Here is a 55,889-nt window from a genome sequence, read left to right on the forward strand (position 1 = left end):
ACGAACAGGCGCATCACCGGTTGCGCACAACCTCCGCCTCCACTTCGGCACCTCCCGCAGATACCAACTCCTCCAACATATCTCGGGCTAGCTGACCCAATTCGGATCCTCTGAAAAAACGACTTCGGATCAACTCAAGGTACGGCGTCGAAGCCAGCCACGCCTTCCAAGCCATCAGCGAAATCGACTGCACTTCCAGCAGCTTGAACTTCATCAAGACTTTGATGGCGTGCCGCGCATGCTTGACCGGGTCTCTGCTCAATCCATCAAGCCGACGACGTGCAATGTCCAAGGCTCTTGCCACGTCGTCGAATACGGCCCCATGCCCCGGAATCACCCGCCGCGGCGCGAGCCCCTCGATCAGATCCAAGGTCGCACCTATGTCTCCGAACGACGGTTCCCCCGCCAATTCGGGAAACGCGATGCCGAATCCGTTCTCCCAGAGCGCATCCGCTGAGATCAAAGTCCGTGACGCCTCCTCGAACAGAATGACCGAGTGAGGGTCGTGACCCGGCGCCGCATGCACCTGCCACGGCCGGTCACCCAGGACGCATTCCGAACCTGGAAGCAGCAGTGCCGTGAATCGAAATCGTGGACAGATCTGCCCCGTGGCCAGGAAGCTGAGCTTCTGCTGGTCCCAGCTCTCGACCAGCGCCGCCTCGCCCGGCGGAATCTCGATGCGAACGGACGGATAGCGCTCTTGCAGCGCAGCATTTCCTCCGCAGTGGTCGCTGTGCAGATGCGTGTTCAGGATGCGGTCGAGCGGCCGCTCGTGCAGCACTGACTCGACCAGCGCCACGGTCTGCTCGGCGTGCGTCGCATAGCCTGTATCGACAAGCGCCGTCTCTGTGCTGCCCACGAACAACACATTGTTCGAGGACAGCCATCCCCGCTCGAAGACGACGACGCCCGCCGGCAGCCCCGCACTCGCGGATGAATGGCTCATCTTCGCCGCTCAGGCGCCCGCACTCGTGCGGAGTTCGCGGCGCAGGATCTTCCCCACATTCGTCTTCGGCAGCGACTCCCGGAATTCGATGTGCTTCGGCCGCTTGTAGCCCGTGAGCTGCGAATGGCAATACTGCAGCACGGCCTCCTCGGTCAGCGTCGGATCCCTGCGGACCACGAACACCTTGATGGCCTCGCCCTGCTTCTCGTCGGGCACGCCCACCGCCGCGCACTCCACGACGCCGGGGCACAGCGAGATCACGTTCTCCAGTTCGTTCGGGAACACGTTGAAGCCGCTCACAAGGATCATGTCCTTCTTGCGGTCGACGATGCGGCTGTAGCCGTCTTCCTGCATCACCGCGATATCGCCGGTGCGCATGAAACCGTCGGCGGTGAAGGCCGCGGCAGTCTCGGCCGGCTGGTTGTAGTAGCCCTTCATCACGTTCGGACCCTTGATGCAGAGCTCCCCCGCTTCGCCGACGGGCAACGAGTTTCCATCGTCATCCTTGATGGCGATCTCGATGCTGGGCAGCGGCAACCCGATCGTGCCGGTGAACGCGGTGTTCGACACCGGATTGTTGGTGCCGATCGCACATGTCTCGCTCATGCCCCAGCCTTCGATCATCGGACAGCCGGTGGCCTCGAACCACTTGCGCGCCGTGCCTTCCGAGGCGGCCATGCCGCCCGCCTGCGAGACGAAGAGCGTCGAGAAGTCGACCGACTTGAACTCCGGATGCATCAGCAGCGCATTGAACAGGGTGTTGACCGCGGGCAGCATGTGGAAGGGCCGCTTCTTCAGCACCGCGATGAACTTGTCGAAGTCGCGCGGGTTCGGAATCAGCGTCATGTGCGAGCCCTGGCGGATCACCAGCAGGCACAGTGTCAGCGCGAAGATGTGATAGAGCGGCAGCGCCGCGATGCTGTTGACCTTCGCGAGGTCACCCGCCCGCGACAGCGCCGGCGTGAACCAAGCCTCGGCCTGCAGCGTGGCCGCGACGATGTTGCGATGGGTCAGCACCGCGCCCTTCGACAAACCGGTCGTGCCGCCGGTGTACTGCAGGAAGGCGATCGAATCGAGCGTGCTCTGGTCCGGGCCCAGCGTGCGACCGCGACCCTCGGCGATCGCCTGGCTGAAAGGGGTGACGCTGCGGCCGTCGCTCAGCGGCAGCTTGTAGGCCGGCACCAGCTTCGCGAGATGGCGCACGGCCATCGTGATCCAGGCACCGTACAAGCCTCCGAGCAGGTCGCCCATGGATGTCATGACCACATGCTTGACCGGCGTGCGCTCGATCACCTTCTCCAGCGTGGAGGCGAAGTTCTCGAGGATGACGATGGCCGTCGCTCCCGAATCCTTCAGCTGGTGCTCCAGCTCGCGCGCGGTGTACAGCGGATTGACGTTGACGCAGGTGTATCCCGCGCGCAGCACGCCGCACATCGTGACCGCGAACTGCGGAATGTTCGGCAGCATGATCGCAACCCGCGCCCCGGGCTCCAGCCCGCGCGACTGCAGCCAGGCGCCCAGCGCTTTCGACAGCGCGTCGAGCTCGCCGTACGACATCCAGCGCTCCATGCAGACCGAGAAGGGGCGGTCGGCATAACGGGCGAAGGCCTCGTCGAACATCTGGGGCAGTGAACGGTACTGCTCCGGATCGATCTCGTGCGGCACGCCGGCCGGGTAGTTCTGTCGCGCGGATGATGTCGTCTGCATGCAAGCTCCTTTGGCGCGGATTGTGGAAGCCACTCTGCTTCCGCGACCAGCGGGCTTGTCCTAGGACAAGGGCGCGCGCTGTCGCGCGCGCGATAGCTGCGCACGACGACAGCTGCAAACAACCCTTCGGGATTTCAGGCCTTGCCGGACTCGCCCGGCAGCAGCACCCCGGCCTCGATGTCCGGGGCCACCTTCAACGACTCGTAAAGCGGCGTGAAATCGGGTTCGGTGAGGTCGAACAGCTGCTTGAAGCTGTCGATCACGAAGTAGTTGGCCTGGTAGGTGTCGATCTTGTAGCGCGTGCGCATGGTGCGCAGCAGGTCCAGCGGCAGGCGGCGCGGCTCGTCGCTGAGCACCGCGTGCCTGAGCTCGCCCACCGAGCTGAGGATGCCGGCACCGTACGCGCGCAAGCCGTCCGGCTGGCGGATCAGGCCGAATTCCACCGTGTACCAGTAGAGGCGCGCGAGCTTTTCTCCGGCTCCGAGCTCGTGTGCCTTGATGCCGCCCTGGCCGTAGCGCTGCACGTAGTCGGCGAAGGTCGGGTCGAACAGCATCGGCACGTGGCCGAAGAGGTCGTGGAACACGTCGGGCTCGACGATGTAGTCGAACTCCTCGGGCTTGCGGATCCAGTCGGTGACCGGAAACTTGCGGTTCGCGAGCAGCGTGAAGAAAGGCAGCTCCGGAATCAGCCCCGGCACGGCGACGATCTCCCAGCCCGTGGTGCGGTGCAGCCGCTCGTTGAGCTCGTCGAAGCGCGGGATGCGGTCCTTCACGCCCAGCGAAGGCAGCGCCTCGATGAAGGCGTCGCAGGCCAGCCCCGGCAGCTGCGCCACCTGCCGCTCGTAGAGGCGGCGGTAGGTGTCGTGGTCCGCCGGCGTGTAGCTGGCCCAGTCCTGCGGGCAGGTGTAGTCGGCCAGCACCGCGCCGCCGCGCGAGTAGTCGCCGCGGGGCGGGCGGTCGGAGGCGCCGTACACGGCTGGGGTGACGGCGGGGGTGACAACGGCGGCGGCTGCGGAGGAGTCCATGAAGAAGAGACCGGTCGTGAGTTGCTTGCTTACTTGAGCCAGCGGTCCATCGTCCGCTGGAAGTCGCCGCCGGCCTGCTGCAGGTGCAGCCACTGGTCGACGTACGACTTGAAGGCCACGTCGTCGCGCGGCAGCATCCAGGCCATTTCGCCGTATTGAAGCGGCTTGTCGGGGTTGACCGCGCACAGGCCCGGCTTGAGCTTCTGCTGCGTGATGGCCTCGGCCGCCTCGGTGACGAACACGTCGGCACGGTTGGCGAGGATCTCGTCGAAGATCGTCACGTTCTCGCCGTGCAGCGTGAGCTTGGCCTTCTTGAAGTTGGCACGGGCGAAGCGCTCGTTGCTGCCGCCCGGATTGAAGATGACGCGCACCGACGGCTGGTCGATGGCCGCCACGCTCTGGTACTTGGCCACGTCGGCGCAGCGCGCGATCGGCGTCTTGCCGTTGACCATGTAGGGCGCGCTGAAGAAGGCGCGCTTCTGCCGGTCGGTGGTGACCGACACGCCGCCCACGGCGATGTCGCACTTGCCGGCGGCCAGGTCGGGCAGCAGGTTGGCCCAGGTGGTCTTGATCCACTCGGGCTTCGCGCCGAGGCTGGCGCTGAAGCCGGCCATCAGGTCGACGTCGATGCCCTCGAAGGCGCCGTCGGGCTTCTGGAAGCTGAAGGGCTTGTAGTCGCCCGGCGTGCAGATGCGCAGCACCGCGGCCTTCTGCACGTTATCGAGGTGCGAGGCGCCGGCCGCCGGCGCGGCCGCGGGCGCCATCGCGCAACCCGAAAGAAGGGCGGCAGCCGCCGCGATGAAAGTCAGACCGATCGAAGGCGTACAGCTGCGCATGCGTGCTCCAGAAGCAGGTAGATAAGGGAAGGGCCCTTATTTTGCGGCGCTAAGCACGCCGCGGCGCATCTGGTCGAGCTCGATGCTCTCGAACAGCGCCTTGAAGTTGCCGTTGCCGAAGCCGTCGTCACCCTTGCGCTGGATGAACTCGAAGAAGATCGGGCCGAGCTGGTTCTCGCTGAAGATCTGCAGCAGCAGAGCGTCCTTCTTGCCGTCGATCAGGATCTTGCGCTTGTGCAGCTCCTCGACGCTTTCGCCGTGGCCGGGAATGCGCTTGTCGACCAGCTCGTAGTAGGTGTCGATGGTGTCCAGCAGCTTCACGCCATTGGCGCGCAGCGCGTCGACCGTTTGGTACAGGTCGTCCGAGCCCATCGCGATGTGCTGGATGCCTTCGCCGTTGTACATGTCCAGGTACTCCTGGATCTGGCCGGCCTGCTCCTTGCCCTCTTCGTTGATCGGGATGCGGATCTTGCCGCAGGGGCTGGTCATGGCCTTGCTCTTCACGCCGGTGACCTGGCCTTCGATGTCGAAGTACTTCACCTCGCGGAAGTTGAACAGGCGCTCGTAGAACTCGGCCCATTCGTTCATGCGGCCACGGTGCACGTTGTGCGTGAGGTGGTCGATGTAGGTCAGTCCGTTGCCCACGGGGGCCAGTGCCTCTTCGGCGGACAGGCCCGGCAGCGCCTCGAAGTCCACGTCGAAGAAGCCGATGTTGCCGATGTCGCCCGGCTTCGCGCCGTTCTTGCCGCGCCAGCGGTCGACCAGGTAGATCAGGCTGTCGCCGATGCCCTTGATGGCCGGGATGTTCAGCTCGCCCGGGCCGGCCTTGTCGGCGAAGCCCCAGGCGCCCAGCGAGATGGCGCGTTCGTAGGCGAACTTGGCGTCCTGCACGCGGAACGCGATGGCGCACACGCTGGGGCCGTGCAGGCGCGCGAAGCGCTGCGCGAACGAATCGGGCTCGGCGTTGATGATGAAGTTGATCGTGCCCTGGCGATAGAGCAACACGTTCTTGTGGCGGTGCTTGGCCACGGCCTTGAAGCCCATGCGCTCGAACACCTTCCCCATGGCGACCGGATCAGGTGCCGCGTACTCGATGAATTCGAAGCCATCGGTGCCCATGGGGTTCTCCCAGGGCGTGAAGGCGGGTGCGTCTGCAAGGCTCATGTGCGGTCTCCGATGTGGGGATGGAATGGATGAGTGGGGCGCGAAATCGGCCGGTCATGCAATGTAGGGCGGATGCCTCTCAGGTTTACTGCGTTTCCGCGCGCCCCTGGTGGCCGTCACGCAGTAAAACTGCAAGAATCGCGAAATGGAAGCACTGGACAAGATCGATAGACTCATTCTGCGCACGCTTCAAGCAGACGGTCGCGCTACCTACGACCAGATCGCCGAGCAGGTGAGCCTGTCTCCCAGCGCCGTGCTGCGCAGGGTCAAGCGGCTGGAAGAACACCGCGTGATCGACCGCTACGTGGCGCTGGTTCAGCCTGAAGCCGTCGGCCTGGGGCTGACCGCCTATCTCAACGTGCGTCTCGAAAAGCACACCGAGACCCACAAGCGCAACCCCATGGACCTGTTCCGCGCCAGCGTGCAGACATGGCCGGAGGTTGTCGAGTGCGCCGCCCTCACCGGCGACATGGACTACCTGCTGCGCGTGGTGGTGGCCGACATGGCCCACTACAGCCGCTTCATCATGGACACCCTGCTCAAGCACCCCAGCGTGGAAGACTGCAAGACCAGCTTCGTGCTGGACCGTGTCAAAGCCACCACAGCTGTACCCGTTTAGCCACATTTCGGTTGCTCGGGCGCTACACCGGTGGCTACAGCCAGGCACTGGGTCACAAATGTGTCGGGAGATTGACCTTGTAGACTTGTTGTTTAAGGGAAAACCCTTAAAGTTGAGCCATGCTTACCGCCAGGAACCTGCTCAAAGCGTCTCTCGGCATTGGCTCTTTCCTGAGGGCGCCGATGGTCGAGGCGCAACCACGCGCAGTCAGCGCGCCTCAACCGGTGATGGTGCCGATCCGCTCGATCGGCCCGCGCGAACGCGAGCGCATCGCGCGCCACCTGCTGGACCTCACCCCGCACGACCGCTACCTGCGTTTCGGCTACGCAGCGGCCGACGAGCAGGTCCAGCGCTACGTCGACAGCCTCGATTTCGAGCGCGACGAGCTTTTCGGCATCTACAACCGCCGCCTCGACCTGATCGCGATGGCCCACCTGGCCTTCGCCCCCGGCGACCAGCACAGCGACTGCGCGGAGTTCGGCGTGTCGGTCTCGGCCCATGCCCGCGGCCGTGGCTACGGCGCCCGCCTGTTCGAGCGCGCCGTGGTCGTGGCCCGCAACGAGGGCGTGGGCATGCTCTTCATCCATGCGCTGAGCGAGAACGCCGCCATGCTGAAGATCGCCCGCAACGCCGGGGCCACCGTGGTGCGCAGCGGCGCCGAAGCCGAGGCCCATCTCGAGCTGCCCAGCGCCACCTTCGACAGCCGCATGAGCGAGATCGCCCTGGAGCACTACGCGGCCGTCGACTTCGCCCTCAAGAGCCGCGCCAAGCAGTTCTGGACCTTCCTGGCCAGCCTGCAGGAAGTGCGCAGCGGCATGCGCGACGCCCGCAAGAAGTCGGCGCCCTGAGCCCTGCGGCCCATGGCGGCCGCCTGGGCCCGGCCCCTTGAAAGGGGCCGGTAGAGCGTGTCACACGCAATCCGGTATCCTTGTCCCTCCTCAACTCCGCCCTCCCGCAGTGGCCGAACCTCACCCTGAACGCGCTCCCGTCGAACGGGAAGACAAGCGCAGCTTTCTCCAGAAACTCGCCGAATTCATCCATCCCGGCCCTGATTCGCGCGACGAGCTGATCGAAACCCTGGCAGACGCCGAGGACAACGAGGTGATCGGCGCGGAGTCGCGCGTGATGCTCGAAGGCGTGCTGCGCATGGCCGACATGACCGCCGGCGACGTGATGGTCGCCGCGCCGCGCATGGACCTGGTGAACATCGACGCGCCGTTCGACGCGCTTCTGCACCTGGTCATCGACACCGCGCACTCGCGCTTTCCGGTGTACGAGGGCGAGAAGGAGAACATCATCGGCATCCTGCTCGCGAAGGACCTGCTCAAGCTGCAGCGCGCGCCGGATCTGAACATCCGTGCGCTGCTGCGCCCGGCGACCTTCGTTCCGGAGAGCAAGGGCCTGAACGACCTGTTGCGCGAATTCCGCGGCAACCGCAACCATCTGGCCATCGTCATCGACGAATTCGGCCGCGTGGCCGGCCTCATCACCATCGAGGACGTGCTCGAGCAGATCGTCGGCGAGATCGAGGACGAGTTCGATATCGCCGAGGACGAGGGCGACATCTTCGGCCTGGCCGACCACACCTACCGCGTCTCGGGCGACACGCCCATCGAGCGCGTCGCCGAGGCCTTCGGCATCGTGTTCGACGAAGAGCAGCTCAGCGAAGACTTCGACACCATCGGCGGGCTGATCGCCCACGAGATGGGCCACGTGCCCAAGCGCGGCGAGCACCATGCGATCGGCGGTTTCGATTTCGTGGTGCTGCACACCAAGGGCGGCGCGGTGCGCTGGTTCAAGGTGTCCCCGGCACGCGGCGGCGACGCGGCCGACTGATGGCTCGCGCGCCGGCTTCCTCCTTCGCCTCCTTACTCCGTCCGCTCGGCTTCGTCGCCGCCGGGCTCGCGCAGGCGCTCTCGATGGCCTCGCCGGTCGGCGGCAAGCCGCTGTGGTGGCTGCAGCTGCTGTCGCTGGGTGCCCTGGTGTGGCTGCTCGACGGGCTGCGTTCGCAGGGCGCGGGCTGGCGCCGCGCGGGGTTGCACGGCTGGTTGTTCTCCACCGCCTGGCTTACCGGCAGCTTCTGGTGGCTCTTCATCTCGATGCACACCTACGGCGGCCTGCCGGCGCCGCTGGCGGCCATCGCCGTCCTCGCGCTGGCTGCCGCGCTGGGCCTCTACTACGCGGTCGCGGCCGCATGGTTCGTGGTGAAGGGGCCGCAGGGGCGGGTGGCGGGCGCACTGGTCTTCGCGGCGCTCTGGACGCTGGCCGAGCTGGTGCGAGGCAGCTGGTTCACCGGCTTCCCGTGGGGCGCGGGCGGCTACGCGCACGTGGAAGGCCCGCTCGCCGCGCTTGCGCCATGGGTGGGCGTGTACGGCATCGGCGTCGCGGCGGCGCTGGCCGTTGCGCTGGTCGCGCTGCATCGTCCGCTGCGCATGGCGCAGGCCGCGCAAGGCATCGTGCTGATCGCGCTCGTGTTCGCCGTGCCGAACCTCGTGCCGGCGCTTGGCGACGACGTGCGGGGCGACAAGGGCGCTGCGGGCAGTCTGAGCATCGCGCTCCTGCAGGGCAACATCCCGCAGGACGAGAAGTTCATTCCCGGCGGCGGCATCGAGACCGCGCTGAGCTGGTACGGCGAGCAGCTGCGCGATGCGAAGGCTTCGCTCGTCGTCACGCCCGAGACCGCGCTGCCGCTGTTGCCCGTGCAGCTGCCGCCCGGCTATCTCGAAGCGATCCAGGCGCGCTACAGCCAGGGCACGCAGGCAGCCATCGTCGGCCTGCCCATGGGCGGACAGGGCACCTACAGCAACTCGGTGCTCGGCTTCCGTCCCGGCGAAGCGCGGCCGTACGTCTACAGCAAGCACCACCTGGTGCCCTTCGGCGAATTCATTCCGCCGGGCTTTCGCTGGTTCATCCAGATGATGAACATCCCGCTGGGCGACTTCGCGCGCGGCGGGCTCGCCCAGGCGCCCTTCGTCTGGCAGGGCCAGCGCATCGCGCCGAACATCTGCTACGAGGACTTGTTCGGCGACGAGATCGGTGCGAACTTCCGCGACGAGGCCATGGCGCCCACCATCCTGCTCAACGTGAGCAACATCGCCTGGTTCGGCGACACGGTGGCCATCGACGAGCACCTGTCGATCTCGCGCATGCGCGCGCTCGAGTTCGCGCGGCCGATGGTGCGTTCCACCAACACCGGCGCGACCGTGGTGATCGACGCCCAGGGCCGCGTGACGCACGAGCTGCCGCGCCTCACGCGCGGCGTGCTCGAGGCGAACGTGGAAGGCCGTCGCGGCCTCACGCCCTTCGCGCGCTGGGTGGCGCCCTTCGGCCTCTGGCCGCTGTGGCTGCTGGCCATGGCCATCGTTGCCGCGGCCTGGGTGCAGGGCCGCCGCAGGAACTGAAACCGGTCAGGCTGCCGCAGCAGCCACCTTCACAGGCCAGTCGCGCAGCTTTCCCGGGTTCAGCAGCCCCAGCGGGTCGAAGCGCTTCTTCACCTCGATGACTTCCGGCGGCAGCGGCCCGCCGGCCTTGCCGTCTTCCACGATGTTCACGTGCGGGTTGTTGATGTGCACGCCGTGCTCGCGGTGGATGCGCATGATCTCCTGCAGCCGTTCCTCGGTGCTGAAGCGCACCAGCTGCAGCCCGCTGCAGGTCATGAGGCCGGCCACGTTGCGCAGGAACTCGATGTGCATCATCACCTCGCCCTGCTCGCCGCCCAGCAGCTTCTCCATCTCGATGACCTGCTCGACGTGCCTGCCCGGGACGAAGCCGCTTTGCAGGTAGGTCAGGTTCGGATCGATCTTCAGGGCGTGCAGCGTCGTGTGGTTCCAGGTGAATTCCATCAGCGTGCGGTTGCTCTTCTGCACCTCGGCGGCGGTCTTGCGGTAGCTGACCGTTCCGCCGTGCGCTTCCACCAGCTGCAGCATCGCGGGCTCGCACGATTCGGCCACCAGCGACAGCACCGTGTGGCAGCCCTTGGGCAGGTGCGTGGCGAGCTGCGCGAGATGGTCGGAGATCGGCGCCGCGAAGAAGGTGACGCCGCGCTTCACGATGCCCGGCGCGTGCGCGAGCTTGTCGGCGAAGTGCAGTGCGCTTTCGAAGTCGCCGAAGGTCACCAGCGTCTCGAGCCAGGGATGCGCGGGCGCCAGGGCGATCTCCAGCTCCAGCACGAGGCCGTTGGTGCCCCACAGGTGGTGCATGCGCATCGCGTCGGCGCCGCGCAGCTCGACGACCTGCGGCTCGGCCTCGATGGTCATCGCGCGGATGCCGATCACGTTGCCAGGCGCGCCCAGCGGCCCGTAGTTGATGGAGCCCACGCCGCCGAAGCCGCCGCCGAAGAGGCCGCCCAGCGTCGCGCTGCGGTAGGTGGACGGAACACAGCGCAGCTCCTGCCCCGTGGGCTTGGTCTGCTTCTCGAGTTCGCCCAGGCGGATGCCGGCCTGCGCGCGCGCCACGCCGGGGCGCACCCACAGGCAGCCGTTGTAGCCCGTCATGTCGAGCACCACGCCGCCGGCCAGCGGCGTGGTCTGGCCGTAGTTGCCGGTGCCGCTGCCGCGGATGGTGATGGGCACGCAGCGGCGCGCGCAGGCGCCGACCACGGCGCGGATCTCTTCCTCGGTGCGCGGCCGCACGACCGCGTCGGCGCGCTTGTCCTTGAGCTGGCGCACCAGCACGGGGCTGAACCAGGAGAAGTCGGAGGACAGCCGCGTGACGCGGCTCTCGTCGGTGATCCAGTCGAGGTCGGGCAGTTCGAGCAGCAGCTGCTCGATGGCGGAAACAGGGGCGTTCATGGTCAAGGTTCAATCCTGGGAAAGTTCGCTCGCATGCCACGAGCCCAGCGCCAGCTTGGTGAGCCAGGCCATCAGCACGAAGAGCGCGACACCGGTGAGGGAAATGAGCAGCAGCGCCGCGAACATGCGCGGAATGTTCAGCTGGAAGCCCGCCTGCAGGATCTGGTAGGCCAGGCCCGCGCCCGAGCCGCCGGTGCCCGCGACGAACTCCGCCACCACCGCGCCGATCAGCGCGAGGCCGCTGGAGATGCGCAGGCCGCCGAAGAAGTACGGCAGCGCGCTCGGGATGCGCAGCCGCACCAGCTGCTGCCAGCGCGTCGCGCGGTTGAGCTTGAAGTAGCTCTGCAGGTCGGGGTCGATGCTGCGCAGGCCCAGCGTGGTGTTGCTGATGATCGGGAACAGCGCCACCAGCGCGGCGCACACCGTCATCGCCGCCACCGGGTTCTTCACCCAGATGATGATGAGCGGCGCCACCGCGACGATGGGCGTGACCTGCAACAGCACCGCGTAGGGGAAGAGCGCGGTCTCGATGCGCTTGCTCTGCACGAACAGGAACGAGATCAGCACGCCCGCCACCGTGGCCAGCAGGAACGACAGCACCGTGATCTTCAGCGTGACCAGCAGCGCGTTGCCCAGCGGCGCCCAGTCGGTCACCAGCGTCTGCATCATCAGGTAGGGCGAAGGCACCAGGTAGGGCGGCAGCTCCATCGCCACCACCAGCCACTGCCACAGGGCGATCAGCACCACGCCGATCAGCACCGGGTAGAGCACGCGCTGCACGCGCGGCTGGCCCAGCAGGGGAACGGTCTTCGCAGTCATCGCGCGGCCTCCTCGTCAGTGCTGCTGGCGCGCAGCAGGCTGTCCTGCAGCTGCTTGGCGTAGCGCGCGAATTCGGGCGTGACCATGAAGTCGGCGCTGCGCGGATAGGGCTCGTCGATGCGGAACTCCTCCACCACGCGGCCGGGCCGCGCGGCCATCATCACCACGCGGCTCGACAGGAACACCGCCTCGTGGATCGAATGCGTCACGAAGATCACCGTGAGCTTCTTCTTGCGCCACAGCTCCAGCAGGTCGGCGTCGAGCTTGTGGCGCGTGATCTCGTCGAGCGCGCCGAAGGGCTCGTCCATCAGCAGCAGGTCGGGCTGCGTGACGAGGCCGCGCGCGATCGACACGCGCATCTGCATGCCGCCCGAAAGCGCACGCGGCAGCGCGTCGGCGAACTTCTGCAGGCCCACGAGCTCGAGCGATTCCATCACCCGTGCATCGGCCTCCTTGCGCGGCACGCCCGCCAGGTCCAGCGGCAGCCGCACGTTGGTGCGCACGCTGGCCCACGGCATCAGCGTGGGCGACTGGAACACGAACGACATCTTGTGCGAGCTCTCGTGCAGCTGCGCCACCGGCCGGCGCCACACAAGCAGGCGGCCGTCGCTGGGCTCGAGCATGCCCGCCACCATCTTCAGCAGCGTGCTCTTGCCGCAGCCCGAGGGGCCGAGCAGGGTGACGAACTCGCCTTCGGCGATGGACAGGTCCACGGGCAGCAGCGCCTGCGTGCCGTTGGGATACGTCTTCTCGGCCGAGAGCACTTCCACCGCCGGGACGGCAGGTGCGAAATCGGGCGGGGGCGCCAGCGTGTGGGGGTCGATGCGATTCATTCGTGAGGCCTTTCGAGAACGGCCGCGCTGCGCGGCCGCCTGGTTTCAGGGCAGTGCCCGAGCGTCAGGGAATGACCTTGGCGTCCTTGACGAACTCGGTCGTGTAGGTCTTGGCCAGCTCGACCTTGGCGGGGTCGAGCAGCTTCGCGCTCACCAGGAAGTCGTAGCTCGCCTTGGCGCGTGCATCCGTCATCACGCCGATGCCGAGCTTGGCCGCGTCGCCGCCGGTGACCATGCCCATCTCCTTGAGCTTGGCGACGCTGTAGGCCAGCTGGTCGTCGGTCATGTTGGGGTTGTCCTTCTTGATGAGGGCGTTGGCGGGCGCAGGGTCGGCGAGGTAGCTCTTCCAGCCCTCGGCCGAGGCCTTCACGAAGGCGGCGACCTGCTTGCTGCGGTCCTTCACCGTCTTCTCCATGCACGACACGGTGGTCGCGTAGGCCGGGAAGCCGTGGTCGCTGAACATCAGCACGGTGCTCTTCACGCCGGCCTTCTGGATGGCGTAGGGCTCCGAGGTCAGGTAGCCCTGCTGCGCAGCGTTCTTGTCGGCCACGAAGGGCTGGATGTTGAAGGTGTAGGGACGGGTCTGCTCGTCGGTGAAGCCGAACTTGGCCTTCAGCCACGGCCAGTAGCCGCGCTGGGCCTGCGCGCCGATCAGCAGCGTCTTGCCCTTGAGGTCCTCGAACTTCTTCACGTCGTCGTGCGCGATCAGCACCTGCGGGTCCTTCTGGAAGAAGGCCGCCACGTTGACCACCGGCACGCCGCCTTCGCGCACCTGCATCATCTGGATGTCGCTCGAGCCCATGATGCAGTCGGCCTGGCCGGCGGCCATCATCTGCGTGATGTTGACCTGCGGGCCGCCCATCTTGATGGTGACGTCGAGGCCGTACTTCTTGTAGATGCCCTGCGCCACGGCCTGGTAGAAACCGCCGTGCTCGGCCTGCGCATACCAGTTGGTCATGTAGGTGAACTTGTCCTCGGCCTGGGCGGGCGCGGCGGCGAGGAAGGCGATGGCGGCGGCGCCGGCGATGGACAGTGCGAAGGAGCGCATGGGAGTGGACCTCTCGTAGGCTGGGGAGTTGAAGAAGAAAGAAGAAAAAGGTGAAGCGGCCGTTGCAAGAAGCGGGCTCAAACCCCTGTCAGGCCGGCTGGAAGCTCTGCTGGATGAAGCCCTGCTGGTGCCCGCGCTCCCAGGTGGCCTCTTCGCGCACCACCCAGCGCAGCGCGTGCAGCTCGGTCAGCGCCTGCACCCAGCTGTCGGAGAGGGTGTCGAGAATGGCTTCGCCCTGCTCGCGCGTGGCGGTGGTCGGGTCGCCGATCACGCCGCTCGGGCCGAAGTCGCGCGAGGTCCATGCGCAGGCCGGGCGGCCGTCGGCCGACAGCAGCTTGATCGGGAAGGGCGGCGGAAAGTTGGCGACCGCGTGCTCCATGTGCACCGTCTCGGGCGCGAGCGCGAGCATCAGCGCGGTCTCGGAATGGCCCGCGTGCATCGCGAGCTTCTTCTCCTGCTCGCTGACCTGCTTGCTGGCCGCGCTCGGCAGGCGCGACACGCCGTGCGGCACCACCACGAAGTCGCCGTGGCGCAGGCGCAGCTCGCGCGCCGCCATCTCCAGCACCTGCGGCTGGCCGCCGTGGCCGTTGGCGAACAGGAGCTTGCGAAAGCCCGAGCGGTAGACCGACTCGCCGATCTCGATCACGGTCGACAGCAGCGTGGTGCCGGTCAGCGTCATCGTGCCGGGGAAGTGCAGGTGCTCTTCCGATTTGCCATACGTGATGGTCGGCAGCGCGAAGGCGCGCACCTCGGCGGGGAGCTTCTCGAGCGCCTTGCCCATCACGCCCGAGCAGATCACGCTGTCCACCGAGCAGGGCAGGTGCGGGCCGTGCTGCTCGATCGCGCCGCAGGGCAGCACGATGACGGTGTTCTCGCGATCGGGCAGCGCCGCGATCTCGGTCCAGCTCAGGTAGGGCAGGAAGCGGTGGGGCGGGATGTAGCCGTGGAGCATGGGAGGGTCTTTCTGGAGGAGTCGTTATCGGGGGAGGAACGGCGCAGGGTCGCCCTGCGTGATGCGGCCTTCCCGCAGCACCACGCGGCCTGCGGTGCGCGAGGGCCAGCCGTGGCGGTCGGCCTGTGTGAACAGCACGAGGTCGGCGCCCTGGCCCACCAGCGTGGGTTGGGCGGCCGGGGCTTCGCGCCGCAGCCGGTCGCTGCGGCACAGCGCCTGCGACCAGTCGTCGAAAGGCTCGTCGAGCTGCGCCACCAGCGCGGCCGTGCCCAGCGCCTCGACCGGGTCGAAGCTGCCGACGCGGCAGAAAGGGTCCTGCACGTTGTCGCTCGCGAACAGCAGCGGAATGCCGCGCTCGCGTGCTTCCTTCACCAGCGTGATGCCGCGCAGGCGCGGCGTGCGGCCGGTGACGGCGTCCTGCAGCAGCAGGTTGGTGGCGGGCAGCGACACCACGGTGATCGGCGCACGCGCCACCGCGTCGAGCGTGGCGAGGGCCTGCGCCTCGGGCTGGGCCGCGAGCGCGCAGATGTGGCCGCAGACCACGCGGCCTTCGTAGCCGATCTCGGCCAGGATGCGCGCGGTGGTCTGCAGGCCGACGGCAGAGGCGTTGAGCTCCTCGTCGACATGCAGGTCGATGTCGAGATCGCAGGCCTGCGCCGACACCAGCAGGTTGCGCAGCGCGTTCTCGCTCCAGTTGGTGGAGTGCACGAAGCCGCCGAGCAGCGCGTGCGGCCCCGTGGCCTGCACCTGCTTGGCGAGGCGCATGGCCTGCGCGGCGTCTTCGAAGAGCGGCAGCTTGATGAGGCTCACCTGCTCCAGCCGAACCCGGCCGGCCCACTCCTGCGCCAGCTCGGCCATCACCGGCCAGGCCATGGGCACCGATTCGGGCTCCCACCAGTCGACGTGCGTGCGCAGGTGCGCGGTGCCGCATTCCCAGGCCCACTGCAGGCCGCGCGAGGCGCGCTCGCGCACGTCGGCGGGTGTCCAGTGCACGCGGTCGGCGAGCATCGCGTCGATGGCGCCGAGCAGGCCGGGCTGCACCTGTTTCATGCGCGGCAGGGTGAAGGCCTTGTCCAGGTGCGTATGGGCGTCCACGAAGCAGGGCAGGGCCAGGGCACCGGCGAGGTCCCAGGCCTCGGGCGGCAGCGGCGCGGCGGCGACGGCCGGTTCGACCGATCGCACGCGGCCCGCCTCGATCGCGACGCGCGCGAGCTCCGGCACGCCGTCGCGCTGCGGCCAGCCGGCAGGCAGCAGCCAGCGCGGCAGCCGCACGTTGGAAAGGATCGACGGCGCGCTCATGCGAAACGCGCCATCGCCTGGCCCACGCGTGCCATGAAGCGCTTGAGCTGGGGCTCGGTCGCGACGTTCATGTGATAGTGGGCGTGGTAGTCCACCTTGGCGCGCTGGCCGGTCAGCCGCTTCATGTAGCGCGTGACGATCTTGCGCGGCGGGTCGCCCATGTACATGGCCATCCAGCGCGGCCGCCCGTAGGTGACGACGGCGCTGATGCGCTTGATGTGCGTGAGCATCGGCTTGACGTTGGCCGGGTCGCTGATGTCGAAGGCCACGCCCGGCATGAAGAGCCGGTCGAAGTAGCCCTTGAGCATCGCCGGCAGGCCGAAGCACCAGGTCGGAAAGCAGAACACGATCCCCTCGGCCCACTGCAGCCGCTCCACGTAGGGCTTCAGCGGCAGCTGATTGGAAGGCACGTCGTGGTAGCCCAGGCGCTCCTCGCGCGAGAGCACGGGGTTGAAGCCTTCGGCGTAGAGGTCGCAGTCGTCCACCTCGTGCCCGGCCGCGCGCAGGTTCTTCAGAACCTCCTGATGCAGGGCGGCGTGGAAGCTGGTTTCGACCGGATGGCAGTAGACGACGAGCACGCGCATGGTGTGTTTGACCGCTTAATCAGAGCAAGTGGTCAGGTTATGCAAGCGACGTGCCAGTGCCGCCGCACCGGCTTGGGGCGGCGTGGTGAGGGCGCGACGGAAGTGTCGAGAAGGTGCGGGGAGGGTGGCCGAATTCCGTAACAAAAGTCACGCAAGGCCGGAAAACGAGTGGGCAGACGGCCGGATTTCGGTCGCCTCGTAACAACAATTCACTCTTTCTTCCAATTGTTAACTAAAATTCACAGTCCAAATCTGTGAACTTTGGGCCTCATTTCTCTCTTCATCAACCGTTCGATACCCGAGAGTCCGTCCTCATGAAAAAACCTTCCCTCATCGTTGCTGCCGTTCTGGCCGCCCTGGCCACCAGCGCGGCGATCGCCGACACGGCCAGCTCCACCTTCAAGGTCCTCATCAACGTGACCAAGGCCTGCTCGGTCACTGCAGGTACGGCTTCGAACATCGACTTCGGCTCGGTGCTGTCCTCCGCTACTGCTCTGTCCGCGAGCAGCAATATCAATGTGACCTGCTCCAAGTCGACGCCTTACAACATCGGCCTGCTGCCTTCGAACAGCAATACCAGCGGCGCCGGCGTGATGAGCCCCACCACGACGGGTCCCGACACCATCCCCTACCAGTTGCGCTCGGTCAGCGCCACCGGTCCGGTCTGGGGTAACGCAACCTCGCCCGCCAATACCGTGGCCAATACCGGCACCGGCGCTGCCCAGTCGATCCCCGTGTGGGCCACGGTCGCCAGCGTCAACGTGACGCCTGGCGCCTACCTCGACACCGTGACCGTCCAGGTCAACTACTGATCGATCGCCTGACCGTGCATCGCCTGCTGCGCCACACCCTTGCCCTCGCGTTCGCCCTGCTGGCGCACGCGGCCGCTTTGGCCAGCGGGCTGCAGGTCTCGCCGGTCACGCTGACGCTGCAGGCCACGCAGAACGCCGACGGCCTGTGGCTCAGCAACACCGGCGACGACGTGGTGCACGCGCAGGTGCGGGTCTATCAATGGTCGCAGGAAGACGGCAACGAAAAGCTCACGCCGTCGCGCGAGCTCCTCGTGAGTCCGCCGATGGTGCAGCTGGCGCCTTCCTCGCGGCAGCTGATCCGCGTCATCCGCACGGGCGTTCCGCCCGGCGCGATCGAGAATTCCTACCGGGTCATCATCGACGAGCTGCCCGTCGAGGTGAAGGAGAAGAAGGGCCTGCAGCTGGTGCTGCGCTACTCGATTCCCATCTTCATCGCGGCTGCCGGGGCGCAACCGCCCGCGCCCCAGCTCAACTGGTCGCTGCGCCGCGAAGGCAGTCAGGCGATGCTCGAAGTCGCCAACGGCGGCGGCATGCACGCCCAGCTTGCCGATCTGGATTTTGTCGATGCCGCCGGCAAGCGCACTCCGGTGCACGGCGGCCTGATGGGCTACGTGCTGCCGGGCGCGAGCATGCGTTGGCCCCTGAAGACACCCGCGGAAGCCTTTGCCTCCGGCGGCGTCCTGGAAACGAAGATCAATGGCAACGCGACGCAGGAAAAGATCCCGCCACTTCCACGCGTCCGCTGAGCGTCTGCTTCCACTGCTGCTTCTGTCGGGTCTGGCGTCATTCGGCGCTCAGGCCGAGAAGGCTGCAGCCGAACAGGGGCCCTGGCTGGTCGCATCCGCGGCCGAAGGCGACATCTCAGGCCCTGGCGGCAGCGACCTCTACCTGGAACTGAGCCTCAACGGCAACCCGCAGGGGCTGGTGCATTTCGGCCTGCGCGGCCGCGAACTCTGGGCCAGCGCCTCCACGCTGCGGCAGCTGGGTTTCATCCTGCCGCCGGGCGTGTCCGACCCGGTGAGGCTCGACGGCCTTCCCGGCGTGAAGATCGCCTTCGACGCCGCGCGCCAGAGCCTGGCCATCAACGCTTCCGCCGAGGCGCTGCGCCTGCCCACGACAGTGGTCGACACCTCGACCATCGCCACGCCCAAGGCCAGCGCCTCGCCCGGCCTGCTGCTGAACTACGACCTCTACGGCACGCAGGGCCGGGGCAACAGCACCAGCCTCAACGCGATCGCCGAAGTGCGCGCCTTCAGCGGCAGCAGCGTGTTCACCAGCACGATGATGTCGCGCGCCTACCGCTCCGACAACGAGGACTGGAAGCACGACTCGGTGCGCCTGGACACCACCTGGAGCCAGTCCTTCCCCGACGACATGCTCACGCTGCGCGTGGGCGACACCACCACCGCGTCGCTGCCGTGGTCGCGCTCCACGCGCATCGGCGGCATCCAGCTCTCGCGCAACTTCTCGCTGCAGCCCTATCGCACGACGACGCCGCTGCCGGCGTTCCTGGGGGCGGCCGCGCTGCCGTCGCAGGTGGAGCTCTACATCAACGGCCTGCGCCAGTACACCGGCCAGGTCCCGGCAGGACCTTTCCAGCTGAACACCGTGCCGAGCATCAACGGCGCAGGCAATGCGCAGGTGGTGCTCACCGACGCCTTCGGCCGCGCCACCACGCTCGACTTCTCGCTGTACGACACCCAGCGCCTGCTGCAGGAGGGCCTGTCCGACTGGTCCGTCGACCTCGGCATGGTGCGCAGGAGCTACGGCCTGCGCTCGAACGACTACGGCAGCGACCCCGCCGCCACCGGCACCTGGCGCTACGGCGTGAGCAACAGCTTCACGCTGGAGGCCCATGGCGAGACCACCAAGGGGCTGGTCAAGGGCGGCGTCGGCGGTGCGTGGCTCCTCGGGCAGAGCGGCGTGTTCACCGGCGCCGTGGCGCACAGCAGCTATCGCGGCGAGCAGGGCTCGCTGCTCAACCTGGGCTACAGCTGGCGCGACAACCAGTTCAACTTCGCGGTCGAGGGCACGCGCACGCGCGGCGAGTACCGCGACGTCGCGTCCCTGTATGGCAGCGCGCCGCCGCGCGGCTCGGGCCGCGCGTCGATCGGCTACAGCACCAAGGACTTCGGCAGCTTCGGCCTGAGCTATCTCTACCTGCGTTATCCGGCGCAGGAGGCGACGCGCCTGGCCAGCGTCTACTGGTTCCGCGCCATCGGGAAGAGCGCCTCGATGAACGTGAGCCTCAACCAGAACCTGGACAACCGCCGCGAGCGCAGCCTCTTCGTCGGATTCACCTGGGCGCTGGACGGCAACATCACGGCCAGCGTCGGCGTCCAGCGCGACCGCGACCAGACCGTCTACATCGCCGACGCGCAGAGCTCGGCACCGGGCGACGGCGGCATCGGCTGGCGCGCGGGCCTGCGCCAGGGCGGCGGCCAGAACGGCGGCCAGGCCGAGATCAACTACCTCGGCCGCTACGGCCGCGCCATGGCCGGCATCAGCGTGCTCGGCGAAAGCCGCTTCGCCTACGCCGGCGCCACCGGCTCGATCGCGTTCATGGGCGGCCAGCCCTTCGCGTCCCGGCGCATCGACGACGGCTTCGCGGTGGTCTCCACCGACGGCATCGCCGGCGTGCCCGTGAAGCTGGAGAACCGCGACATCGGCACCACCGACGACAGGGGCATGCTGCTGGTGGCGCCGCTGCGCTCCTACCAGAACAACCAGCTGTCCATCGACCCGATGCAGCTGCCGCCCGACGTGAGGATCGAGCGCGTGCGGACCCTGGCGACGCCGAGCGACCGCGCCGGCACGCTGGTGCGCTTCGGCATCACGCCGATCAGCGCCGCCGCGCTGCTGCTGGTGGACGAGGCGGGCAAGCCGCTACCGCTGGGCAGCCGCGTGCGCGCCAACGGCCAGGGCGGCGAGCCGGCGCTGGTCGGTTTCGACGGCGCCGTGTACCTGGAATCGCTGCAGCCCCACAACACGCTCGACGTGCAGACGCCAGGCGGCGCCTGCCGCAGCAGCTTCGACTATCGCAAGGAAGGCGCGGCGATCCCGCAGATCGGGCCGCTGCGCTGCGCCAGGGAGGCCAAGACACCATGACCACCATGACGAGTCATCCGGACCGCATCCTTCGGGCCCTGCGCCTGCCCTTGCTCTGCGCGCTCCTGTGGCTGCTCTCGGCCGGCAGCGCCCATGCATCGATCAACTGCACCGCGTCGATGACGGGTGTGGCCTTCGGCACGGTCGACCTGGTGGCCGGCACCGCCACGCCCGCCAACGCCACGCTGACCTACACCTGCACCAAGACCGGCAACAACAACACCACGGAGTACGCCAGGGTCTGCTTCAACATCGGCGACGGCAACGAGGGCCTGACGAACTTCAACCCGCGCGTGATGAAGAACGGCGCCGGAGACAGCCTGAAGTTCCAGCTCTACCAGGGGACGAGCAACACGATCTGGGGCTCGAACGGCAACGCGGCGGTGCCCAACCCGTACACCATCAACATCAGCATCCCCGCCCGGTCCACCACCGTCTCGGGGTCCGCCACCATGCGCGGGGAACTGCTCGCGGGCCAGTCCACGGCGCCTCCGGGCTCTTACCAGGACAACTTCTCCGGCATCCATACCTCGATCACGCTGACCTCGAGCACCAACGCGCCGCCGACCAACTGCGGCGGCTCGACGCTGTCGGACCAGTTCGCCTTCATCGTGAGCGCGACCATCTCGAAGAGCTGCATCGTCACGGCCGATCCGCTGAACTTCGGCACCGTCTCGGGGCTGCCGGGCGGGGGCAACGTCGACCAGGTCGGCACCATCTATGTCACCTGCACGACGCCCACCGGCTACACGGTGGCGCTCACGCCGTCCAACAACGTGTCCAACGGGGCCGGGGCGATGACGCCGACGGGGGGCGTGCCCGGCAACACCGACACCGTGCCCTACCAGCTCTACCGCAACTCCAACCGCACGCTCGTCTGGGGCAGCGTCACGGGCACCAACACCTTCGCGGGCACGGGCAGCGGCCTGGTCCAGGCGCTGCCGCTCTACGGCCGCGTCCTCGGCGCCAGCACCAACGTGCGGCCGGACAGCTACATGGACGTGGTCACGGTCGCCGTGACCTACTGAGCCCGGGCCGCGCCCTGCGGCCGAACGCGACGCGACGACGAGATGGGACGGGACGCCCTCTGACAAAGAAATGCGGACGGTGCGTGAAGAATGACCCGGACAGGCTTCATTTTTCCGCAACTTTGCCGATAAGCCTGGCTGGGCATCGACCCGATGCCTCCCCAGGTTGCGACGAGAGGAGTTCCCATGCCCGGAAACTGGCGAACTGCGAGGGCGGCCGCGCTGCGGTCGCCGCGAGCGGCATCCCCGCGGGGGGCCGCGAGCACGCTGCTGCTCCTGCTGTTGCCCTTGCAGCTGGAACTCAGTTCCGCCGAGCCCGTGCGCGACGCCCAGAGAGCCACGGGCCGCTTCGACATCTCCATCAGCGTCCTTCCGACCTTCGAGGTGCGCGAGATCAGGCCGGTCCAAGGCGGGCACGAGTACCGCGTCTGGACCAACATGGCGTCGGTGACCATCAAGGGCCGCGAATACCGGTTCGACAAGGCCGGAGAGGCGACCATCATGGTGCCCGGCGCAGCAGCCGACGGCCGCGAGAGCCTCGGTGCCGGCTGGCAGCGCGCGGTGGGCGCGATGGCGCCGGCCCCGGGCGACACGTCGCCGCAGGCATCGAGCACGCCTGCCGGCGACGGCAGCAACGCGACGCGGGTCACGGTCACCTACTAGGACCGGTCGGGCTCCGATTGGGCGAGGCGCCGGCCCCGCCCCTGCTCCCCAACCCTGAATTTCCTGCCGTTCCCGCCGATATCCGGAGACCGGGCGCCGATTGCGCGCCCCATCTCACGTCCCTGCGACGGACAACGGAAAAGGCTTCATGAAGGGACATCGGCTTCGACCGGCGCGCGCCGCCATGGCCGCGGCGATGGTGCTCGCGCCGCTGGCGTGTGCGGCGGAAAGCAGCGCCGGCACGAGCGCCGCGACGGCACGGGTGCGCCTCGTGGTGGTCGTGCCGCCGGTGTTCCAGGTGCTGCGGGCCACGCAGACCGCTGGGGGGATCGACTACCTGGTCTGGACCAACATGAGGTCCATCACCATCGGCGGCCGCGAGCACCGCTTCGCCCGGCCTGGCGAGAACACCGTGCACGTACCCGCGGTGCCCGCGGGTGCTTGGGTGGTGCACGGTCTGTAGGCTCCGGGCGTGCCGTTGGCGCTCAGTCCTGGTTGCCGATCTCGGTATTGTCCGGCGACAGGCACAGCGCTCCAGCGCAGTTCAAGGAGCGGAAGAAGATCGGCGCGTCGGGATTGCCGAAGTAGCGCAGGCCGGCGGCGGTCTGCTCGTTCGCCTGGATGACGTTGTTCTCCTCGAGGCCGAAGACGGTGTTATTGGTCTCCGGGAACTCGTACTCGAAGGTGCTCGCCTGCGTCAGGTCCTTCATGTAGAGGAAGAAGCTCGGACGCTTGCCGTCGGTGTCGGTCAGGAAGCGCTCCTTCAGCAGCCGGTAGCCCAGCGCGCCCTGTTCGCGGATCTGCTTCGGGATGTCGGGGAAGTCGCCGCCGACCACGCTCAGCGGGCTGATCACAGCCTTCATCTCGTAGCGAGCGGGGCTGCTCAGGTCCTTGATGAAGAAATACGCGCTCTCGTTGTTGATGGTGCTGGGCGCGAACCAGGGCCTAAAGCCGTTGGCGCCCTGCGCGTTGGCGGCATTCAGCATGTCTTCCTTGGTGTTCGGGATCGGGATGGAGTTGTAGTCGTAGGTGGCCGACGAACCCATGTCCTTTCGATAGAGCACGCCGAACACCGGATTGGTGCCAGGCGGCGGCGTGATCAGCAGCTGCGGCATCAGCTGAACGAAGACCTTGCCCTGCGCGCCCTGGTCCTTCATCTGCTGCAGCAGGCGAGGCAGCAGGTCGCGCTTGAGGATGTCGAGTTCGATCGTCTTGTACTCGTAGGTGTAGGTCGTGTCGACGTCCTTCACCACCATGAACCTGTCCTGCAGGCTCACGATGTTGCCGCCGAGCTTGCCCTCCACATAGCGGTAGCCCGCGGCGCCTTCGCGGTTCAGCAGTGCGATGTAGTCGTCGAAGCGCTTCTCGGGCGGGTCGACGTCGGGGTCGCGGTCCTGGGCGAAGGTCAGCCACTTGTAGTGGGCGCTGATGGGGGTGGGCGTCTGAGTGCCCGGGTTGCCTGGTTCGGGCGGCGTGGGTTCCGGGTCCGGCGGCGGCGGCGGGGGCGGCGGAGGTAACTGGCTGAACAGATTGGGGTCGAAGCTTGTACCTCCTCCCCCTCCACCGCCGCAGGCCATCAGTGCTGCCGTCGCGAGCGCGGCAAAGAACAATCTCGCTTTCATGATCCTCTACTCCTGTTCGTTCGTTGTGATTCGCCGCCGCGAAACAAGCAAAGGAAGGCTGGGCGGCGAAGCGTGCGAAGGTAGGCGCGCGGGCTCGCCGAACACAGTGCACAAAGTCACTGCGTGGCAGGAGGCCGCAGGAAGACCCGCAGAGGGTTAAGAAGAAAGGATTGGCTGCGCGCGCAGCCGGCGCTCAGGCCTCGATGCCGCAGCCGTGCAGCACGAAGGCCACCAGCTCGCGCCCTATGGGCTCGCGGTCGAAGGGCGCGTCGGGCGGCAGGCCGAGCATCACGCGGGTCTGGATTGCGTAGTCGGCGTAGCTCTGCGTCATGGCCCAGATGTGCATCAGCAGGAAGCGCGCGTCGAGCGGGCGCATCTGGCCGCGCGCGATCCAGCCGTTGATGACGTCGATCTTCTTCTGCGTCCAGGCCCTGGCGTTGGGCCAGTAGCGGTCGAGGTTGCGCCCGCCGTCGAGGATCTCGCGGGTGAAGATGCGCGAGATCTCGGGGCTGTCGATGGCGTGGTCGAGCTTCTTGCGGATGTAGTCGCCCAGCACCGTGGCCGGGTCGCTCGCGTCCTCGAAGGAGAACACCACCTTCCAGGCATGCAGCACCTGCATCAGCAGCTCCTCGTAGAGCTCTTCCTTGCCGGCGATGTAGTAGTGCAGCTGGGGCTTGGTGAGGCCGGCGCGCGCCGCGATGGCCTGGGTCGAGGTGCCCTTGAGGCCGTGCAGGCTGAACTCGGTGACGGCCGCGGTGCGGATCGCGGCCATGATGCGTTCGCGCCCGGGCCTGGCGCGCGACAGGGGCCCGTCGGGCGCGGGCATTTCCTGGGCGGTCGAGACGGGGAGGGCGGCGGGGTCGGCGTTCATGGTGGCGGGTGGGGCACGGCCTGGTGCGTTCGTGCGCGCGGTCGATGGTAATACCACTGGTGCCCCGCGCATGACCGCATGCCATGCCGGCATGATCGGGCAGGGCATGCGGGCACGGTTCCTGTATCTTCCTCGCCGCCCCAGGGTGAATCGACATTCAAACGCGGCCGCGTTGGTCCGCCTTGCACCCGGATGCGCGGAGGGCGGCGCAGGCCAGAGTCATCTCTGGTCAAGCCGACCGACAAAGCAGGCGGGTGCAAGGCGGGCCAACCCGCAGGGAAGGACGAATGTCGATTCACCCTGGAAAGATTCACCTCAACACAGGAGTTCTCCATGTACCTTTCTCCCCGTTTCCGTGCCTTCGCGGCCGGGGCTGCTCTGCTGGGCGCCAGCGTGATCGCGCAGGCCCAGCAGGCGCTGCCCAACGTGGTGATCCTCGCCACCGGCGGCACCATCGCCGGGGCCGGCGCCTCGGCCGTCAACAGCGCCACCTACGCGGCCGCCAAGGTCGGCGTCGAGAAGCTGATCGCCGGGCTGCCCGAGCTCTCCAAGGTCGCCAACGTGCGCGGCGAGCAGGTGTTCCAGGTCGCATCGGAAAGCCTGACCAACGACAACCTGCTGACGCTGGCCAAGCGCGTGTCGGCGCTGTCGAAGCAGTCCGACGTGGACGGCATCGTCATCACCCACGGCACCGACACGCTGGAAGAAACCGCCTACTTCCTCACGCTGACCGTGCATACCAACAAGCCGATCGTGGTGGTCGGCTCGATGCGCCCGGGCACCGCGCTGTCGGCCGATGGCGCGCTCAACCTGTACAACGCCGTGAACGTGGCCGGCAGCAAGGACGCGATGGGCAAGGGCGTGCTCGTGACGATGAACGACAACATCGACACCGGCCGCGACGTGAGCAAGAACGTCAACATCAAGACCAACGCCTTCTCCAGCCAGTGGGGCCCGCTGGGCATGATCGTCGAGGGTCGCAACTACTGGTTCCGCGCGCCGGTGAAGCGCCACACCATGAACTCGGAGTTCGACATCGACAGCATCACCGCGCTGCCGCCGGTGGAGATCGCGATGGGCTACGAAGGCGTGAGCTCGGTGGCCATCGACGCCATCGCCAAGAGCGGCGCCAAGGCGCTGATCCACGGCGGCACCGGCAACGGCTCGGTGGCTGACCGCATCGTTCCGAACCTGCAGAAGGCCCGCGCCGACGGCGTGATCGTGATCCGCAGCGCCCGCGTGCCCGACGGCTTCGTGATCCGCAACGCCGAGCAGCCCGACGACAAGTACGACTGGGTGGTGGCGCACGACCTGCGCCCGCAGAAGGCGCGCATCCTCGCGATGGTCGCCCTGACCAAGACGAACAACACCAAGGAACTGCAGCGCATCTTCTGGGAGTACTGATCTCCCCGGCCTGCTCGCTTCGCGGTGTTCAGGCCAGCGCGCGCCGCAGCCGGCGGTGGCGCGCGTATTCCAGGCCGCCCACGCACACGAGCAGCCAGGCCAGGCCGGTGAGCAGCCCGGCCACCACGTCGCTTGCGAAGTGCACCTGCAGGAAGATCCGGCTGCAGGCGATGGTGACGATGGCGCCCGCGGTCGCCATCGCACCCGGCACATGCCAGCGCACCGGCAGCGTGCGCAGCAGCAGGTACAGCAGCATCCCGTAGCTCACGATCGCGCCCGCGCTGTGGCCGCTCGGGAAGCTGTAGCTCGTCTCCAGCGCCAGGCCGTGGTCGTGGATCGGGCGGGCCCGCGCGAAGATCTGCTTGAGCGCCGGGTTCAGCAGCACGATGCCGACCAGCGCGAGCACCCAGCCCAGCGCCAGTCCGCGATGCCGGTGCCGCCACAGCACGGCGGCCACCAGCACGCACACCGGCCCGAGGAAGGCCGCGTCTCCCAGGTGCGTGACCCAGCTGAATACCACCAGCGCGGCCCGCGGCAGGTTCGCGGCGATGGCGTCGGTCAGGGCGTGGTCAGCCTGGCCGAGCACATGGCCGTCGGCAATGTTCGAGGCGATCCACGCGAACAGGCTCGACGCCAGCAGGATCAGCACGAAGCCCGAGGCGAAGGCGAGCGCGATGCGCGGCTCGCTGGGCTCTTCGGCATCCTGCAGCCTGAAGTGGCGCTTCTGCAGCAGGTGGCAGGCCAGGCCTGCACCGAGCACCGAGGCCGCGAGCAGCGAGAGGAACCAGGGCAGCGCATGCGCACCGAGATTTCCGGCGAAAACGACAAGAGGCGCGAGAGAAGGGACGGAAGAAAGGGAGGCTTCGAGCGGCATGCGGCGCACCCTAAGGCCGCGCTGCCCGGCTGGCAAGGGAAAGGCCGAATACTTCGGCGCAGCCGAAGGCCTTGTCGCGCGCCACGTAGTCCCACCGTTCCACGCGGCAGGCGCGGGGGCCTTCGGCGATGTCCGAGCGCACCACGTTGATCGAGTTGGGGTGTCCCGCGCGCACCCGCCGCGACACGGCAGTACCCGCCTGAATCGCCCACGCCGTGCGCGCGCAGCCCGCGAAGGCGTCGTGCAGCGGCCGCACGAAGGGCAGGTGGATGTGGCCGCCCAGGATCATGTCGGCCCCCGCCGCGCACCAGCGCGCCACGGCTTCCTCGCGCCCGTGCAGGCGGTTGCCCAGGTCGCGCGTGCGCGTGACCATCACCGGCTGGTGCGTCACCACCACCCGCAGCTGCGTGGGCGAGGCCGTATCGAGCAGTCGCGCCACGCGCTCGACCTGCGCGGGCGAGACCGCGCCGTCTTCGTGCCGGTACCAGCGCGTGGTGTTGACCGCGGCCACCAGCCATCGGGGCGAGTCGAACACCGGCTCGAGGTCGTCGCCGAAGGCCCGGCGGTAGCGCGCATACGGCGCGAACACGCGCGCCGCCAGCTGGAACAGCGGAATGTCGTGGTTGCCCGGAATGGCCAGCACCGGTGCGCCCAGCCGGTCGGCGAAGGCCCGTGCCGCCGCGAACTGCGCCACGGTGGCGCGTTGGGTGATGTCGCCCGAGAGCACCACCAGCTCGGGCGCCAGCGCATGCGCCAGCCGCTCGAGCGCCTGCAGCACCTCGGGCTGCTCGGTGCCGAAGTGGGGGTCGGAGATCTGCAGCAGGCAGCTCATTCGCGCGCTGCCTCGAGTTCGGGCGCCGTCTCCTCCGGCCGCACCAGCCACAGCCGCTCGGGCGACACGCGGAACAGCAGCGGCATGTCGACCCAGCCGATCTCGCCGTCGGTCGCCACCTTCACGCGGCGCGGGCCGCGCTGCGCGAATGTCCGGCTCGCCTTGACGGTCAGCGACTCGAACGGAAAGGTCAGCACCTCGTCGGCGTCGCCCAGCCGCCCGAGCGCGCCGCGCACCAGCAGGCCCGGCATCGCCAGCGGTCCCACCGGCTTGAGCACGATGGCCGCCAGCTGTCCCTGCTCGGGCGCGTCGGCCTCCGGAATGCCGACCTGGTGCAGCTGCAACGGGTTGTTGCCGACGAACAGCGTCGGCGTGCGGATGTCGCGCTCCTTGCCGCGCCAGGCCATGCGCAGGTTCCAGTGCCGGTGGCCGCGCAGCACCGTCAGCAGTCCGGCGCCGAAGGCGATCCAGCGGCTGCGGCCGAAGCGCGACTTGTAGGTCTCGCGCTCCTCCAGCAAGTCGGCGTACAGGCCCATGCTGGCATTGACCAGGAACACGCGGTCGTTCACCAGCCCCACCTGCACCGGCCGCGGCCGCTCGGTCAGCAGGATCTGCAGCGCCTGCGCGGTGTCGCGCGGGATGCCGTGGGTGCGGCTGAAGTAGTTGAAGGTGCCCTGCGGCAGCACGCCGAAGGCGCAGCCGCTGCCCAGCGCGGCCTGCGCCACCGCGTTGATGGTGCCGTCGCCGCCCGCGGCCACCACCACGCCGCCGGCCGCGCGCGCCCGCTCGACCGCCTCGCGCGCCAGCGCCTGCAGCCGGCCGGGTTCGTCGACCACGAAGATGCGCAGCCGCCGGCCGGCCGCGGCGCAGCCTTCCTCGATGACCCGGCGGGCCTCGGCCGCGTCCTCGCTGCCGGAGCCGGCGTTGAGCACGACGAAAAGGGGCGCGTCGGAAGAGGTCTCGGGCGTCTCGGGCACGGGCATGTCCAGGGATCTCGGGAAAGCGGGTCGAAGGAAGGGGAGGATGGGCGCGCTCGGGCGGCGGTGCCCCCGCGCTCGGCGGGTGGGCAGTTGTCGCACCTCCCGCCCCGCGCCGCCAGCAGGCAACTTCCCGCCCCGCTGTGGGAGAGTTGCCCTCCGAACGTAAAATCGCCCGCTTTCGCGGCACGTCGCCGCGCTACCGTCCAATGTCCGGCCCCCTGCCGGCCAGCTTCATGTTGACCTTCCAGCAAATCATTCTCAAATTGCAGTCGTACTGGGCCGACAAGGGCTGCGCGCTGCTGCAACCGTACGACATGGAGGTCGGCGCGGGCACTTCCCATACCGCCACCTTCCTGCGCGCACTGGGCCCCGAGCCCTGGAAAGCGGCCTACGTGCAGCCCAGCCGCCGCCCCAAGGACGGCCGCTACGGCGAGAACCCCAACCGCCTGCAGCACTACTACCAGTACCAGGTCGTGCTGAAGCCGGCGCCCTCGAACATCCTCGAGCTCTACCTCGGCAGCCTCGAGGCCCTGGGCTTCGACCTCAAGAAGAACGACATCCGCTTCGTCGAAGACGACTGGGAGAACCCCACGCTCGGCGCCTGGGGCCTGGGCTGGGAGGTGTGGCTCAACGGCATGGAGGTGACGCAGTTCACCTACTTCCAGCAGGTCGGCGGCATCGACTGCAAGCCCATCACAGGCGAGATCACCTACGGCCTGGAGCGACTGGCCATGTACCTCCAGGGCGTGGACAACGTCTACAACCTCACCTGGACCGACGGCCTGAGCTACGGCGACGTCTACAAGCAGAACGAGGTCGAGCAGTCGACCTACAACTTCGAGCACAGCGACGCCGAGTTCCTGTTCACCGCCTTCAACGCGCACGAGAAGCAGGCCAAGCACCTCATGGACGCCCAGCTCGCGCTGCCTGCCTACGAGCAGGTGCTGAAGGCCGCGCACAGCTTCAACCTGCTGGACGCGCGCGGCGCGATCAGCGTGACCGAGCGCGCCGCCTACATCGGCCGCATCCGCAACCTCGCGCGCAGCGTCGCGCAGAGCTACTACGACAGCCGCGAGCGCCTGGGCTTCCCGATGGCGCCGCGCGAGTGGGTCGCGCAGATCCCCCCGAAGAAGGCCGCCTGAGCGATGACGACCCCCATGAACAAGAACTCCCTCCTGGTCGAACTGTTTGTCGAAGAGCTGCCGCCGAAGGCATTGAAGAAGCTCGGCGACGCCTTTGCGGGCGTGCTGCGCGACCAGCTCGTGGCCCAGGGCCTGGCCGAGGCCGGCTCGGTGCTGACCTCCTACGCCTCGCCGCGCCGCCTCGCAGCGCACATCACGCACGTGGCCGACCGTGCCGCCGACAAGGCCGTGTCGCAGAAGCTCATGCCCGTGGCCGTGGGCCTCGACGCCTCGGGCCAGCCCACGCCCGCGCTGCTCAAGCGCCTGGGCGCGCTCGGCGCCGACGCCTCCGCCGTGCCCGGCCTCAAGCGTGCCATGGACGGCAAGGCCGAAGCCCTGTTCTACGAAAGCACCGCCAAGGGCGCCACGCTGGCCGAGGGCCTGCAGAAGGCGCTGGCCGAGGCGATCGCCAAGCTGCCCATTCCGAAGGTCATGAGCTACCAGCTCGAAACCGGCTGCGAGCTGCCGGGCTGGACCAGCGTGAGCTTCGTGCGCCCCGCGCACGGCCTCGTGGCGCTGCACGGCGACGCTGTGGTGCCGGTCGAGGCGCTGGGCCTGAGGGCCGGCCGCGAAACGCACGGCCACCGCTTCGAGGCGGCGGTCGATCCGGTCGTGCTGCGAGACGCCAACAGCTACGCGCTGCAGATGCAGGAGGACGGCGCCGTCATCGCCAGCTTCGAGGCGCGCCGCGCGGAGATCGCGCGCCAGCTCGCAGCGGCCGCGGTGACGGTCGGCGGCGGCTCGGTCCCGATCCAGGACGAAGCCCTGCTCGACGAAGTGACCGCGCTGGTCGAGCGCCCGAACGTGCTGGTCTGCAGCTTCGAGCGTGAGTTCCTCGAAGTGCCGCAGGAGTGCCTCATCCTCACGATGAAGGCCAATCAGAAGTACTTCCCGCTGCTCGACGCCTCGGGCAGGCTCACCAACAGGTTCCTCGTCGTCAGCAACATCAGCCCCGACGATGCGAGCGCGGTCATCGGCGGCAACGAGCGCGTGGTGCGCCCGCGCCTGGCGGACGCCAAGTTCTTCTTCGACCAGGACCGCAGGAAGTCGCTGGCCTCGCGCGTCGAGTCGCTGGGTAAGGTGGTCTATCACAACAAGCTGGGCACGCAGGGCGAGCGCGTGGAGCGCGTGATGCGCATCGCCCGCGGCATTGCGGACAAGCTCGGCGGTGCGAGCCTCGCGGCGCACGCCACGCAGGCCGCCCAGCTGGCCAAGGCCGACCTCGTGACCGACATGGTCGGCGAGTTCCCCGAGCTGCAGGGCATCATGGGCCGCTACTACGCCCAGCACGACGGCCTCGATGCTTCGGTGGCCGACGCCATCGAGGACCACTACAAGCCGCGCTTCGCCGGCGACGAGCTGCCGCGCAACAGCGTGGGCCTCGTGGTGGCACTGGCCGACAAGCTCGAGACGCTGGTCGGCATGTTCGGCATCGGCAACCTGCCCACCGGCGACCGTGACCCGTTCGCGCTGCGCCGCCATGCGCTGGGCGTGATCCGCATGCTGATCGAGAAGGACCTTCCGCTGGGGCTCGACGCGCTGCTGCAGGAAACCGCCGCGCAGTTCGGCGGCATCGCCGGCTTCGAGAGCAGCCGCGCCACCGGCGAGCTGCAGGATTTCATCCTCGACCGCCTTGCCGGCAGCCTGCGCGAGCAGGGCGCCAGCGCGCAGGAAGTCGAGGCCGTGCTGGCCCCGCGCCCGCAGCGCCTGGGCGAGGTGCCCAAGCTGCTGGCCGCCGTGCGCGCCTTCGCCGCCCTGCCGGCCGCAGCCGCACTGGCCGCCGCCAACAAGCGCATCGGCAACATCCTCAAGAAGGCCCCCGAGGCCGACGCGCACGTCAGCGAACTGCTGCTGCAGGAGCCCGCCGAGAAGGCGCTGCACGCGGCCATGGCACAGGTCGTGCCCGCCGCCAATGCGCAGTTCGAAGCCGGCGACTACACCGCCTCGCTGCAGACGCTGGCTGCGCTGCGCGAGCCGGTGGACGCCTTCTTCGACGGGGTGATGGTCAACGCCGAGCAGGCCGACCTGCGCCTGAACCGCCTGGGCCTGCTGATGTCGCTGCACGCCGCGATGAACCGCGTGGCGCAGCTCGAGCGGCTGGCCGTCTGAGCATTCTTCGTCCGGCAACACCACCATGGGCGGCACCGCCATGAAACTCGTCATCCTCGACCGCAACGGCACGATCAACGTGCACCGCGAAGACTTCGTGAAGAGCGACATCGAGTGGACGCCGCTGCCTGGTGCGCTGGAGGCCGTCGCGCGGCTCAACCATGCGGGGTGGCACGTGGTGATCGCGTCGAACCAGTCGGGCCTGGGCCGCGGGCTGTTCGACATGGCCTCGCTCAATGCGATGCACGCCAAGATGCACAAGATGCTCGCGGCCGTGGGCGGCAAGGTCGATGCGGTTTTCTACTGCCCGCACAGTCCCGACGAGAACTGCGACTGCCGCAAGCCCAAGCCGGGCCTGTTTCTGCAGATCGGCGACCGCTACGGCATCGATCTCCAGGGCGTGCCCACGTGCGGCGACAGCCTGCGCGACCTGCAGGCCGGCGCGGCCGCCGGCTGCGAGCCGCACCTGCTGCTCACGGGCATGGGCGCGGCCTGCCGCGGCGTCGATCCGCTTCCTCCCGAATACCCGGCGAACACGATGGTCCACGACGACCTCGCCGCCTTTGTCGATTTTCTGCTCGCGCGCGAAGCGCGGGATGCAATGCAGGTGGCTGTCTGATGGCGTTGTTCCGTTCCGTTCTCCACGCACTGTGGATGCTCGTCACCGTGGTGCCCTGGGGCATCATCATGTGCGTCAGCTCGCTCTGGAAGCGCGGCGTGCCGCTCTACTGGATGGCCGTGCGCTGGCTCGGCTGGGCCATCGGCGGCGCGCGCGTGCTGCTGGGCATCAGGACGCGCGTGAGCGGCATGGAGAACCTGCCGACCGACAAGCTCGCCGGCGCGGTCCTGCTGGTGAAGCACCAGTCCACGCTCGAGACCTTCCTGATGCCCACGCTGATGCCGCATCCGCTGGCCTACGTGTTCAAGAAGGAGCTGCTCTACATCCCCTTCTTCGGCTGGGCGATGGCGCGGCTGGACATGATCCACATCGATCGCAGCCAGCGCGCGCAGGCCTTCAACAAGGTGGTGAACCAGGGCCGCAAGCTGCTCGCGCAGGGCATCTGGATCATCATGTTCCCCGAGGGCACGCGCATCCCGCGCGGGCAGAAGGGCACCTACAAGAGCGGCGGCACGCGGCTGGCCTGCGAGACCGGCGTGCCGGTGATTCCCATCGCCGTGACCTCGGCCAAGGTGTGGCCGCGCAAGGCCTTCATCAAGCGTCCGGGCGTGGTCGACGTGTCCATCGGGCCGGCCATTTCCAGCGTGGGCCGCAAGCCAGACGAGCTGATGCGCGAGGTCGAGGAATGGATCGAGGCCGAGATGCGCCGCCTCGACCCCGAGGCCTACGTGAACAGCCCGCCCCAGCCCGCGCGGCAGGAAGCGGTGAGCTGAGCCCGGGCCGCCGCAAGAGAAGCACAGACGCCAGGAAGCCCGCCATGGGGGGACTGCTCCGGTTCACGATGGACCTGTTCGAGGGGCTGGGGAGCGAGTTCGCGCCCCCGGCGCCTGCGCCGGCACGTCCGCGCCGGACCAGGAAGCCCAAGCCGGCAGCTCCGCCCTCGGTGCTGCCCGACGCGGCTGTCCTGCCCCCCGAGCCCGTCGACCCGAATGCGCCGCCCGCTGTGCCCCTGGCCGACACGCTGACGCTCGCGACCTTCGCGCATCCCCAGGCCACGCGTGAAGTGGTGCTGGGCTCGGCTCGCGTGGCCTACGAGTTCAAGCGCGGCAAGCGCAAGACCATCGGCTTCCTGGTGGGCGCGGAGGGGCTGTCGGTTCGCGCGCCGCGCTGGGTGGCGCTGCGAGACGTCGATGCGGCCATCCACGAGAAGTCGGACTGGATCCTGCGCAAGCTCAACGAGACGCGCCAGCGCCTCGCGCGGGTGGAAGCCACGCGCATCGAATGGAAGGACGGCGCGGCCTTTCCGTTCCTGGGCGAGCCGGTGGTGATGCGGCTCGATCCGAAGCACGGCTTCGCGAGCGTGGGCGGCACGCTGGATGCGGCCGCCGATGAAGGCGCGCCGCGCGTCCTGCGGCTGGCCGTCTCGCAGAACGCCGAGCCCTCGCAGATACGCGACGCTGCGCAGGCCTGGCTGATGCGCCAGGCGCGCAAGCTCTTCATCGAGCGGCTGGACCATTTCGCGCCTCTGCTGGGCGTGCAGTGGCAGAAGCTGTCGCTCTCCAATGCCGCCACGCGCTGGGGCAGCGCCAGCGCCGACGGGTCGATCCGGCTCAACTGGCGGCTGATCCACTTCCGGCTGCCGGTGATCGACTACGTCGTCGCGCACGAGCTGGCCCACCTGCGGGTGATGGACCACTCGCACCGCTTCTGGGAAACGGTGGAGAGCGTGCTGCCCGACTACGACGCGCTGCGCAAGCAGCTCAAGGACGAGGCGGTTCCGCGCTGGAACTGAGGCTGAGGCCGGGGCTCCCCGGCCTCGGATCAAGGCTTCAGGGCACGGCCTTGATGGGGATGTACATCTCGCCCCCGCCGGCCATGAACTCCTTCGACTTCTCCTCCATGCCCTCGCTCATGGCCTGATCCTCGGCCACGCCCTTCTTCGCGGCGTACTCGCGCACCTCCTGCGTGATCTTCATCGAGCAGAACTTGGGGCCGCACATCGAGCAGAAGTGCGCCACCTTGCTCGAATCCTTCGGCAGCGTCTCGTCGTGGAATTCGCGCGCGGTGTCGGGGTCCAGGCCCAGGTTGAACTGGTCCTGCCAGCGGAACTCGAAGCGCGCCTTGCTCAGCGCGTCGTCGCGCGAGCGAGCACCCGGATGGCCCTTGGCCACGTCCGCCGCGTGCGCGGCGATCTTGTACGCGATGATCCCCTGCTTCACGTCGTCGCGGTCGGGCAGGCCCAGGTGCTCCTTCGGCGTCACGTAGCAGAGCATCGCGGTGCCGGCCCAGCCGATCATGGCCGCGCCGATCGCGCTGGCGATGTGGTCGTAGCCCGGCGCGATGTCGATGGTCAGCGGGCCCAGCGTGTAGAACGGCGCCTCGTGGCAGTGCTTCAACTGCTCGTCCATGTTCGACTGGATCATGTGCATCGGCACGTGGCCGGGCCCTTCGATCATGGTCTGCACGTCGTGCTTCCACGCGACCTGCGTGAGCTCTCCCAGCGTGCGCAGCTCGGCGAACTGCGCCTCGTCGTTGGCGTCGGCGCCCGAGCCCGGGCGCAGGCCGTCGCCGAGCGAGAAGCTCACGTCGTAGGCCTTCATGATGTCGCAGATGTCCTCGAAGTGCGTGTAGAGGAAGCTCTCCTTGTGGTGCGCGATGCACCACTTGGCCATGATCGATCCGCCGCGCGACACGATGCCCGTCATGCGGTTGGCCGTCAGGTGGATGAAGGGCAGGCGCAGGCCGGCGTGGATGGTGAAGTAGTCGACGCCCTGTTCCGCCTGCTCGATGAGCGTGTCGCGGTAGATCTCCCAGGTGAGGTCCTCGGCCACGCCGCCCACCTTCTCGAGCGCCTGGTAGATGGGCACGGTGCCGATCGGCACCGGGCTGTTGCGCACGATCCAGTCGCGCGTGGTGTGGATGTTCTTGCCGGTGGAAAGGTCCATCACGTTGTCCGCGCCCCAGCGGATGGCCCACACCAGCTTCTCCACTTCCTCCTCGATGCTCGAGGTGACGGCCGAGTTGCCGATGTTGGCGTTGATCTTCACCTTGAAGTTGCGGCCGATGGCCATCGGCTCGACTTCGGGGTGGTTGATGTTGGCCGGGATGATCGCGCGGCCGCGCGCCACCTCGTCGCGCACGAACTCGGGGGTGATGATGCGCGGGATGCTCGCGCCCATCGGGTTGCCCGCCACGCGCTTCGCGCGTTCCTCGTTGGCGAGGTATTCGGCCATCCACTCGCGCTTGCCGTTCTCGCGCAGGGCCACGTATTCCATCTCGGGCGTGACGATGCCGCGGCGCGCGTAGTGCATCTGCGTGACATTGGAGCCCGACTTCGCGCGGCGCGGCGTGCGCTGCAGCGCCGAGGCGCCGGCGCGCAGTTCGGCCAGGCGCTGGGCGTCGCGGTCCTCGTTCTTCGCGCCATCGTCCAGCGCGTGGTGCACGCGGCCTTCGTAGCTCTCGGTGTCGCCTCGTTCGGCGATCCACGGTCCGCGCACGTCGGGCAGGCCGCGGCGCACGTCGATCTCGACCTTCGGGTCGGTGTAGGGGCCGGAGGTGTCGTAGAGCGAGACGGTCTCGCCGTTGGTCAGCTGCACGTCGCGCACGGGCACGAACAGGTCGGGCCGGCTGCCCGGGATCACGCACTTGTGCGACGCGGGAAAGGGCTCGCGCGTGAGCGTGAGCAGCGAGGTGAACTTGTCGGGGGCATTCATCGGAGGCACTCCTTGTGGACAGAAAGGGTGCTCCGCAATCGCTCGGTGGCCTTCGGCAGAAGCCCGTCACGGAAGGTGGACGGACCGAAGTCAGGGAGTGCAGCTCTTCTTACGCCGGTATGACCCGGATCAAGTTCGCGGGTCGGCAGCTTTGCCATCTCAGCACGCCACATGCGTGCACCCCGGAGCGGGGCCGATTGTGCGAGCCTCGGCCGGGCGCGTCAACCCGCGGGTTGTTACCGCAGGTCGCCGTCGACGTAGTACCAGCGCCCGTCCTCGCGCACGAAGCGGCTGCGCTCGTGCAGGCGCGTGGCGGTGCCCGAGGGGCCGCGCTGGCGCGCGACGAACTCGACCTCGGCGTGGTCCGCGTCGAGCACCGAGCGCGCGCGGACGTCCAGTCCCAGCCACTTGACGCCCGGCTCGAACTCGATGGAAGCGGGGCGTTTCGATTCGTGCCAGGTGGCGAGCAGGTATTCGCCTCTCTCCAGCACGAAGGCCGAATAGCGCGAGCGCATCAGCGATTCGGCATCGGGCGCGGGCGTGCGGTCGAAGTCGTCGAGATAGCGGCCGCAGCAAAGGGAAAAGGCGATGGGCTTGTCGCGGCGGTCGGTCCGGCCGCAAGGGCAGGGCCTGGATTGGGGATCGGGTGCACTCATGAAGACCTGCATTGGAACACCTTGCAGCCCTTGTGCCGAGAGGGCAAGCCCGCGGATGGGCCATGGAGGCCCGCTCGCGGCGATGGCCTCGAAGACGCCGCCATGCCGCAGCGCCTCGCAGCGAATGGCGGCACCCCTACCGGAACATCACCCACTCGGGCCGCATGTTGAAGCGCACCGGCAGGATGCTGACGCCCAGCCCGCTAGTGACGTACATGCGCCTGTCCTTGTGCGTGATCCATCCGTAGGCCCACTCGCGAGGGGCCGCGCCCGGCACGATCAGCGCCCCGTAACCCGGCACGCTCACCTGTCCGCCGTGCGTGTGCGCGGCCACCACCAGCCCGTGCGTGCGCGGCATGGTCGCGAAGCTGAAGGGGTCGTGCATCATGACCAGCGTCGCTGCATCGGCCGGCACGCCGGCCAGCGCGCGCATCGGCTCCGAATGGCCGGTCGAATGGTCGCCGATGCCGACCACCCAGATGTCGTGGCCGGGCAGGCGCGCCGAGGCGTTCTCCAGCACGCGGATGCCCTGGGCTGCCAGCGCCTTGGCGATGCGCTGTCCGCCGTGCCACCAGTCGTGGTTGCCGAGCACCGCGTACACGCCCTGCGGCGCCTTGAGTCTGCCGAGCACGGCTGCCATGTCCTCGACGGGCAGGGGCTCGTCGTCCTCGCCCGTGCCCGCGAGGAAGTCGCCCGGGAGCAGCACCACGTCGGGCTGCGCGGCGTTGATCTCGTCGACGATGCGTGCGGCGCGCTCCACGCCGGTGACGCGCCATGCGGAGCGCGATGTGAGATGCCAGTCGCTCGCCACCGCGACCTTCAGGCCGGCGGGAGTCTGCCATTGCTCGGAGCTCAGCGGCTCGACGCGCGCAGCCACCCAGCGCGGTTCGATGACGAAGCCCCAGACGGCCAGCCCAGCGAGCACGATGGCCGCGGCGTACAGCCAAGCCGGGCGCCGCCCGCGACCTTCGCTCACGTCACGCCAGCGCGCGCTGGATCAGCAGCTTCTGGATGTCCGACGTGCCTTCGTAAATCTGGCAGACCCGCACGTCGCGGTAGATGCGCTCCAGCGGAAAGTCGTTCACGTAGCCGTAGCCGCCCAGCGTCTGGATGGCCGCGCTGCACACGCGCTCGGCCATCTCGCTCGCGAAGAGCTTGGCCATGGCGGCCTCCTTCAGGCAGGGCAGGCCGGCGTCGCGCAGGCTCGCGGCGTGCCAGATCAGCTGGCGCGCGGCCTCGATCTGCGTCGCGCATTCGGCGAGGCGGAAGCCCACGGCCTGCTGATCGAAGATGGAGCCGCCGAAGGCCTGGCGCTCCTTGGCGTAGGCCAGCGCGGCATCGAAGGCGCTGCGCGCCATGCCCACGCTCTGCGCGGCGATGCCGATGCGCCCGCCTTCCAGCGCGCCGAGCGCGATCTTGTAGCCCTCGCCCTCCGCGCCGATGAGGTTCTCGCGCGGAATGCGGCAGCCGTCGAAGTTGATCTGCGCGGTGTCGCTGCTGTGCTGGCCGAGCTTGTCCTCCAGCCGCGCGACGTTGTAGCCGGGCGTGTCGGTGGGCACGATGAACGCGCTCATGCCGCGCTTGCCGGCGCCCTTGTCGGTCACCGCGATGACGATGGCCACCTGGCCGTTCTTGCCGCTGGTGATGAACTGCTTCACGCCGTCGATCACGTAGCCGTCGCCGTCCTTGCGCGCGGTGGTGCGCAGGCTCGATGCATCGCTGCCGGCCTGCGGCTCGGTCAGGCAGAAGGCGCCGAGCATCCGGCCCTGCGCCAGCGGCTCGAGCCACTGCTTCTTCTGCTGCGTGTTGCCATAACGCATGAGGATGGCGTTGACGGGGCAGTTGGTCACGCTGATGGCGGTGCTGGTGCCGCCGTCGCCGGCCGCGATCTCCTCCAGCACCAGCGCGAGCGTGAGGTAGTCGAGGCCGGCGCCGCCATGCTCCTCGGGCACGCAGATGCCGTAGGCGCCCAGCGCCGCGAGGCCCTGGTGGGCCTCCTTAGGAAAGCTGTGCTCGCGGTCCCACTTCGCGGCGTTGGGCCAGAGTTCGGCTTGCGAGAAGTCGCGCACCGCGTCGCGGATGGCTTCCTGGTCTGCTGTCAACAACATGGCAGTTCCTTCTATGTGACGAGGCGGTCGCCGCCGGGCCGCCCCAAGGCGGACCGCGCCTCCCCCTCGGGGGGGGGAGTTACACGAGCAACGCGAGTGAAAAGCCGGGGGGCAGCATTCACTTGCCGGCGCCCAGATCCATGATCAGGCGCGCGGCCATGTACAGGCGGCGCGGAATCGCGCTGATGTCCACGTACTCGGCCTTGTCGCTGTGGTAGCCGAAACCGGGCAGGCCCAGGCTTTCGATCACTGGCTTGCCTGAGAGCGCGGCGTAGGCCGCGTCGGTGCCGCCGCCGGTGCGCTCTTCCACGCCCAGCGTGCCGCCGGCTTCCTTGTAGTAGGCCACCGCCTTGTCGACCAGCTTCTTGCCGCCTTCGCCGGCATTGAAGGCCGGGCGGCCGCGCGTGACGATCACCTTCACGTCGGCCTCGGGCAGCTTCTTCTGCTGCGCGCGCTCTTCCAGCGTCTTCATGGCGGCGTCGAAGTCCTCGTTGCGCGCGTAGCGCACGTCGGCGTTCAGCGTGGCGCTGGCGGGGATGATGTTCGAGACGTTGCCGGCCTTGGCAATGGTCCAGTTGAAGCGCAGGTTCTTCGCCTTGTCGTCGATGTTCATCGTGCGCAGCACGAGGTCGGAGGCCTCGACCAGCGCGTTCACGCCCAGCTCGGGCGCGGCGCCGGCATGCGAGGCCTTGCCGGTGATGTTGACCTGCACGTAGGCGATGCCCGAGGTGCCCAGCGAGAGTTTTTCGTCGCCTGCGCTGGTGGGCTCGAAGGAGAGCACGTAGTCGGCCAGCTTGGCTTCTTCCTGGATCAGGTCGCGCGAGCCGAAGGAACCCTTTTCCTCGTCGGTGTTGAACAGCACGGTGATGGTGCCGTAGTCGCGCACGCCGTATTCCTTCAGCAGCTTGAGCGTGTGCAGGATGACCGCGTTGCCGCCCTTGTCGTCGGCGATGCCGGGGCCGTAGGCCTTTTCGCCTTCGACGCGGAACGGGGCCTTCGCGAGGATGCCCTTGAGGTAGACGGTGTCCATGTGCGACATCAGCAGCAGGTTCTTGCCGCCGCGGCCCTTGATCTTGCCCACGATGTTGTCGCCCACCACCAGGCCGGCCGACTTGCTTCGCGTGACCGTGAAGCCGAGGTTCTTGAGCTCGGCCTCCAGGAAGTTGCCCGCGGCGGCGATGCCCTCGGCGTCACCGGTGCCGGTTTCGATGTTGACCAGCTTCTCCAGCGTCTTGATCACGGCCGGCTGCTCGTCGGTGGCGGCCTGGAACAGCACGTTGTCGCGCTTCTGGGCCAGGGCAGCCGCCGGTGCCAGGAATGCGAAGGCAACCAGCGCGGCGACAGTGTTGCGGGGAATGGCCGAATACATGAACAAGGTCTCCAGACAGATTGAAAGCGAAGCACTCATTCTAGGCATCGCCCCATCGCTGAAGCAGTTCAGCTTGCGCCCAGCTCAACGCATGCCTGCAGCGAAAAGCGCGTGCTCTCGAGCCGGCTTGCAAGCGCCTTCAGGCGATCGGATTCGAGACGCTGTGCCTCTACGCGCAGCAGCCTCAGCATTTTCTGAGATCCATCGGACAGGCGAGACTGTGCTTCGATCGACAGCCAGCAGTAAAGCCTTGAGAGATCAATGGCTTCGGTAGACCATCTTTGCTGGAAATATGCCACCAACCCGTCGACGTCGTGGGCGTACCCGCTTCTTCGGGCTGCGAATTCCAGCGGAAGGCCACGGCCAGGATCCCTGAACATCCCGTCAATGCCGAGAAGCAGGCGACGTCCCAACTGCAGCTGGCATTCAGGATGGCCGCGCTCGGCGCCTACCTTCAGCCACTTCCTGGCGGTTTCGGCATGCTCATTGGACACGCGCGCCTTCTTGACCTGAGCGACCAGCGACGCCATCAGGCACATCGCACCGGCGTCTCCTTGTTCTGCGAGTTCCTGCAGCCGCTTCATCGGCCTGTCTAGCGGATAGACATATCCCCCGTTCGGCTGGAGCAATTGCAAGGCGATGTGCGCGAGCTCGAAGCCTTCGCCAGCGAGTTGTCGCCATCGCCGTTCTCGCAGCCGGGGACCTCCCTCTGCCGGATAGCGTCGGCTCGGCCGGTTCCACTGGGAGAGTTCGCTGAACAGTTCCAACTCATAGGATGCCCTCTTTCCTGCGCTCAACAGTTTGGCCTTCCGTTCGTCGAAGGACCGCAGGTCGCTGCGAGGGAAATATTCGCGCGCCGATTCGTACACCAACATGGCCGTTGCAGCGAAGAAGATCGCTCCAAAGAGCAGGGCCGGCCACGGCAACCGGCGATTCTCGGCGCGTGCCATTCAATGGACCGCCACGATCACCTCGACATCCGCAGGACATGATCGGCTTGGCTCTCGCCATCCGATCAAAGCCCTTTCTCTCGGGTCGTGCGTCAGTTCGTACCCATGATCGTAAATCCCGCCTTCACCCGGAATTGCTAGCCGGAGCTGCACTCGGCGGCCGATCAGCCGCTGGGCGCGTGCGGAGTCGGTGTCGCAGAACCGGTGCCCCGCCCACTGCAGTTGAAGCCGGCAGACAGTGGTGGTTCCCGACTGGAACTTCGAGTAATTTCCGGAAAGGCTTGGGTTCGGAGCAGGTTTGCCAATCGGGGTGTTGACTGCAACATTGCCCAGGGCTTCCGTCTTGTCGATCTGAACGGAAAGAAATTTCTCGATATTTGCGGGATCGCAAAGAACCGATTTTCCCTTGCGTCCCAGCGACGCGAGCTTCAAGAGCAGATCATCGCTGTCTGCTGCGACTATTTCAGCTGGTATCTTTTGCAGCGAGACAAAAACCACTGCAAGCACCACCAGCAACGCAATTGCTGAATATTTCAGAGCTTCGAGCAACCGCTGGAAGAATTCTTCCGCAGCCGCGCAATAGCCTGTATTCACCGTGCATGCAGCCTCTTCTTGTTGATTCATTTTCTTCCCTGAATTCCATCTCGCGCGAATCCTATTGAGGTGCGGCACTCATAGGCGCGCGGATGGTATCAGAGAATTTTTAAATAAAAGTAAAGGCGAACGCTATCTTGGAAATAAGCAAAAATTGACGATTAATTTCCAATTTTTACGGATATTGACTAGACCAATTCGAGTGCCACGGCCGTGCCTTCGCCCCCGCCGATGCACAGCGTCGCCACGCCGCGCGTCTTGCCGCGCGCCTTCAGCGCGTGGATCAGCGTGACCATGATGCGCGCGCCGCTGGCGCCGATCGGGTGGCCCAGTGCGCAGGCGCCGCCGTGGATGTTGACGATGTCGTGCGACACGTCGAGTTCGTGCATCAGCGCCATCGGCACCACGGCGAAGGCCTCGTTCACTTCCCAGAGGTCGACGTCGCGCGCCTTCCAGCCGGTCTTGGCGAAGAGCTTCTGCACGGCGCCGACGGGCGCGGTCGAGAACCACTCGGGCTGCTGCGCGTGCGTGGCATGGCCGACGATGCGCGCGATGGGCTTCGCGCCGATCTTCTTCGCGTGCGACTCGGTCATCATCACCAGCGCGGCCGCGCCGTCGTTGATCGACGAGCTGGATGCGGCGGTGATGGTGCCGCCGTCCTTCTTGAACGCGGGCTTGAGCGTGGGGATCTTGTCGAGCTTGACCTTGCCCGGGCCCTCGTCGACCGAGATCACGGTTTCGCCGCTGCGGCCCTTGACGGTGACGGGCGCGATCTCGTCCTTGAAGAGGCCGGTGTCGGTGGCCTTCTTGGCGCGCTCGACGCTGGCGATGGCGAAGGCGTCCTGCTGCTCGCGCGTGAACTTGTACTTGGCGGCGCAGTCCTCGCCGAAGGTGCCCATGCTGCGGCCCGGCTGGTAGGCGTCTTCGAGGCCGTCGAGCATCATGTGGTCGAAGATGCGGTCGTGGCCCATGCGGTAGCCGCCGCGGCCCTTGAGCATGAGGTAGGGCGCGTTGGTCATGCTTTCCATGCCGCCGGCCACCATCACCTCGTGCGTGCCCGCCAGCAGCAGGTCGTGCGCGAGCATCGCGGCCTTCATGGCCGAGCCGCACATCTTGCTGAGCGTGACCGCGCCCGCGCTGTCGGGCAGGCCGCCCTTGTAGGCCGCCTGGCGCGCCGGGGCCTGGCCCTGGCCGGCCATCAGGCAGTTGCCGAACAGCACCTCGCCCACGGTGTCGGGCGCGATGCCCGCGCGCTCGACGGCGGCCTTGATGGCCACGCCGCCGAGGTCGTGCGCGGAGAGGGAGGCGAAGTCGCCCTGGAAGCCGCCCATGGGGGTGCGGGCGGCGCCGACGATGACGATGGATTCGGACATTGCGGGTCTCCTTTGGATATGTTGAAAAAATCGGGTGTCCGGATACAGAGGGCGCCGAGGTTTCGCGAAGGTCGCGGAAGAAGACCACTCAAGTATCTGCCGTTTCCTTTTGCGCTACTTGCGCGATCTTCACGTCGTCTGCGTCCGGCTGTCGGTTTCTAGAAGTGTGTCGCGTGCCCCTCATGTCTGAAGCGCTGCGACTCTTCGTACGGGAACACGTCCAGCATCTGCCCGGCCTGAATGCGTTCCTTGTGGTGCTGCCAGAAGGCGGCGTCGAGCAGGTCGGCGTGGTGTGCCATGAAGGCCTCGCGCACGTCCTTGTTGCCCAGCAGGAAGGGCTCGAAGGTCTCGGGAAAGACGTCCTTCGGGCCCACCGAGTACCAGACCTCGCCGCTCATCTCGTCCTCCTCGTTGCGCGGCGCGGGCACCTTGCGGAACTGGCAGTCGGTGACGTATTCGATCTCGTCGTAGTCGTAGAACACGACCTTGCCGCCGCGCGTGAGGCCGAAGTTCTTCCAGAGCATGTCGCCGGGGAAGATGTTGGCGGCCACCATGTCCTTGATCGCGTTGCCGTATTCGACCACCGCATGCGCGAGCTGCTCCTTCGCGCGCTTCGCATGCGCCGGGCTCTCGGGGTTGGCCAGCGCGTCGAAGGCCTCCTGCAGGTAGATGTTCAGCGGGATCATGCGCCGTTCGATGTAGACGTGCTTCACCACGAGCTCCATCTCGCCGTTGCCGTCGCGGTCGCCGATCTCCAGCTGGCTGGGCGCGAACCTGCGGATCTCCTCGATCAGCTCGGGCTCGAAGCGGTCCAGCGGAAAGCCCACGTCGCTGTACTCCAGCGTGTCGGCCATGCGGCCCACGCGGTCGTGATGCTTCACGAGCATGTACTTGCCCTTGATCTGCTCGCGCGTGGTGTCCTTCTGCGGGGGGTAGAAGTCCTTGATGACCTTGAACACGAACGGGAACGAAGGCAGGTCGAACACCAGCATCACCATGCCCTTGATGCCGGGCGCGATGCGGAAGCGGTCGCTCGAGTAGTTCAGGTGCGAGAGGAAGTCGCGGTAGAAGAGCGTCTTGCCCTGCTTCGCGAGGCCCAGCGCGTTGTAGATCTCGGCGCGCGGCTTGCGCGGCATCAGCGAACGCAGGAACTGCACCCAGGCAGAGGGCACTTCCATGTCGACCATGAAGTAGGCCCGCGCGAAGCTGAAGAGCATCTGCAGGTCGTCTTCGCCGAAGAGGGCCGCGTCGATGTAGAACCGGCCGCGGCTGTCGTGCAGTATGGGCAGCGAGAACGGCAGCTCGGTGAAGCCGTTCATGATCTTGCCGACCACGTACGCGCCCTTGTTGCGGAAGAACAGCCCCGACAGCACCTGCAGCTGGAAGTTGGCGCGCAGCTTGACCTGGTGGAAGCGGCCCAGGATGGCGCTCGCCACGCGTTCCGCGTCGCGCCGCTTGTCGGCGAAGCTGCCGATCAGCGCGAAGTCGTCGAGCATCTGCTCGATGGTGTCGGCCAGCGTCTCGGGCCGGGGGTAGTAGGGGCGGTAGGTCGGTGCGCCGCGCGGCTCGATGTACTCGGTGCTGATGGCCGGTCGAACGAAGATGAAGTCGTTCTGGAAGTAGGCCCGGTGCAGGATCTTCGTGGTCACCGAGTTGAAGAAGGTCTCGGCCAGCTCGGGCTGGTGATGGTCCACCAGCAGGCCGATGTAGTGCAGCTTGGTCTGGTGCCACACGTCCATCGGCTGCTCGCCCGCCTTGAACTCCTTCTCGAGCCGGGCCACGGCCTCGCTCACGCGCAGGTCGTAGAACTCGATGCGCTCGCGCTGCGCGCGCTGCTGGCCGTGCCAGTCGGCGGTCTCGAAGCGGTGCTTGGCACGCGCCGACTCGGCCCTGAACAACCGGTAGTGCCGGTTGAAGCCGTCCATCATCGCCTTCGCGATGTCGTAGGCCAGCGGCGAATCGAGGCGCTGCGGGAACATGACGGGCGAAGCAGAGGCTGGAAGGCGGCGGGCCGCTCGGCGTCAGGACTGGCCGGAGCTCTCGGCCTTGGGCTGCGCGCTCTGCGCCCCCACCGATCTCACCAACTCGCCGGGCTTGCTCCACTTGTGGCGGATGCGCTGCACGGTGGCCTTGTAGGCGGCATCCATCGGCTGGGTGCCGTCCACGCTCAGGCCCAGGTCCTGCAGCAGGCCGTCGTGCACGCCGAAGGTCCAGCCGTGGATCGTGACCTTCTGGCCGCGCGCCCAGGCATCGACCATCACGGTGCTCACCGCCACGTTCACCACCTGCTCGGCCACGTTGAGCTCGCACAGCGCATCGACGCGCGCTTCTTCGTCGGGCAGGCTGTCCAGCATCACGTGATGGCGGTCGCGCACGTCCTGGATGTGGCGGATCCAGTTGTCGGCCAGGCCGATCCGCGCGCCGCTGAGCGCGGCCTTCACGCCAGCGCAGCCGTAGTGGCCCACCACCATGATGTGCTCGACCTTCAGGTGCTCCACTGCGAACTGGATCGCCGAGAGCGCGTTGAGGTCGGAGTGCACCACGATGTTGGCGACGTTGCGGTGCACGAACACCTCGCCCGGTTCCAGGCCGGTGATCTGGTTGGCGGGTACGCGGCTGTCGGAGCAGCCGATCCACATGTAGCGCGGCGTCTGCTGCTTCACCAGGCTGGTGAAGAAGCCGGGCCGGTCGCGTTCCATCTGGGCGGACCAGGCACGGTTGTGAGCGAAGAGATCGTCGAGGGTCTGGGATTTGTCTGGCATGGTCGATATTGTCGGTGAGACGTGCTTCAGGCCTTGGCTTCGGCCTGTCCGTTGGCCTTGCCGGCCTTCTGTGCCTTGCTTTTCTGCGCCTTGGCGAGCGTTGCCCGCCCTTTCTTCTCGTGCTCCTTCACTTCCGCGAGGTTGGCCTGCAGCTCGGCGAGCTGCGCTTCCAGCTGGGCGCGGTGGGCGCCCAGCACGCCGAGGAAGCGCTCCAGCTGCGGCACGGTGTCGCGGGGGCTGTCGTACATGTCGAGGATGTCCTTGGCCTCCGTCAGGCTCAGGCCGAGGCGCTTGGCGCGCAGGGTGAGCGTGAGCCGCGCCCGGTCGCGCGCGCTGTAGATGCGCTGCAGGCCGGCGCGCTCGGGCGAGAGCAGGCCCATGTCCTCGTAGAAGCGGATCGCCCGCGTGGTGAGGTCGAATTCCTTCGCGAGCTGGCTGATGGTGAAGGTCTGCGCGGGCATGAAGACAGTGGCGGAAGGAGGGCCTTGTTGGGGGCGTTACGGGCGCGACAGCAGGTTTGCGCCGCGATCCCTACAATGGTGCCCTTGACTCATGACGTTTACGTAAACGTCAATCTTACATGAACCTCCTCGAACGCGAACTCCACTACCCCCTCGGCGACACGCTGCCCGAACCCGGCCAGGCCCTGGAGGTGGCTCCCGGCGTGCGCTGGATCCGCATGCGGCTGCCCTTCGCGCTCGACCACATCAACCTCTGGCTGCTGCGCGACAGCATCGACGGCGTCGAGGGCTGGACGGTGGTGGACTGCTGCATCGCCCGCGACGAGGCGCGCGCGCAGTGGGAGCAGGTGTTCGAGACACAGCTGCAGGGCATGCCGATCCTGCGCGTCATCGTCACCCACATGCACCCCGACCACATCGGCCTGGCCGACTGGCTGTGCAAGCGCTGGAACGTGCCGCTGTGGATCAGCTCCACCGACTACCACGTGGCCCGCGTGCTCAGCACCGCCGGCGACACCCTCGCCGGCGGCGAGCAGGCGGCGCGCTTCTTCGCATCGCACGGCCTGACCGACCCCGAGGCGGTCGCCAAGATCCGCGCGCGCACCAACTACTACGCGAACATGGTGCCCTCGGTGCCCGACAGCTTCGTGCGCATGCTCGACGGCGACGTCGTCGACATCGGCGGCCACGCCTGGCGCTGCATCAGCGGCTACGGCCATGCGCCCGAGCACATCTCCCTGTACTGCGACGAGCTCAAGCTGCTGCTGGGCGGCGACATGATGCTGCCGCGCATCTCGACCAACGTGAGCGTGCACGCGGGCGAGCCAGAGGCGAACTCGCTGCGCCTCTTTCTCGACAGCATCGAGAAGTTCAAGGCGCTGCCGGCCGACACGCTGGGCCTGCCCGCGCACGGCAAGCCGTTCCGGGGCATCCATCGCCGCGTCGAGCAGCTGCAGGAGCACCACCGCGACCGGCTGGCCGAGCTGCTCGAAGCCTGCACGGCGCGCGGGCTCACGGCCGCGGAGGGCCTGCCGATCCTGTTCAAGCGCGAACTCGACCTGCACCAGATGACCTTCGCGATGGGCGAGACCGTCGCGCACCTTCACCTGCTGTGGTTCGCGGGCCAGGTGCGGCGCGAGCTGGGCAAGGACGGCGTCTACCGCTTCGGTCCCAAGGCCGCGGCGGCTTAGACTCGCCGGATGGACGACATGCTGGCTCAGCTGCGCGCGGGCCGGCTGGCAGGCGCGACACGAATCGATCTTTCCTGCGGGCTCACGGAGTTTCCGCGGGAGGTCTTCGATCTCGCCGATTCGCTCGAGGTGCTGAACCTCTCGGGCAATGCGCTCGACACCCTGCCCGACGACCTGCACCGCCTTCACAGGCTGCGCGTTCTGTTCTGCTCCGACAACCGTTTCACCGCGCTGCCCGAATCCATCGGCCGCTGCCGGAGCCTCGACATCGTGGGCTTCAAGGCCAACCGCATCCGCAGCGTGCCGGCCGGCGCGCTGCCTGCGTCGCTGCGATGGCTGATCCTCACCGACAACGAGATCGAGGCGCTGCCCGATTCGCTGGGCGACTGCGCCCGGATGCAGAAGCTGATGCTCGCGGGCAACCGGCTGCGCACGCTGCCCGACTCGATGGCGAAGCTCGAGCGGCTCGAGCTGCTGCGCATCTCGGCCAACCGCTTCGAGGCGCTGCCCGGGTGGCTGCCGGCGCTGCCGCGCCTTTCGTGGCTCGCGTGCGCTGGCAACCCCTTCGACACGCAGGCCGAAGACGCCGCCATCGCCGCCCGATCGGTGCCGCACGTCGATTGGCGCGAGATCGCACTCGGCGAGAAGCTCGGCGAAGGCGCGTCGGGCGTGATCCATCGCGCGACCCTGGGTGCCGATTCCCAACCGGTGGCCGTCAAGCTCTTCAAGGGCGCGGTCACCAGCGACGGCTGGCCGCACAGCGAGATGGCCGCCAGCATCGCGGCCGGCGCGCATCCCACGCTGATCGCCGCGCGCAGCCGCATCGACGGGCATCCCGAAGGCGCCGAAGGTCTCGTGATGGCGCTGGTCGATCCGGCCTTCGCGACCCTCGCGGGGCCGCCCAGCCTCGCGTCGTGCACGCGCGACGTCTATGCCGAGGAAGCGAGGTGGAGCACCGCCGTGGCGCTGCGCATCGCCTGCGACATCGCCTCGGCCGCGCAGCATCTGCATGCGCGGGGGATCGTCCATGGCGATCTCTACGCGCACAACATCCTGTGGCATGCCCAAGGGGGCGGCCGGCTCGGCGACTTCGGCGCCGCGTGGCTCACCGGTGCGCTCGATGCGAAGCAGGCGCGGGCATTCCAGGCCCTGGAGGTGCGCGCCTTCGGCTGCCTGCTGGAAGAGCTTCTGCAGCGCTGCACCGACACGCCGCCGCAGGAGACGGTCGCTCTGAAGGAGCGCTGCCTCGACGCCGACGCGGCGGCACGCCCCACCTTCGCCGAAGTCCTGTCCGTGCTGCAGAGGCACGCGCCTCGCCCATGACCCGCCGCCGGCCGCCACGGATGCCGCTGCCCACGCGCGAGGGCGTGGGCCCGAGCTGCATCGGCCTGCCGCACGGTACATGGCCGACCATCGCCGAGTTCCTGATCGAGCGCTTTCCCGTCATCACGCCCCAAGCCTGGATGGAGCGCATCGAAGCGGGAGAGGTCGTCGACGAGCACTGCGTGCCCGTGACCGCCACGCGTCGCTACCAGTCGCCGCTGCGCGTGTACTACTACCGCACGCTCGACGGCGAGGCGAGCATTCCCTTCGAGGAGGAGGTCGTCTTCCAGGACGACCAGCTGCTGGTCGTCGACAAGCCGCCCTTCGTGCCCGTGACGCCCAAGGGCAAGTACCTCAAGGAAAGCCTGCTGGTGCGCCTCAAGCGCAAGCTGGGGCTCGACGACCTCGTGCCGCTGCACCGCATCGACCGCAGTACCTCGGGGCTGGTGCTGTTCTCGGTGAAGCCCGCCACGCGCGGCGCCTACCAGTCGCTGTTTCCCGAGCGCCGCATCGCCAAGCACTACGAGGCCGTGGTGCCGTGGCATGAGGGCGTGTCGTCGGTGCCGGAGGTCTACCGCAGCCGCCTCGTGGACGACGACCATTTCATGCGCGTGCGAGAGGAACCCGGAGAGCCCAACTCCGAGACCCGCATCGAAGTGCTGAACGTGCAGGACGGCCTTGCGCTGCTGCGGCTGTCGCCCATCACCGGCCGCAGGCACCAGCTGCGCGTGCACTGCCTGGCGCTGGGCATGCCGATCGTGAACGACCCGATCTACCCCGTGCTGCTGCCCGAGGGCGCCGACGACTTCGCCCGGCCCATGCAGCTGCTCGCGCGTTCGCTTTCGTTCGCCGACCCCGTGACGGGGGAGCAGCGCAGCTTCGCCAGCCGCCGCAGCCTGCTGCTGACACCGAAGTGACGCGCGCGCGGCGCCGCGCGCAATAAGCTCGGTTTCCTGAACCCGATCACTCATTCAGGAGACATCCGCACCATGGACACCACCCAACTCTTCTCGCTGAAGGGCCGCACCGCGCTCATCACCGGCGGCTCGCGCGGCATCGGCCGCATGATCGCCGAGGGCTTCCTCGCGCAGGGCGCGCGCGTCTACATCTCGGCGCGCAAGGCCGCGGCCTGCGACCAGACGGCGAAGGAGCTTTCGGCATTCGGGCACTGCGTTTCGCTGCCGGCCGACGTGTCGACGCTCGAGGGTGCGCAGGCGCTGGTCGATGCCTATGCGAAGCACGAAGGCTCGCTGGACATCCTGGTGAACAACGCCGGCGCTGCCTGGGGCGCGCCATACGAGGAGTTCCCCGAAAGCGGCTGGGACAAGGTGGTCGACCTGAATCTGAAGACGCCGTTCTTCCTGACCAAGGCCCTCACCCCGATGCTCAAGAAGGCCGCGACGGACCACCTGGCGAAGGTGATCAACATCGCCTCGATCGACGGGATCTCGATCAATCCGCAGGAGACGTACTCCTATGCGGCCAGCAAGGCGGGCTTGATCCAGCTGACTCGCCGGATGGCGCTGCGGCTGGCGCAGGACCGCATCGTGGTCAGTGCGATTGCGCCCGGGGCGTTTGCTTCGGATATGAACAAGGTGGCTCGTGACCACGGGGATGAGATCAAGGGGCGGATTCCTGCGGGGCGCATCGGGGTGCCGGAGGACATGGCGGGGGCTGCGATCTACCTGGCTTCCAGGGCTGGGGACTATGTGATGGGGTCTACGTTGGTGGTGGATGGGGGGGTTACTCACGCTCGGTGAGTTGGTTGTTGTTGCTGCTGGCTGCTTGCTTCCCGGGGCCGGGACTCGCCCCGGCGGGCGACCTACTTTTCTTTGCTTCGCCAAAGAAAAGTAGGCAAAAGAAAGGCGACCCCGCTGTCTGCGACCCCTTCGCTGCGCTACGGGGCAACCTGCGGTGCTCGCGCTTCGCGGGGTCTCGCCCAAACTCGCTTCGCTCAGACAAGGGCGAGCCCTGATCCGCGAAACGCTGCGCTCCTCGGCGCAGCCAGAGGGGAGGGGAGAGGGTCGGGCCATCGCGTTGCTCGGCCTCCAAGGCACTGCAGGCGCTGCGCGCCTGCAGTGCTTGGAATGAATTGCGGGATCGCTCCGTGTCGTTTCGAGGGGCGCTTGCTGGTGGTATCCAGCGGTGCCGGGAACCGAGAGACGTCTTGCGCATCGCGACCGCATCAGCATCTCACCCAAGACAACGAGCCTGAACACAGGCTCGAAATCAATCCGAGGCCCGAATCCCTGGCCGAGCAAAGCGAAGGCCCGTCCAGGCCGTTCCCAAAGCCGAGCGAAGCGATGGCGCGTGTCTCTCCCTTCTGGCTGCGCCGAGGAGCGCAGACGTAGGAGGGACAAGGGCCGCAGCTGTCTGAGCGCAACGCAGTGGAGCGAGTTCTGCGGACCCCCTCCTACGTCGAGCACCGCAGGTTGCCCGTAGCGAAGCGAAGGGACGCAGACAGCAGGGTCGCCTTTCTTTTGCCTACGTTTCTTTGGCGAAGCAAAGAAAAGTAGGTCGGCCGCCGGGCCGAGACCCGGCCTCGGGAAGCAAACACTCAAAAGCTTCTCGTCAAGGCAAAAGCCTTCCGGGGCCCCCGGGAGGCAACCACCCCACAGCGTCAAATCAAGCCAAACGCTAGCGCAATGAGTTAGCAAAAGGCCAAGACCCGACCTCGGCAGAAGAAGCCAGCCCAACAGCCGATTGCTACCATCAAGGCCAGTCCCCAAGTCAGGCCCCAAAAAGCAATGCCCTCCTTCCCCTTCTCAGCAGTCCTCTTCGACTGTGACGGCGTCCTCGTCGACTCCGAACCCATCACCAACCGCGTCCTCGCCGAAATGCTCGGCGAGCTGGGCTGGCAAATCACCACCGAAGAATCGATGAACACCTTCACGGGCAAGGCCGTGAAGGACGAAGCCGCACTGATCGAGCAGAAGACCGGCTTCAGGATCACCGACGATTGGCTCAAGACCTTCCGCGCCCGGCGCAACGAGGCCCTGGAGCGCGACCTCGTCGCGATTCCGCGCGCCCCCGAAGCCATCCGCGAGATCCACGCCAGGCTCGACGGCCGGATCGCCTGCGCCTCGGGCGCTGACCGCCACAAGGTGGAACTGCAGCTCGCCAAGGTCGGGCTGCTGGAGTACTTCGAAGGGCGCATCTTCAGCGGCCACGAGATGCCGCGCTCCAAGCCGCACCCCGACGTGTACCTCGCGGCGGCCAAGGCGCTGGAGGTGGAGCCCGGGCGCTGCGCCATCGTCGAGGACACGGTCACCGGGGCGATGGCCGGTGTGGCGGCGGGTGCGACGGTGTTCGGCTACAGCACAGGCGAATCGGGCCACAGCGGACCGGGGCCGCTGCTGAGCGTGGGGGCGGTGAGGGTGTTCAGCGACATGTCCGAATTGCCTGCGCTGCTTTCTGGGTACGGACTGCAGGCCGCCTGAGTTTCTGTTGGAATGCAGGGAGACTGGCCAGCTCCCGAACACACGAGACGGAAGGCCGGCCCGCAGGAAGCAAGGAACCAAGCACCCATGACCTCCGAATACAAAACCGAGCAGCCCGACCGCAGCGAGATCGACGCGCTCACCGGCCCCGCCGTGGTCGAGTTCGGCACCAACTGGTGCGGCATCTGCAAGGCGGCCCAGCCGAACATTACCGAAGCGTTCGCCAAATACCCGAACGTGCGCCGCATCAAGGTGGAGGACGGCAGCGGCCGGCCGCTGGGCCGCTCGTTCAACGTGCGGCTGTGGCCCACGCTGGTGTTCATGCGTGACGGCAAGGAGGTCGCGAAGCTGGTCCGTCCGGAAGACAGCAAGTCGATCGCCGATGCGCTGGCGCTGATCGATCAGCCGGCCTGAAGCTTCACGCGATCCATCGGCGCGACGCGGCAGCAGTCTCATGAACACCGAACTGCATCGGCTCGCGAAGACGGCCGATCTCGACGCGCAGGCGCACACGCAACTGCGGCTGCGTTTCGGCCATGCATGCGCACAGCGCGTGCGGCACCTGCTGGAGTCGCCCGAGGCCGTGGAAGGGCTGGACGTGCTGGGCGCATTCCTCGAGGGCAAGGCCGATTCCGCCGCCCTGGCATCGGCCGAACAGCGGATGGCCTTGGTGGCCGGCAGCCATCCGGGTTCCCGCTCCATCGACGGAACGGCGCACGCAGCGGTCTCCGCGACCTATGCCGTTTACCAGGCCGTCGCTGGCCGCGCGCTGCAGGCCGCCGAATACGCGGCCTATGCGACCGTCTACGCATACGGCGCCTACGCCATCACCGATCCCGACGCCTTCGCCGAGGAGTTCGCGTGGCAGGTCTCGACGTTCGATCGGCTCCTGCGCGAAGAGCAGCCCCTGTCGATGCGAGCCGGCTGAAATCGCACCAGTCATCGACCGAGAAAATCTGCGCTAAATCCGCAGAAGAAACCAAGACCGTCTTTCGGTTTTTCCTTTCGCGAAACCTTCGCGCCCTCTGCGTACGGCTGTCCGATCCCGACCCCGACCCCGACGCAGCTCCCTACTTGTCCCGCAGCCTGAAGTCCCGCGGCGCCTGCCCCGTCCACTGCTGGAAGGCACGCGAGAAGCTCTTCTCGTTGCGGAAGCCCACTGCCAGCGCCACCTGCTTGATCGGCCGCGTGGTGCGGCGCAACTGCTCGATGGCCATCTCGTGGCGCACTTCGTTCTTTAGCGCCTGCAACGAGGTGCCTTCCTCGTGCAGCTGGCGGTGGAGCGTGCGGCCCGACACGTTGAGCAGCGCGGCCAGCGCCTCCGCGGTGGTGGCTTCGCCAGCGCGCGAGCGCAGCAGCTCGCGCACGCGCTGGCCCAGCAGGCGGTCGCGGCGGTATTGAAGGATGGTGAGCGGCAGCGCGCGCTTGAGCATGGTGCGCAGCGCGCGTTCGTCGCGCTGCAGCGGCAGGGCGAGGTAGCGCTCGTCGAAGGCGATGCCGGCCTGCGGCGCGCCGAAGCGCACGTCGGGCGTGAACATCAGCGGATAGGCGTCGCTGTGCGGCGGCGCAGCGAACGGAAAGCTCGCGTGGCGCAGCGAGATGCGCGAATCGATGGCCCAGCACATGTAGCCGTGCACGAAGCGCAGGATGGTCACCAGGCAGAACTCGCGGAAGGCGGGATCGAGTGCGCGGTGCTCCGCGATGCGAAGCGTGGCCAGGCCGCCGGCCACGTCGAGCGACAGGCCGATGTCGTCGGTCAGCAGCCGGTGGTGGCGGCACCAGCGCTTGAGGGCCACGCCCAGGTTGGGCGAGCTCAGCGAGGCGCGGCACAGCATGCCGTAGCTGCCCCAGGGCAGGCGCCGCGTGAACCAGCCGAGCGTCTCGTCGTCGAGCTCCTGCATGGCGTGGCTCGACAGCGCCTCGAATTGCGCGGCAGTGACCCGTGCGCCCGGCCGGGTCAGTTCGCGCGGCGTGATCTGTGCCGCCTTCAGGGCCTCGGCGGGGTCCTTGCCGTACCCCTCGTAGGCCTGCACGATGGCTCTCACGAACGCCATCGGCGTGACGGCGCGGGTGGGGCGGAGGAACGACGGATGGGACATGACTCGGCGGGCGGCTCGTGGCGCAATTTGCAACCATTGTGGCGCCAATTGAGGCACGGCGAAGCGTAAGCTGCGGTCTTTCAAGCAAGCGCCATTCCGCGCGGGTAGCTCTGCGCGCCGACCTCAGAGGAGACAAGACCCATGCACGATCCCGGACTGAACTTCGACCTGGGCGAGACCATCGACTCGCTGCGCAGCGCGATCCAGGACTTCGCCGCCAACGAGATCGCACCCCGCGCCGTCGACATCGACCGCGAGAACCTGTTCCCGCACGACCTCTGGAAGAAGCTCGGCGACCTCGGCCTGCACGGCATGACGGTGAAGGAGGAGTACGGCGGCACCGAGCTGGGCTACCTGGCCCACATCGTGGCCATGGAGGAGGTCTCGCGCGCGTCGGCCTCGGTGGGCCTGTCGTACGGCGCGCACTCCAACCTGTGCGTGAACCAGATCCACCGCAACGGCAGCGAGGCGCAGAAGAAGAAGTACCTGCCCAAGCTGGTGAGCGGCGAGCACGTGGGCGCGCTGGCCATGAGCGAGCCCAACGCCGGCTCCGACGTGGTGAGCATGAAGCTCAAGGCCGAGAAGAAGAACGGCTACTACGTGCTCAACGGCGGCAAGATGTGGATCACCAACGGCGGCGATGCCGACACGCTGGTGATCTACGCCAAGACCGAGCCCGAGATGGGCGCTCGCGGCATGACGGCTTTCATCGTCGAGAAGAGCTTCAAGGGCTTCTCGGCCGGCACCAAGCTCGACAAGCTGGGCATGCGCGGCTCCAACACCTTCCCGCTGTTCTTCGACAACTGCGAGGTGCCCGAAGAGAACGTGCTCGGCGGCGAAGGCATGGGCGCCAAGGTGCTGATGAGCGGCCTCGACTACGAGCGCGCCGTCCTCTCGGGCGGCCCGCTGGGCATCATGGCCGCATGCATGGACGCGGTGATCCCCTACATCCACGAGCGCAAGCAGTTCGGCCAGAGCATCGGCGAATTCCAGCTGATGCAGGGCAAGATCGCCGACATGTACTCGACCTGGCAGGCCACGCGCGCCTACGTCTACGCCGTGGGCAAGGCCTGCGACCGCAACGACCATGCGCGCACCTTCCGCAAGGACGCGGCCGGCGCCATCC

The 55,889-nt window shown here is 67.6% G+C and carries 53 protein-coding genes and 1 riboswitch (1 of these 54 running past the window's edge); of the genes, 24 read left to right on the top strand and 29 right to left on the bottom strand.

Features of this window, described 5'->3' with window-relative positions:
* Positions 1-13: 13 nt before the first annotated feature.
* From FHY06_RS27190 to hppD, 5 genes are all read right to left on the bottom strand, one after another.
* Complete coding sequence (locus tag FHY06_RS27190; protein ID WP_184606964.1) at positions 14-946, bottom strand: MBL fold metallo-hydrolase; 933 nt, start codon at positions 944-946, stop codon at positions 14-16.
* A gap of 9 nt (positions 947-955) precedes the next feature.
* Positions 956-2,653, bottom strand: coding sequence for an AMP-binding protein (locus FHY06_RS27195; protein WP_184606965.1), 1,698 nt, complete (start codon positions 2,651-2,653; stop codon positions 956-958).
* A gap of 134 nt (positions 2,654-2,787) precedes the next feature.
* Complete coding sequence (gene phhA / locus FHY06_RS27200; RefSeq protein WP_184606966.1) at positions 2,788-3,678, bottom strand: phenylalanine 4-monooxygenase; 891 nt, start codon at positions 3,676-3,678, stop codon at positions 2,788-2,790.
* Positions 3,679-3,707: 29 nt separating this feature from the next.
* On the bottom strand, positions 3,708-4,514 hold the full coding sequence (locus tag FHY06_RS27205) for a transporter substrate-binding domain-containing protein (RefSeq protein WP_184606967.1): 807 nt from the start codon (positions 4,512-4,514) through the stop codon (positions 3,708-3,710).
* 36 nt (positions 4,515-4,550) lie between these two features.
* Complete coding sequence (gene hppD / locus FHY06_RS27210; protein ID WP_019658473.1) at positions 4,551-5,678, bottom strand: 4-hydroxyphenylpyruvate dioxygenase; 1,128 nt, start codon at positions 5,676-5,678, stop codon at positions 4,551-4,553.
* Positions 5,679-5,823: 145 nt separating this feature from the next.
* Here hppD and FHY06_RS27215 point away from each other — a divergent pair, with 145 nt between their 5' ends.
* The 4 genes from FHY06_RS27215 to lnt all read left to right on the top strand — a co-directional run bounded on the left by FHY06_RS27215 (position 5,824) and on the right by lnt (position 9,698).
* A complete protein-coding gene (locus FHY06_RS27215) occupies positions 5,824-6,297 on the top strand; it encodes an Lrp/AsnC family transcriptional regulator (protein ID WP_019658474.1) in 474 nt (157 codons plus the stop codon).
* Between the two features lie 119 nt (positions 6,298-6,416).
* Positions 6,417-7,145: a GNAT family N-acetyltransferase gene (locus tag FHY06_RS27220; protein ID WP_019658475.1), complete on the top strand. Its 729-nt coding sequence runs from the start codon at positions 6,417-6,419 to the stop codon at positions 7,143-7,145.
* A gap of 109 nt (positions 7,146-7,254) precedes the next feature.
* Entirely contained in the window at positions 7,255-8,133 is an 879-nt protein-coding gene (locus FHY06_RS27225) for a CorC family transporter (RefSeq protein WP_019658476.1), read from the top strand.
* A complete protein-coding gene (lnt, locus tag FHY06_RS27230) occupies positions 8,133-9,698 on the top strand; it encodes an apolipoprotein N-acyltransferase (RefSeq protein ID WP_184606968.1) in 1,566 nt (521 codons plus the stop codon). Before FHY06_RS27225 ends, lnt begins: the two co-directional genes overlap by 1 nt.
* Before the next feature lie 6 nt (positions 9,699-9,704).
* On the opposite strand, the gene FHY06_RS27235 is transcribed toward lnt, so the two are convergent.
* The 7 genes from FHY06_RS27235 to FHY06_RS27265 form a co-directional block, all read right to left on the bottom strand.
* Entirely contained in the window at positions 9,705-11,087 is a 1,383-nt protein-coding gene (locus tag FHY06_RS27235; RefSeq protein WP_184606969.1) for an FAD-binding oxidoreductase, read from the bottom strand.
* A gap of 9 nt (positions 11,088-11,096) precedes the next feature.
* Positions 11,097-11,906, bottom strand: a complete 810-nt coding sequence (locus tag FHY06_RS27240) for an ABC transporter permease (protein WP_019658479.1) — start codon at positions 11,904-11,906, stop codon at positions 11,097-11,099.
* Positions 11,903-12,739 carry an ABC transporter ATP-binding protein gene (locus tag FHY06_RS27245; RefSeq protein ID WP_019658480.1) on the bottom strand — a complete coding sequence of 279 codons (837 nt, stop codon included), beginning with the start codon at positions 12,737-12,739 and terminating at the stop codon, positions 11,903-11,905. Before FHY06_RS27245 ends, FHY06_RS27240 begins: the two co-directional genes overlap by 4 nt.
* Positions 12,740-12,803: 64 nt before the next feature.
* Positions 12,804-13,787: an ABC transporter substrate-binding protein gene (locus FHY06_RS27250; protein WP_019658481.1), complete on the bottom strand. Its 984-nt coding sequence runs from the start codon at positions 13,785-13,787 to the stop codon at positions 12,804-12,806.
* An 88-nt stretch (positions 13,788-13,875) separates the two neighbouring features.
* On the bottom strand, positions 13,876-14,739 hold the full coding sequence (locus tag FHY06_RS27255) for a creatininase family protein (RefSeq protein ID WP_019658482.1): 864 nt from the start codon (positions 14,737-14,739) through the stop codon (positions 13,876-13,878).
* Positions 14,740-14,763: 24 nt separating this feature from the next.
* A complete protein-coding gene (locus FHY06_RS27260; RefSeq protein WP_184606970.1) occupies positions 14,764-16,038 on the bottom strand; it encodes an amidohydrolase family protein in 1,275 nt (424 codons plus the stop codon).
* A complete protein-coding gene (locus tag FHY06_RS27265; RefSeq protein WP_019658484.1) occupies positions 16,035-16,622 on the bottom strand; it encodes an NAD(P)H-dependent oxidoreductase in 588 nt (195 codons plus the stop codon). The genes FHY06_RS27260 and FHY06_RS27265 overlap by 4 nt, the downstream gene beginning before the upstream one ends.
* Before the next feature lie 314 nt (positions 16,623-16,936).
* Between FHY06_RS27265 and FHY06_RS27270 the strand changes: the two genes are divergently transcribed.
* From FHY06_RS27270 to FHY06_RS27295, 6 genes are all read left to right on the top strand, one after another.
* Entirely contained in the window at positions 16,937-17,434 is a 498-nt protein-coding gene (locus FHY06_RS27270) for a Csu type fimbrial protein (RefSeq protein ID WP_145761361.1), read from the top strand.
* A gap of 14 nt (positions 17,435-17,448) precedes the next feature.
* Positions 17,449-18,180 (top strand): fimbrial biogenesis chaperone, encoded by a 732-nt coding sequence (locus FHY06_RS27275; protein WP_184606971.1) that lies wholly within the window; start codon positions 17,449-17,451, stop codon positions 18,178-18,180.
* On the top strand, positions 18,131-20,542 hold the full coding sequence (locus tag FHY06_RS27280; RefSeq protein ID WP_184606972.1) for a fimbria/pilus outer membrane usher protein: 2,412 nt from the start codon (positions 18,131-18,133) through the stop codon (positions 20,540-20,542). The genes FHY06_RS27275 and FHY06_RS27280 overlap by 50 nt, the downstream gene beginning before the upstream one ends.
* Positions 20,539-21,570 carry a Csu type fimbrial protein gene (locus tag FHY06_RS27285; RefSeq protein WP_184606973.1) on the top strand — a complete coding sequence of 344 codons (1,032 nt, stop codon included), beginning with the start codon at positions 20,539-20,541 and terminating at the stop codon, positions 21,568-21,570. The genes FHY06_RS27280 and FHY06_RS27285 overlap by 4 nt, the downstream gene beginning before the upstream one ends.
* A gap of 186 nt (positions 21,571-21,756) precedes the next feature.
* Positions 21,757-22,233, top strand: coding sequence for a hypothetical protein (locus FHY06_RS27290; protein WP_184606974.1), 477 nt, complete (start codon positions 21,757-21,759; stop codon positions 22,231-22,233).
* A gap of 148 nt (positions 22,234-22,381) precedes the next feature.
* Positions 22,382-22,696, top strand: a complete 315-nt coding sequence (locus tag FHY06_RS27295) for a hypothetical protein (RefSeq protein WP_145761364.1) — start codon at positions 22,382-22,384, stop codon at positions 22,694-22,696.
* Between the two features lie 22 nt (positions 22,697-22,718).
* Here the strand turns inward: FHY06_RS27295 and FHY06_RS27300 are convergent, their stop codons facing one another.
* On the bottom strand, positions 22,719-23,855 hold the full coding sequence (locus FHY06_RS27300; RefSeq protein WP_126186184.1) for a hypothetical protein: 1,137 nt from the start codon (positions 23,853-23,855) through the stop codon (positions 22,719-22,721).
* Positions 23,856-24,048: 193 nt separating this feature from the next.
* On the bottom strand, positions 24,049-24,726 hold the full coding sequence (locus FHY06_RS27305; RefSeq protein ID WP_019658492.1) for a TetR family transcriptional regulator C-terminal domain-containing protein: 678 nt from the start codon (positions 24,724-24,726) through the stop codon (positions 24,049-24,051).
* A gap of 333 nt (positions 24,727-25,059) precedes the next feature.
* Between FHY06_RS27305 and FHY06_RS27310 the strand changes: the two genes are divergently transcribed.
* On the top strand, positions 25,060-26,130 hold the full coding sequence (locus FHY06_RS27310) for an asparaginase (RefSeq protein ID WP_184606975.1): 1,071 nt from the start codon (positions 25,060-25,062) through the stop codon (positions 26,128-26,130).
* Positions 26,131-26,158: 28 nt separating this feature from the next.
* Here FHY06_RS27310 and FHY06_RS27315 read toward each other — a convergent pair whose 3' ends face one another.
* Genes FHY06_RS27315 through FHY06_RS27325 form a run of 3 tightly spaced genes read right to left on the bottom strand, consistent with a single transcriptional unit; the run spans position 26,159 to position 28,819 of the window.
* Entirely contained in the window at positions 26,159-27,004 is an 846-nt protein-coding gene (locus FHY06_RS27315) for a phosphatase PAP2 family protein (protein ID WP_184606976.1), read from the bottom strand.
* Between the two features lie 10 nt (positions 27,005-27,014).
* A complete protein-coding gene (locus tag FHY06_RS27320) occupies positions 27,015-27,836 on the bottom strand; it encodes a metallophosphoesterase family protein (protein WP_184606977.1) in 822 nt (273 codons plus the stop codon).
* A complete protein-coding gene (locus FHY06_RS27325) occupies positions 27,833-28,819 on the bottom strand; it encodes a diacylglycerol/lipid kinase family protein (protein WP_019658496.1) in 987 nt (328 codons plus the stop codon). Before FHY06_RS27325 ends, FHY06_RS27320 begins: the two co-directional genes overlap by 4 nt.
* Before the next feature lie 230 nt (positions 28,820-29,049).
* Here FHY06_RS27325 and glyQ point away from each other — a divergent pair, with 230 nt between their 5' ends.
* From glyQ to FHY06_RS27350, 5 genes are read left to right on the top strand one after another with little or no spacing between them, the layout of a single operon-like run.
* Positions 29,050-29,958 (top strand): glycine--tRNA ligase subunit alpha, encoded by a 909-nt coding sequence (gene glyQ / locus FHY06_RS27330; RefSeq protein ID WP_126186199.1) that lies wholly within the window; start codon positions 29,050-29,052, stop codon positions 29,956-29,958.
* Positions 29,959-29,973: 15 nt separating this feature from the next.
* Positions 29,974-32,106 carry a glycine--tRNA ligase subunit beta gene (gene glyS / locus FHY06_RS27335; RefSeq protein WP_184606978.1) on the top strand — a complete coding sequence of 711 codons (2,133 nt, stop codon included), beginning with the start codon at positions 29,974-29,976 and terminating at the stop codon, positions 32,104-32,106.
* A gap of 25 nt (positions 32,107-32,131) precedes the next feature.
* Complete coding sequence (gene gmhB, locus FHY06_RS27340; RefSeq protein WP_019658499.1) at positions 32,132-32,725, top strand: D-glycero-beta-D-manno-heptose 1,7-bisphosphate 7-phosphatase; 594 nt, start codon at positions 32,132-32,134, stop codon at positions 32,723-32,725.
* Positions 32,725-33,498, top strand: a complete 774-nt coding sequence (locus tag FHY06_RS27345; RefSeq protein WP_019658500.1) for a lysophospholipid acyltransferase family protein — start codon at positions 32,725-32,727, stop codon at positions 33,496-33,498. The genes gmhB and FHY06_RS27345 overlap by 1 nt, the downstream gene beginning before the upstream one ends.
* A gap of 44 nt (positions 33,499-33,542) precedes the next feature.
* Positions 33,543-34,517, top strand: coding sequence for a M48 family metallopeptidase (locus tag FHY06_RS27350; RefSeq protein WP_260310724.1), 975 nt, complete (start codon positions 33,543-33,545; stop codon positions 34,515-34,517).
* Between the two features lie 37 nt (positions 34,518-34,554).
* On the opposite strand, the gene thiC is transcribed toward FHY06_RS27350, so the two are convergent.
* The 11 genes from thiC to FHY06_RS27405 all read right to left on the bottom strand — a co-directional run bounded on the left by thiC (position 34,555) and on the right by FHY06_RS27405 (position 46,711).
* On the bottom strand, positions 34,555-36,438 hold the full coding sequence (thiC, locus tag FHY06_RS27355; protein WP_019658502.1) for a phosphomethylpyrimidine synthase ThiC: 1,884 nt from the start codon (positions 36,436-36,438) through the stop codon (positions 34,555-34,557).
* 89 nt (positions 36,439-36,527) lie between these two features.
* Positions 36,528-36,633: riboswitch (TPP riboswitch) on the bottom strand.
* Between the two features lie 41 nt (positions 36,634-36,674).
* Complete coding sequence (locus FHY06_RS27360; protein ID WP_126186180.1) at positions 36,675-37,094, bottom strand: YchJ family protein; 420 nt, start codon at positions 37,092-37,094, stop codon at positions 36,675-36,677.
* 136 nt (positions 37,095-37,230) lie between these two features.
* Positions 37,231-38,070: a metallophosphoesterase gene (locus FHY06_RS27365; protein ID WP_184606979.1), complete on the bottom strand. Its 840-nt coding sequence runs from the start codon at positions 38,068-38,070 to the stop codon at positions 37,231-37,233.
* 1 nt (position 38,071) lies between these two features.
* A complete protein-coding gene (locus FHY06_RS27370; RefSeq protein WP_184606980.1) occupies positions 38,072-39,202 on the bottom strand; it encodes an acyl-CoA dehydrogenase family protein in 1,131 nt (376 codons plus the stop codon).
* A gap of 118 nt (positions 39,203-39,320) precedes the next feature.
* A complete protein-coding gene (locus FHY06_RS27375; RefSeq protein WP_184606981.1) occupies positions 39,321-40,571 on the bottom strand; it encodes a M20 family metallopeptidase in 1,251 nt (416 codons plus the stop codon).
* A 68-nt stretch (positions 40,572-40,639) separates the two neighbouring features.
* Positions 40,640-41,521: a hypothetical protein gene (locus FHY06_RS27380; RefSeq protein WP_019658507.1), complete on the bottom strand. Its 882-nt coding sequence runs from the start codon at positions 41,519-41,521 to the stop codon at positions 40,640-40,642.
* On the bottom strand, positions 41,522-42,145 hold the full coding sequence (locus tag FHY06_RS27385; protein WP_157773859.1) for a hypothetical protein: 624 nt from the start codon (positions 42,143-42,145) through the stop codon (positions 41,522-41,524).
* 158 nt (positions 42,146-42,303) lie between these two features.
* Entirely contained in the window at positions 42,304-43,488 is a 1,185-nt protein-coding gene (locus FHY06_RS27390) for an acetyl-CoA C-acyltransferase (protein WP_019658508.1), read from the bottom strand.
* Between the two features lie 158 nt (positions 43,489-43,646).
* Complete coding sequence (gene aceK / locus FHY06_RS27395) at positions 43,647-45,467, bottom strand: bifunctional isocitrate dehydrogenase kinase/phosphatase (RefSeq protein WP_126186175.1); 1,821 nt, start codon at positions 45,465-45,467, stop codon at positions 43,647-43,649.
* A gap of 42 nt (positions 45,468-45,509) precedes the next feature.
* On the bottom strand, positions 45,510-46,250 hold the full coding sequence (gene can / locus FHY06_RS27400) for a carbonate dehydratase (RefSeq protein ID WP_145761368.1): 741 nt from the start codon (positions 46,248-46,250) through the stop codon (positions 45,510-45,512).
* Between the two features lie 26 nt (positions 46,251-46,276).
* Complete coding sequence (locus tag FHY06_RS27405; protein ID WP_019658511.1) at positions 46,277-46,711, bottom strand: MerR family transcriptional regulator; 435 nt, start codon at positions 46,709-46,711, stop codon at positions 46,277-46,279.
* A 119-nt stretch (positions 46,712-46,830) separates the two neighbouring features.
* Here FHY06_RS27405 and FHY06_RS27410 point away from each other — a divergent pair, with 119 nt between their 5' ends.
* From FHY06_RS27410 to FHY06_RS27440, 7 genes are all read left to right on the top strand, one after another.
* Complete coding sequence (locus FHY06_RS27410) at positions 46,831-47,901, top strand: MBL fold metallo-hydrolase (protein WP_019658512.1); 1,071 nt, start codon at positions 46,831-46,833, stop codon at positions 47,899-47,901.
* Positions 47,902-47,910: 9 nt separating this feature from the next.
* Complete coding sequence (locus FHY06_RS27415; RefSeq protein ID WP_184606982.1) at positions 47,911-49,224, top strand: leucine-rich repeat-containing protein kinase family protein; 1,314 nt, start codon at positions 47,911-47,913, stop codon at positions 49,222-49,224.
* On the top strand, positions 49,221-50,141 hold the full coding sequence (locus FHY06_RS27420; protein WP_184606983.1) for a pseudouridine synthase: 921 nt from the start codon (positions 49,221-49,223) through the stop codon (positions 50,139-50,141). The genes FHY06_RS27415 and FHY06_RS27420 overlap by 4 nt, the downstream gene beginning before the upstream one ends.
* A gap of 72 nt (positions 50,142-50,213) precedes the next feature.
* A complete protein-coding gene (locus FHY06_RS27425; RefSeq protein WP_019658515.1) occupies positions 50,214-50,984 on the top strand; it encodes an SDR family oxidoreductase in 771 nt (256 codons plus the stop codon).
* 987 nt (positions 50,985-51,971) lie between these two features.
* Complete coding sequence (locus FHY06_RS27430; RefSeq protein WP_019656415.1) at positions 51,972-52,664, top strand: HAD family hydrolase; 693 nt, start codon at positions 51,972-51,974, stop codon at positions 52,662-52,664.
* A gap of 87 nt (positions 52,665-52,751) precedes the next feature.
* Positions 52,752-53,078, top strand: a complete 327-nt coding sequence (locus tag FHY06_RS27435) for a thioredoxin family protein (protein ID WP_126184819.1) — start codon at positions 52,752-52,754, stop codon at positions 53,076-53,078.
* Between the two features lie 40 nt (positions 53,079-53,118).
* Positions 53,119-53,592 carry a hypothetical protein gene (locus FHY06_RS27440; protein WP_126184818.1) on the top strand — a complete coding sequence of 158 codons (474 nt, stop codon included), beginning with the start codon at positions 53,119-53,121 and terminating at the stop codon, positions 53,590-53,592.
* Between the two features lie 142 nt (positions 53,593-53,734).
* Here the strand turns inward: FHY06_RS27440 and FHY06_RS27445 are convergent, their stop codons facing one another.
* Positions 53,735-54,763 (bottom strand): AraC family transcriptional regulator, encoded by a 1,029-nt coding sequence (locus FHY06_RS27445; RefSeq protein ID WP_184606984.1) that lies wholly within the window; start codon positions 54,761-54,763, stop codon positions 53,735-53,737.
* A 141-nt stretch (positions 54,764-54,904) separates the two neighbouring features.
* Here FHY06_RS27445 and FHY06_RS27450 point away from each other — a divergent pair, with 141 nt between their 5' ends.
* Positions 54,905-55,889, top strand: partial view of an isovaleryl-CoA dehydrogenase gene (locus FHY06_RS27450; RefSeq protein WP_126184816.1) — the 5' portion only. Its footprint extends 188 nt past the window's final position; the window shows 985 of its 1,173 coding nt (coding positions 1-985); it begins with the start codon at positions 54,905-54,907; its stop codon lies off the right edge, out of view.

The sequence above is a fragment of the Variovorax atrisoli genome (assembly GCF_014195185.1).
GTDB lineage: Bacteria > Pseudomonadota > Gammaproteobacteria > Burkholderiales > Burkholderiaceae_C > Variovorax > Variovorax atrisoli.

Bases quoted from the DNA above. Each gene is read 5' to 3' on its own strand.
- FHY06_RS27190 (WP_184606964.1), bottom strand. From the start codon at position 946: ATGAGCCATTCATCCGCGAGTGCGGGGCTGCCGGCGGGCGTCGTCGTC.
- FHY06_RS27195 (WP_184606965.1), bottom strand. From the start codon at position 2,653: ATGCAGACGACATCATCCGCGCGACAGAACTACCCGGCCGGCGTGCCG.
- phhA (WP_184606966.1), bottom strand. From the start codon at position 3,678: ATGGACTCCTCCGCAGCCGCCGCCGTTGTCACCCCCGCCGTCACCCCA.
- FHY06_RS27205 (WP_184606967.1), bottom strand. From the start codon at position 4,514: ATGCGCAGCTGTACGCCTTCGATCGGTCTGACTTTCATCGCGGCGGCT.
- hppD (WP_019658473.1), bottom strand. From the start codon at position 5,678: ATGAGCCTTGCAGACGCACCCGCCTTCACGCCCTGGGAGAACCCCATG.
- FHY06_RS27215 (WP_019658474.1), top strand. From the start codon at position 5,824: ATGGAAGCACTGGACAAGATCGATAGACTCATTCTGCGCACGCTTCAA.
- FHY06_RS27220 (WP_019658475.1), top strand. From the start codon at position 6,417: ATGCTTACCGCCAGGAACCTGCTCAAAGCGTCTCTCGGCATTGGCTCT.
- lnt (WP_184606968.1), top strand. From the start codon at position 8,133: ATGGCTCGCGCGCCGGCTTCCTCCTTCGCCTCCTTACTCCGTCCGCTC.
- FHY06_RS27235 (WP_184606969.1), bottom strand. From the start codon at position 11,087: ATGAACGCCCCTGTTTCCGCCATCGAGCAGCTGCTGCTCGAACTGCCC.
- FHY06_RS27240 (WP_019658479.1), bottom strand. From the start codon at position 11,906: ATGACTGCGAAGACCGTTCCCCTGCTGGGCCAGCCGCGCGTGCAGCGC.
- FHY06_RS27245 (WP_019658480.1), bottom strand. From the start codon at position 12,739: ATGAATCGCATCGACCCCCACACGCTGGCGCCCCCGCCCGATTTCGCA.
- FHY06_RS27250 (WP_019658481.1), bottom strand. From the start codon at position 13,787: ATGCGCTCCTTCGCACTGTCCATCGCCGGCGCCGCCGCCATCGCCTTC.
- FHY06_RS27255 (WP_019658482.1), bottom strand. From the start codon at position 14,739: ATGCTCCACGGCTACATCCCGCCCCACCGCTTCCTGCCCTACCTGAGC.
- FHY06_RS27260 (WP_184606970.1), bottom strand. From the start codon at position 16,038: ATGAGCGCGCCGTCGATCCTTTCCAACGTGCGGCTGCCGCGCTGGCTG.
- FHY06_RS27265 (WP_019658484.1), bottom strand. From the start codon at position 16,622: ATGCGCGTGCTCGTCGTCTACTGCCATCCGGTCGAAACCAGCTTCCAC.
- FHY06_RS27270 (WP_145761361.1), top strand. From the start codon at position 16,937: ATGAAAAAACCTTCCCTCATCGTTGCTGCCGTTCTGGCCGCCCTGGCC.
- FHY06_RS27280 (WP_184606972.1), top strand. From the start codon at position 18,131: ATGGCAACGCGACGCAGGAAAAGATCCCGCCACTTCCACGCGTCCGCT.
- FHY06_RS27285 (WP_184606973.1), top strand. From the start codon at position 20,539: ATGACCACCATGACGAGTCATCCGGACCGCATCCTTCGGGCCCTGCGC.
- FHY06_RS27290 (WP_184606974.1), top strand. From the start codon at position 21,757: ATGCCCGGAAACTGGCGAACTGCGAGGGCGGCCGCGCTGCGGTCGCCG.
- FHY06_RS27295 (WP_145761364.1), top strand. From the start codon at position 22,382: ATGAAGGGACATCGGCTTCGACCGGCGCGCGCCGCCATGGCCGCGGCG.
- FHY06_RS27300 (WP_126186184.1), bottom strand. From the start codon at position 23,855: ATGAAAGCGAGATTGTTCTTTGCCGCGCTCGCGACGGCAGCACTGATG.
- FHY06_RS27305 (WP_019658492.1), bottom strand. From the start codon at position 24,726: ATGAACGCCGACCCCGCCGCCCTCCCCGTCTCGACCGCCCAGGAAATG.
- FHY06_RS27310 (WP_184606975.1), top strand. From the start codon at position 25,060: ATGTACCTTTCTCCCCGTTTCCGTGCCTTCGCGGCCGGGGCTGCTCTG.
- FHY06_RS27315 (WP_184606976.1), bottom strand. From the start codon at position 27,004: ATGCCGCTCGAAGCCTCCCTTTCTTCCGTCCCTTCTCTCGCGCCTCTT.
- FHY06_RS27320 (WP_184606977.1), bottom strand. From the start codon at position 27,836: ATGAGCTGCCTGCTGCAGATCTCCGACCCCCACTTCGGCACCGAGCAG.
- FHY06_RS27325 (WP_019658496.1), bottom strand. From the start codon at position 28,819: ATGCCCGTGCCCGAGACGCCCGAGACCTCTTCCGACGCGCCCCTTTTC.
- glyQ (WP_126186199.1), top strand. From the start codon at position 29,050: ATGTTGACCTTCCAGCAAATCATTCTCAAATTGCAGTCGTACTGGGCC.
- glyS (WP_184606978.1), top strand. From the start codon at position 29,974: ATGAACAAGAACTCCCTCCTGGTCGAACTGTTTGTCGAAGAGCTGCCG.
- gmhB (WP_019658499.1), top strand. From the start codon at position 32,132: ATGGGCGGCACCGCCATGAAACTCGTCATCCTCGACCGCAACGGCACG.
- FHY06_RS27345 (WP_019658500.1), top strand. From the start codon at position 32,725: ATGGCGTTGTTCCGTTCCGTTCTCCACGCACTGTGGATGCTCGTCACC.
- FHY06_RS27350 (WP_260310724.1), top strand. From the start codon at position 33,543: ATGGGGGGACTGCTCCGGTTCACGATGGACCTGTTCGAGGGGCTGGGG.
- thiC (WP_019658502.1), bottom strand. From the start codon at position 36,438: ATGAATGCCCCCGACAAGTTCACCTCGCTGCTCACGCTCACGCGCGAG.
- FHY06_RS27360 (WP_126186180.1), bottom strand. From the start codon at position 37,094: ATGAGTGCACCCGATCCCCAATCCAGGCCCTGCCCTTGCGGCCGGACC.
- FHY06_RS27370 (WP_184606980.1), bottom strand. From the start codon at position 39,202: ATGTTGTTGACAGCAGACCAGGAAGCCATCCGCGACGCGGTGCGCGAC.
- FHY06_RS27375 (WP_184606981.1), bottom strand. From the start codon at position 40,571: ATGTATTCGGCCATTCCCCGCAACACTGTCGCCGCGCTGGTTGCCTTC.
- FHY06_RS27380 (WP_019658507.1), bottom strand. From the start codon at position 41,521: ATGGCACGCGCCGAGAATCGCCGGTTGCCGTGGCCGGCCCTGCTCTTT.
- FHY06_RS27385 (WP_157773859.1), bottom strand. From the start codon at position 42,145: ATGAATCAACAAGAAGAGGCTGCATGCACGGTGAATACAGGCTATTGC.
- FHY06_RS27390 (WP_019658508.1), bottom strand. From the start codon at position 43,488: ATGTCCGAATCCATCGTCATCGTCGGCGCCGCCCGCACCCCCATGGGC.
- aceK (WP_126186175.1), bottom strand. From the start codon at position 45,467: ATGTTCCCGCAGCGCCTCGATTCGCCGCTGGCCTACGACATCGCGAAG.
- can (WP_145761368.1), bottom strand. From the start codon at position 46,250: ATGCCAGACAAATCCCAGACCCTCGACGATCTCTTCGCTCACAACCGT.
- FHY06_RS27405 (WP_019658511.1), bottom strand. From the start codon at position 46,711: ATGCCCGCGCAGACCTTCACCATCAGCCAGCTCGCGAAGGAATTCGAC.
- FHY06_RS27410 (WP_019658512.1), top strand. From the start codon at position 46,831: ATGAACCTCCTCGAACGCGAACTCCACTACCCCCTCGGCGACACGCTG.
- FHY06_RS27415 (WP_184606982.1), top strand. From the start codon at position 47,911: ATGGACGACATGCTGGCTCAGCTGCGCGCGGGCCGGCTGGCAGGCGCG.
- FHY06_RS27420 (WP_184606983.1), top strand. From the start codon at position 49,221: ATGACCCGCCGCCGGCCGCCACGGATGCCGCTGCCCACGCGCGAGGGC.
- FHY06_RS27425 (WP_019658515.1), top strand. From the start codon at position 50,214: ATGGACACCACCCAACTCTTCTCGCTGAAGGGCCGCACCGCGCTCATC.
- FHY06_RS27430 (WP_019656415.1), top strand. From the start codon at position 51,972: ATGCCCTCCTTCCCCTTCTCAGCAGTCCTCTTCGACTGTGACGGCGTC.
- FHY06_RS27435 (WP_126184819.1), top strand. From the start codon at position 52,752: ATGACCTCCGAATACAAAACCGAGCAGCCCGACCGCAGCGAGATCGAC.
- FHY06_RS27440 (WP_126184818.1), top strand. From the start codon at position 53,119: ATGAACACCGAACTGCATCGGCTCGCGAAGACGGCCGATCTCGACGCG.
- FHY06_RS27445 (WP_184606984.1), bottom strand. From the start codon at position 54,763: ATGTCCCATCCGTCGTTCCTCCGCCCCACCCGCGCCGTCACGCCGATG.